Here is a 55,418-nt window from a genome sequence, read left to right on the forward strand (position 1 = left end):
GCCTCGGCCCGCGCGCGCTTCTTCTTCGACGAGGCCATGCTCAGAAGATCATCGGGCGGTCGTCGTCGAGGGTCGTCTCGAGGTCGAGGTCGACCACCACCGGGACGTGGTCGCTCGGGGCGTCGCCCTTGCGCTCGTCGCGGTGGATCGAGGCGCCGGTGACGAGGTCGCCGAACGCGGGGGAGCCGAGCACGAAGTCGATCCTCAGCCCCTCGTTGCGCGGGAAGCGGAGCTGCTTGTAGTCCCAGTAGGTGTAGCCCTCGGGCACGAGCGGGCGGACGACGTCGCGCAGGCCCGCGTCCTCGAAGGCGGCGAAGGCGGCGCGCTCGGGGATCGAGACGTGCGTGGATCCGGGGCCGAGGCTCGGATCGCCCACGTCGCTGTCGAGCGGCGCGACGTTCCAGTCGCCGACCAGGGCGAGCGGCAGGTCGGGCTCGGCGGCCAGCCACTCGCGGGTGCTCGCCTCGAGGGCCGCGAGCCACTCGAGCTTGTAGAGGTAGTGCGGGTCGTCGACCGCGCGGCCGTTCGGGACGTAGAGGCTCCAGACGCGCACGCCGTCGACCGTCGCGCCGATCGCGCGGGCCTCGAGCGGGTAGGAGCCGTCGGCCGCCGCCTCCTTCGCGAAGCCGGGCATGCCCGGGAAGCCGACCTGCACGTCCTCCATCGGCAGGCGCGAGGCGATGCCGACGCCGTTCCACTGGCTGAGCCCGACCATCTCGGCGTGGTACCCGGCGTCGGCGAAGGCCTCGTGCGGGAACTGCTCGGGCTTGCACTTGAGCTCCTGCATGGCGAGGACGTCCACGTCCTCGCGCACGAGCCAGTCGACGACGCGGCCGGTGCGGGCCCGGATGGAGTTCACGTTCCAGGTGGCGATGCGCATCCTGGAAGTGTAGGAGCCGCCGCCGACACGTCTCCTGCGCGTCCTCCGCGCGTCCCGGCGGCCGCGGGCCGGGGGAGTCATCCCCTCGGCGGATTGCGGAACCGGTGTCGGTGGTCGATGGTTGTCTAGCGCCGTCCCGACCGGCCGTTCGTGTCGTCCGGACGCCGCCGCCGCCCGCGCCGTGCGGGCCCGACGGGCTCCCCGGCGCTCCGCGCTCCCCAGCCCGGTCCCCTCCCCTCCCGCTCCTGCTCCGCCCCTCCGGAGGACCCATGATCCTGCTCCGCCTCGCCGCCGCCTACGCGAAGCCCTACGCGCGGTGGGTGGCCGCCGTCGTCGTGCTGCAGCTCGTCGCGACGCTCGCCGCGCTCTACCTGCCGAGCCTCAACGCCGAGATCATCGACCAGGGCATCGGCCGCGGCGACACCGACTTCATCTGGGGCACCGGCATGACCATGCTCGGCGTCTGCGTCGTGCAGGTCGCCGCGGCGATCGGAGCCGTCTACTTCGGCGCCCGCACCGCGATGTCCGTCGGCCGCGACCTGCGCCGCGACGTCTACCGCCGCGTCGACTCGCTCAGCGGGCTCGAGGTCGGCGGCTTCGGCACGGCCACCCTGATCACCCGCGGCACGAACGACGTGCAGCAGGTGCAGATGCTCGTGCTGATGACCCTCAACTTCATGGTCTCCGCGCCGATCATGTGCGTCGGCGGCATCGTCTTCGCCCTGCGCGAGGACGCCGGCCTCTCCTGGCTGGTCTGGGTGTCGGTGCCGCTGCTGTTCGTCGTGGTCGGCTTCCTGGTGTTCCTGCTGCTGCCGCTGTTCCGCCTCATGCAGGACCGGATCGACGGGATCAACAGCGTGCTCCGCGAGCAGATCACGGGCATCCGCGTGGTGCGCGCCTTCGTGCGCGAGCCGTTCGAGTCCGAGCGGTACCGCAAGGCCAACGCGGCGATCACCGAGGTGTCGATCAAGGTCGGCAACATCTTCGTGCTGATGTTCCCCGCGATCATGATGATCCTGCACCTGGCCACCGCGGCCGTGCTGTGGTTCGGCGGGCAGCGGGTCGACGCCGGTCAGATGCAGGTGGGCTCGCTCACCGCGTTCCTGCAGTACCTCCTCCAGATCCTCACCGCCGTGATGATGGGCGTCTTCATGGTGATGATGATCCCGCGCGCGGTCGTCTGCGCCGAGCGGATCCAGCAGGTGCTCGACGCCCGCACCAGCCTCACCACGCCCCAGGGCGGAGTCCCGACGCCCGCGCGCGGCCGCGTCGAGTTCTCCGGGGTCGTCTTCGGCTACCCGGGGGCCGAGCGCCCCGTGCTCTCGGGCATCGACATCGTCGCGGAGCCGGGCCGCACCACGGCCGTCGTCGGCTCCACCGGCGCTGGCAAGACCACCCTGCTCGGCCTCGTGCCGCGCCTGTTCGACCCGCAGGAGGGCACCGTCACGATCGACGGCGTGCCCGTCTCCTCCCTCGACCGGGCGCAGCTCGCCGAGGTGATCGGGCTCGTGCCCCAGCGCCCCTACCTCTTCTCGGGGACGATCGCCTCGAACCTGCGCTTCGGCCGCCCCGACGCGACGGACGCCGAGCTGTGGGAAGCGCTGCGCATCGCCCAGGGCGAGGACTTCGTGCGGAGCAAGGAGCACGGGCTCGACGAGCCGGTCTCGCAGGGCGGCACCAACGTCTCCGGCGGGCAGCGCCAGCGGCTCTGCATCGCGCGGGCCCTCGTCGCGAAGCCGCGGGTCTACCTGTTCGACGACTCGTTCTCGGCGCTCGACGTCGCGACCGATGCGCGGCTGCGGGAGTCGCTGGCCGACGCCACCACCGACGCGACCGTGATCATCGTGGCCCAGCGGGTGTCGACCATCCGCCACGCCGACCAGATCGTCGTGCTCGACGCGGGCCGCGTCGTCGGCCGCGGCACGCACGACGAGCTCCTCGAGACGAACGCGACCTACCGCGAGATCGTCGAATCCCAGCTGAGCGTCGAAGGAGTGTCCTGAGATGGCGCGCACACGCGACACCACCGTCCCCGAGGAGACGACGTCCCCCGAGCCCGAGTTCGAGCCCGGCGAGGGTGACGGCGGCATGATCGGGGACGGGCCGCCCGCCCGCAAGGCGCAGAACTTCTGGCCCTCGGCCAAGCGCCTCTTCTCGCTGCTCGGCCCCGAGCGCGCTCGGATGGTCCTCGTGGTCGCCCTGGTCTCGCTGTCGGTCGTCCTCACCGTCATCGCGCCCAAGATCCTCGGGCAGGCGATGGACACGATCTTCAACGGCGTGATCGGCTCGCAGCTGCCCGCCGGCGTCCCGCTCGAGCAGATCATCGAGCAGCAGCGCGCCTCGGGCAACGGCACCTTCGCCGACATGCTGGCCAAGACCGACATCGTGCCCGGCGCGGGCATCGACTTCGTGGTCCTCGGCCGCCTGATCATCATCGTGCTGCTGATGTACGTCGTCGCGTCGGTGCTCATGTGGGCACAGGGCTACATCCTCAACGGCCTCGTGATGCGGGTGGTCTTCGGCCTCCGCCAGGACATCGAGGCGAAGCTCAACCGCCTCCCGCTGCGCTTCTTCGACACCCGGCAGCGCGGCGACGTGATGTCGCGCGTCACGAACGATGTCGACAACATCCAGACGGCGCTGCAGCAGGCCTTCTCGCAGCTGGTGCAGTCGGTGCTCACCATCATCGGCATCGCCGCGATGATGTTCATCGTCTCGTGGCAGCTCGCGCTGATCGCGCTGATCTCGATCCCGCTCTCGGGCGTGATCGCAGGCGTGATCGGCGCCCGCTCCCAGAAGCTCTTCGCCGCCCAGTGGAAGAACACGGGCGCGCTCAACGGCCACATCGAGGAGACCTTCTCCGGGCTCGAGATCGTCCGCGCCTTCGGCCGCGACCGCGAGATGCTCGAGGAGTTCGACCGCCGCAACGACAGCCTCTACACCGCCTCGTTCGGCGCCCAGTTCGTCTCGGGCATGATCATGCCCGCGATGACCTTCGTCTCCTACCTCTCCTACGTGCTCATCGCCGTGGTCGGCGGCCTGCGGGTCGCCTCCGGTCAGCTGACGCTCGGCGACGCGACCGCGTTCATCCAGTACTCCCGCGAGTTCACCCAGCCGGTGACCCAGCTGGCGAGCATGGCGAACATGCTGCAGTCCGGCGTCGCCTCGGCCGAGCGCACGTTCGAGCTGCTCGACGCCGAGGAGCAGGAGCCGGAGACGGCGACCGCGTCGCTCCCGCAGCGCACCGACGGCCACGTGGAGTTCGAGGGCGTCTCGTTCTCGTACGACCCGGAGCAGCCGCTGATCGAGGACCTGACCTTCTCGGCGCAGCCCGGGCAGACGGTCGCCATCGTCGGTCCGACCGGGGCGGGGAAGACCACGCTGGTCAACCTGGTCATGCGCTTCTACGAGCTCACCGGAGGGCGCATCCTGCTCGACGGCGTCGACATCACGAGCCTCGCGCGCGGCGATCTGCGCTCGCGCGTGGGCATGGTGCTGCAGGACGCGTGGCTCTTCCAGGGCACCATCCGCGAGAACATCCGCTACGGGCGCCTGGACGCGACCGACGAGGAGATCGTCGACGCGGCGAAGGCCACCATGGTCGACCGCTTCGTGCGCCAGCTGCCCGACGGCTACGACACGGTGCTGGACGCCGACGGCGGCAGCGTCTCGGCGGGCGAGCGGCAGCTGATCACGATCGCGCGCGCGTTCCTCGCGAACCCGTCGCTGCTGATCCTCGACGAGGCCACCTCCTCGGTCGACACCCGCACGGAGCTGCTCGTGCAGCACGCGATGAACGCGCTGCGCACCGACCGGACCTCGTTCGTCATCGCGCACCGGCTCTCCACGATCCGCGACGCCGACACCATCCTGGTGATGGAGTCGGGCCGGATCGTCGAGCAGGGCGCGCACGAGGCGCTCCTGAAGCAGCGCGGTGCCTACTACGAGCTCTACATGACGCAGTTCCGCGGAGGAGGCGACGAGGCGGGCGAGCACGCCGCAGCGGGCGCGCTCCCGAGCGGGGGAGGGGCCGCCCCGTAGAGTAGGCGCGTGACCGACGCACGCCAGCAGCTCATCGAGTACATCGGCTCCGATGCCGTCTTCCATGGGGACTTCACCCTCACGAGCGGCAAGAAGGCGTCGTACTACGTCGACCTGCGCCGCGTGAGCCTCGACCACCGCGTCGCGCCGCTGATCGGGCAGGTCATGCTCGACCTCATCGCGCCGATCGAGCGCGTCGACGCCGTCGGCGGCCTCACCATGGGAGCCGACCCGATCGCCGCCGCGATCCTCCACCAGGGCACCGCCCGCGGTCTCGCCTACGACGCGTTCGTCGTGCGCAAGGAGCCCAAGGACCACGGCCGCGGCAGGCAGGTCGAGGGCCCCGACCTCGAGGGCAAGCGCGTCGTCGTCGTCGAGGACACGTCCACCACCGGCGGCTCGCCGCTGAAGGCGATCGAGGCCCTGCTGAAGGTCGGCGCCGAGATCGCAGGAGTCGCCGTCGTCGTCGACCGCGCGACCGGGGCCCGCGAGATCATCGAGGACGCAGGCTACCCGTACTTCGCCGCGATCGGTCTGGCCGACCTCGGCCTGAGCTGATGGTCGACGAGGGGGGACGCGGCGGGGGCCCGGGAGGCGGCGAGCACCCGGAGCCGGAGCGCCGCGGGTCCGAGGGCCGCGAGCCCGAGCTTGCCGGATCGGAGACCTCCGAGCCGGAGCGTGCCGAGCCGGAGCGACCCGAGCCGGAGCGACCCGTCGGCAGCAGCGAGTGGCTGCTCCAGCAGCTCAGCGGCGGCCGCCTGAAGAGCATCTTCGACTCGCCCCGCCCCGTCCCTCCCGTGGAGGAGTCGCGCGCGGAGCGGACGTCCGGTCCTGCTGAGCCCGCAGCCGACGAGGCCCACGCGTCAGCGGAGGAGCGGAGGGTTGCGAGCGAGTCGGCCTCCTCCGCCGATGCGGCCGGACCGTCGTCGAGCGACAGCGACTCCGACACTGCGCCGCGCCGTGCCCCTGCCGCTCCGGTCGGCCTGTGGCCGGGGGAGCCCGTGCTGAGCGCGACGCCCGCCGCCGAGGAGGCCGACGGCGACCTCCCGAAACCCGCGGACGACTCCGCTCGGGTGGAGGAGCAGGACGCCGACGCCGACCGCGGAACGGTCGTGGAGCCGGAGCGCTCCTCCGACCGCGACGGCGTCTCCGCCGAGGGACGGAGCTCTCCGGGCGACGACACGGGAGTCTCCGACACGGGAGCCCGCGCCATGGGAGTGCACGAGGCGGGTGCCCGCGAGGCGAGTGCCCGCGAGACGGGTGTCCGCGAGGCGGGTGCCGGTGGGACGACTGCCCGCGACACGAGTGCCTCCGACGCGGACGTGTCCGACGAGGACGCCTTCGACGCGTTCTTCGCTCCCCTCCTCGACGACGATGCCGACGGCTCCGGCTCCGGCTCCGACGCCTCCGCCGATGCCGGCCGCACCGAGGTGCATCGCCGCGGGGCGGACTCCGTGCGCCCGGTCCTGCCGCACACCGACCCTCCCGCCGACCTGCCGACCGCCCCCGCCGGACTGCGCAGCGCCCACCGGCCGGACGACGAGCCCGATGCCGGATCCTCGACCGACGTCGACCCGGCGGACCGCTCCGGCGCCCTCTACCCCGCTGACGGACGCCCGGTCGGCGCGACCCCGCCGACTCCGCGCGAGCCGACTCCGCCCGCCGTCTACGAGTGGCCCGACCCGCGCGGGGACTGGGACCAGCCGCCCGTGTGGGAGCAGGTCGTCGCTCCGCAGGACGAGCCCGACGAGGACGGCGGCGACGAGGAGCTGTGGCGCGAGACCGCCGGCGCCTACTCGTGGAACCTCGAGCCGGCCGCCGAGCCCGCCGACCGCGCCGAGCCCGCGCCCTTCCGCACCGCTCCCGCGGCCGCCCACGTCAACGCCGCTCCGCCGCGGAAGCGCCGCTCCGCCCGGTCCCGACCCGAGAGCCGCGAACGCGACTCGGCGACCGCCGCAGCGCCCGCGTGGCGCACGCTCAGCCGACGCCGGCTCCTGATCGGCCTGATCGCGGCGGGTGCGGTGATCCTCCTCGCCGGGCTCTTCGCGATCGGCATCGCCGTCGGGAGCGCCGGCGGCCGAGCAGAGCCGCAGGCCGTCCCGGTCGTCAGCGAGACGCCCACGGCGGAGCCGACCCCCTCGCCCACGCCGACCGCGACCCTCCCGACCGTCGGACCGCTGCCCGTCGGCACCTGGGCCTGGAGCGCGCTCCTCGGCGGCGAGTGCGTCGAGCCCTTCGACTCCGTCTGGGCGGAGGAGTTCACCGTCGTGGACTGCGCGGGGGCCCACTCCGCCCAGCTCGTCTCCACCGCGGAGCTGACCGACGCGGTGTTCCCCGGCCAGGACGCCCTGGCCGTCACCGTCTCCTCGCTCTGCCAGGCGCAGGGCGTCGTGGACGTCGCCGCGGCCGAGACCTACGGCGACGTGCAGGTCGCCGGTGCGTTCCCCGTCACCCAGGAGCAGTGGGACGCGGGCGAGCGCAGCTACTACTGCTTCGTCGACCGGGCGGGCGGCGGCGAGCTGACCGGCTCCCTCGCCGGCACCCCCGCGGCCTGACGCGCGCCGTCGCTCGGGCCTCGGAGGACGCCGTTGGGCTCCGGCCCGGTGCACCCGGCCGAGCCGCGGAGCGCCCAGTAGGATCGCTCGTCGTGCAGGAGAACGAGGCGACCCCCGCGACCGGACCCACCGCCTCCGTGGAGCTCACCACGAACGGCGTCGGCCCCTGGCAGGGGGAGCGGCCCGAGGACGACCGCCTCGACCCGGAGCTGCTGGAGCGCGGCGACGCGCGCAACGTGGTCGACCGCTTCCGCTACTGGCGGATGGACGCGATCGTCGCGGAGCTCGACCGCACGCGGCACCCGTTCCACGTCGCGATCGAGAACTGGCAGCACGACATGAACATCGGCTCGATCGTCCGCAGCGCCAACGCGTTCGGCGCGGAAGGCGTCCACATCGTCGGCCGGCGGCGCTGGAACAAGCGCGGCGCGATGGTCACCGACCGCTACCAGCACGTCCAGCACCACGAGACGGTGGCCGACCTCGTGCAGTGGGCCGCGGAGGCGGACGTGCCCCTCCTCGCCGTCGACAACGTCCCCGGCTGCGTTCCGCTCGAGACCTACCGGCTCCCCGAGCGCTGCCTCCTGCTGTTCGGGCAGGAGGGACCCGGCCTCTCGGAGGAGGCGATCGCCGCCTCGGAGGCCGTGCTCGAGATCACGCAGTTCGGCTCGACCCGGTCGATCAACGCCTCGGCGGCGGCAGCCGTCGCGATGCACGCCTGGGTGCTGCAGCACGTCCGCTTCTGACCCCCGCGAGCCGCGGTGCCGTGTCAGGAACCGGCGCCCGACCCGCTGCCGGGCCGCCGGGACTCAGGCCGCCGAATCCGGCGGGAACTCCGACTCCAGCGGCTCCGACGACAGGAGCTCGTGCACCCCGCTCAGCACCTCGTCCGGGCGGAACGGATAGCGCTCGATCTCGGCCTCGTCGCTGATCCCCGTCAGCACCAGCACGGTGTGCAGGCCCGCCTCGATGCCCGCGACGATGTCGGTGTCCATCCGGTCGCCGATCATCCCGGTGTTCTCGCTGTGCGCGCCGATCTTGTTCATCGCCGAGCGGAACATCATGGGGTTCGGCTTGCCGACGACGTACGGATCCTTGCCCGTCGCCTTCGTGATGAGCGCCGCGATCGCCCCCGTCGCCGGGAGCACGCCCTCGGCGCTCGGCCCCGTCGCATCGGGATTGGTGACGATGAAGCGCGCACCCGCGACGATCAGGCGGATCGCCTTCGTGATCGCCTCGAAGCTGTAATTGCGGGTCTCGCCCACGACCACGTAGTCCGGCGCCGTCTCCGTCATGATGAAGCCCGCCTCGTGCAGCGCGGTGGTGATCCCCGCCTCGCCGATCACGAACGCGCTCCCGCCCGGCTTCTGCGACGCGCAGAAGTCCGCCGTCGCCAGAGCGCTCGTCCAGATCCGCTCCTCCGGCACGTGCAGCCCCGACCCGCGCAGCCGCGCCGCCAGATCCCGCGGCGTGAAGATCGAGTTGTTCGTCAGCACCAGGAACGGGGTGCCCGAATCGGTCCACTCCTGGATCAGCTCGGGCGCGCCGGGGAGCGCCTTGTTCTCGTGCACCAGCACGCCGTCCATGTCCGTGAGCCAGGCCTCGACTTCACTGCGGTTCGTCGCCATGGGTCGATGCTATCGGCGGCACCCCCGCGCACGACGGCGACGACCGGCGAACCGCCCGGCTCCCTCCGCTGACGCCCCTGTGGAGGGACGACCGTCGTGCGCCGGACGGCCGGACCCCGGACCCGCACAGCCCCGAGCGGGATAGCCTGGGAGGCATGAGTGGCGAGAACCTGCTGGGCCCCGAACCGACCCTCCTCCCCGACGAGCCCGCGGTCACCGCGGCCCTCGCGAAGCACGCGAACCCGGGAGCCGTCGAATTCGCCGCCCTCGCCGCCGCCCACCCGCGCTCCCCGCTGGCCTGGGCACTGCTCGCCGACAGCGTCTGGGGCATCGACGCGGCCCTCCCCTCCTACGCCTACGCCCGCGTCGGCTACCACCGCGGCCTCGACCTCCTCCGCGGAGCCGGCTGGCGCGGCCAGGGCCCCATCCCCTGGCGCCACGGACCCAACCGCGGATTCCTGCTCTCCCTCTACGCCCTCCGCCGCGCCGCCGACTCCATCGGCGAGACCGAGGAGGTCACCCGCCTCACCCAGTTCCTCCAGCAGGCCGACCCGATCGCCATCGACGAGATCGAGCGCTATCACGAGGACGCGCTTCCCCCCACTGCCGCCATCGTCATCCTCGGCAACGACTAGGCGGCGCCGGGGACGCGGTCCCGGGGGCGTCGGGCTCGGAGGCCGACCCGGAGGGCTTGAGGCGGAGTCGCGATCCCGTCCACCCGCAGTCCTGCGCATCGTCTCCTGTCGGCGTGCCACCCGCCGGCGAGGATCCGGCGGAAGCCCGACCGCTCAGGTCCTCCTCGTCCCTTCCCCTGGGTAGTGTTCGCTCCTGTGACGCTCTTCTCGGACCTCCCCGTCCTTCCCGTCCTCAGGCGCGCACGCGAGCGCGATCGCCTCGCGTCCGCGGAGGCGGGCTGCTGGGCGTGACACGGTCGGCCGGGGAGGCTCCGGTGAGCCGGTGGCGCCTGCGGGTCGCCGGGACCACGGCGGTCCTCGCCTTTCTGCTCCTGCTCGTCTGCGCCGATCCCTTCGGATCGGACTCCTCGCGGCAGTTCGTCCGGATCGCCCGCTCCCATGATCCGACTGGTCTCGTCCACGCCCTGGGTGGAGAAGGGATCGCAGTCTGCGCTCTCGCCTCACCGGCTGCAGCGGCGGCAGCCGCGCTGGTGGCGGCGAGCAGCCGTCGACCCTTCGTCCCCGCACTCGGAGTGCTCGCGCTGCTCGAGGGGGCGTCGACCGTCGAGATGATCGTCACTCCGCCGTCGGTCGGTGGCGTGCTGTACGGCCTCCTCTCGGTTCTCGCGGGCACGGCGGTCGGGGCGCTGGTCGGCACGATCCTCCGACGAGTCGTCCCGAATCGATCCGCCGCACGCTCACTGCGGATCCTCTGGCGCACGTGGCTCGCCGTCCTCCTCGCCGTCGCACTGCTCGCCGCGGTGGCGGTGCCCCTCTTCGTCCGCCCCGTTCTCGATCCCGTGGGGGGAGCCGATGCGCTCGTGGTGCTGGGTCCTGCTACTGATCGCAGGGTCGGCCGTGCGCTCGCTCTGCTCGAGGAGCACCGGGATGTCACCCTCGTGCTCTCGACTCCGCGCCTGGAGAACGGTTCGTTCGCCCGAGCCGAATGCGATGCCGGCGAGGAGGTCAGAGTCGTCTGCTTCACTCCCTCCCCGTTCACTACGGGCGGTGAGATCTCCGAGCTGAACACGCTCTCCTCGGAGTACGACTGGACCTCGGTGGCACTGATGACCTCCACTCCGCATGTGACCCGGGTCCGCACGATCGCGTCTCGCTGCCTGCGCACACCGTTCTCGGTCGGCTCGGTCGACGAGCCGCGGCGGGTGAGCGAGTGGACTCTGGCGGTGGTCTATCAGGTGCTGGCGTTCGGCAAGCTGCTGATCCTGCAATCCTGTGAGAGCGGCCGCTCGTGAAGAAGGATCCGCCCCTTGGGCCCCCCTTCTAGGGGCGGAACCATGGATCCGCGTCGTCGTTCCAGGAAAACGACAGAGTCTCCTCTGCTTCCCTCCGCGGTCGGGGGGTGCGGCCGTCGACAGCCGATGGCGGGATGATCCGAGCATGAGGAGATGACGACGACTCTCGAAACAGGACCCGGATCCCGCCGCACGTTCCTCCGCTACGGAGGGGCCGCGGCCGCGGCCGCCGTCGTCGCCGCACCCGCCGCGGAAGCCGCGGACGAGACTATACCTGCGACCCGCGTCAACGGAATCCACAACTACCTCGAATTCGCCGGGACCACTGACGAGGACAAGCTCCGCGCCGCGATCGACTATTTCGTCGCCGCTCGCCAAGAGGTCACGTTGACGATCTCGAAGAGCTTCAAGATCACGCGCACCCTCGTGATCGACTCCTCGTACATCTCGCTCGAGTTCACCTGCGGTCCGCTGAATGCGACCGCCATCACCAGCGGTCCTGCTCTCACGGTGATCGGCAGTGCCACGTCCGGCTACCCCAACAACAGGGCGGCGATCACCGGACTCCGTCTGCTGGGGCCGGGAGCGTCCGCGACGGCCAGCACCGGAATCCTGTTCAACACCGACAGCACGACTGCCGCCACCACGCGCGGGCTCGGACTCTGGGGCCTGGAGATCTCGGGCTTCGGGACCGGCGTGTCCTTCGAGAACGATGCGTTCCTGATCAGCTTCTACAACTTCCACATCTTCCGCTGCAGGACGGCCGTTTCCATGCCCGCAGGCAGAGTCAACTACGGCGAGAACATCAAGTTCATCGGCGGTGGTATCGGCACCAGCACCCTCGGCGTCTACAACGCCAACCCGAACGGCGAGCTGCACTTCGTCTCGACGTCGATCGACTTCTGCGTGCAGGCCGTGAAGGTCGACGCGGGTCGGGTGATCCTGCACCAGCCGCATATCGAGATCAACGAGAGCGGCGCGAACTCCACGCTCTCGCAGTTCGTCACCGGGTCGAGTACAGCTGCGCAGATCTCGATCTCAGGCGGACACCTCTTCTTCCATCAGGTCCCGGTGGCCAACTACCTCTTCGAGACCACTGCAGGAGGGTGGGGCGGCGGAATCCAGGTCCATCAACTGTCGATGTTCAATACGCAGATGAAATCGGGATATCTCGCCGGTGGCACTGCGAAGGTCCGTATCAGCCAGCACGTCACCTCGGACGGGAACGGCAGCGGTTCGGGGCAGGGGTCGATTCTGCATTCGAAGGCGGCGAACAAGCTCGTCGACGGGAACTTCTCTCTCGCAGCGCCCGTCGACGCGTTCCTCAACGGCGCCGACGCGACGAGCCGCACCACCAGCCCGTCCATGACGCTGACCACCAGCGGCAACCAGCTGCTGATGACCCGAGTGGCCGGCGGTCCCGGTCCGGCGGTCTCCATCGACGTCCCCGTCACAGCGGGGCTGCTGTACGGCGTCGACTTCACCATCGCGGGATCCACGTCGACGGGCACGATGTACGTGTCCGAATCCTTCGTCGCCGTGACCGGCGTGTCCTCGTCGGGGATCCCGATCGTCGCTCGGAGCAGCGCTCGCCCGGTGTCGAATCTCGACCTCGCCGGCGCGAACGCGCAGGCTCCCTTCCGCAAGACCTATCAGCAGACGACCTGGAACCGGGTCGCTCCTGCGTGGGCGACGCACTTCCGGCTGCGGTTCACCTTCGGATCGGTGACAGCAGGAGTGACTCGCTTCTCGGAGATCGTCATCACCGAACTCTGACGGGGGCGGCGGGTGACGGACCTCGAGAAACCCGACTGGTAGCGTCAGACCATCCCTCGCCGGCCGAGGTCGTCCGCTCCGTCGCCGAAGCGGGCGTGTCGCGGTCCGATCACAGGCCGTGGTGCCCTCTCCCATGTCGTCTCGTGGTGCCCGGGGCGGTCCGCCGAAGAGACGAACGAAGGAGAAGCACGCGAATGATCCGGGCGCTCTTCTCCGTGAAGGACTTCTCCGGCTCGAGCAACCCCTACATCGAGCTGCTCGTCGGTTCGTTCCCGGCGTCGGTGGAACCGGTCGCGTTCACCTGGCGACGTGCCCTTCTCGGGCGCTACGACGTCTTCCACGTGCACTGGCCGGAGTACCTCTTCCGTGCCCCGCGCGGTCCGCGCCGCTGGCTGAAGTCCGCCCTCGCCTTCGGGCTCATCGCCCGGCTGCTCGCGTCGGGGACGCCGGTCGTCGTGACGATGCACAACCTCCGACCGCACGAATCGGGCAGTGCCGTCGAGACTCTCCTCGCGCGCTGGCTGGACCGGCTCACGGACGTCCGCATCTATCTGAACGAGTCCGACGAGAACGACCTGGACCGGGGAGTCGTCGTCCTGCACGGCGCCTATCCGGAGTCGGCCTCTGTCCCGGGCCCCCGTGAAGCGGGTCGGCGCATCCTGTTCTTCGGGCAGATCCGGCCCTACAAGGGACTCGAGGAGCTGATCGCGGCCTTCAGCGCACTCACCGACGGCGAACTCGTCATCGCCGGCGCGGCCGCTGTCCCCGAGTACGCCGACGAGGTGCGCAGAGCGGTCGGAGCCGACGGTCGCGTCCACCTGCGGCTCGGCCACATCGACGACGCCGAGCTGGACGAGCTCCTGGCAGGCGCGGACCTCGTCACCCTGCCGTACAAGTACCTCTACAACTCCGGAGCCGCGCTGCTCGCCCTCGGCGCGCGGAAGACGATCCTGGTCCCGGCGACCGGATCGACGCGGGCCCTCGCCGCGGAGGTCGGGAGCGGCTGGGTGGAGCTGTTCGACGGCCTCGTGTCGCCGGCGGCGTTGGAGGCGGGCCTCGAGCGAGCGCGCCGGCACGGAGAGAGGGAGCGACCCGACCTGTCCAAGCGCGAGCGTTCCCTCGTGGGAGCGCTGCACGGCGCCGTGTACGAGGCGCTCGTCGCTGCAGGCCGAGGTCGAGGACGAGGCGGGAAGGGGAGGAGAGCGGCGACGCTCGCTCGCCTCCGCGCAGACCCCCGCTTCCTCCGGCATTCCGAGCTGAATCGATGAACGAGCCGCAGGGAGTCGAATGAGGCGTTCAGCGCCGAGCCGCCGTTCACGGACCAGGACTACTTCGAGGGGACAGGACGGACCGGGTCGGAGTACACCCTCTTCGATGATCTCGACTCCGCCGTGGCTCACGCGACGCGGATCCGGCTGCACTCCTAGACGCCCGCTGGCTGCGTGGGATCCGGCGCCCCTGCTGGACGCCTTCCCGATCGACCGCTGGCGGCGCTGAGGACGGGCCGTCAGCGCCGCACTCGGCGCGGTGCCGCCAGCACCGCGTCGAGCAGCTGTGCGAGGTCGGCGGCGCGACGGTGCCAGCCGTACTGCTCCGCGTAGACCGAGCCCTCCCGGTTGGGTCCCGACGCCGCAGCCTCCAGCGCGGACCGCAGCCCGTTCTCTGCGCCCGCAGGGTCGTCGTAGAGCCAGACGCCGGGGGCGGAGCGGGCTCGCAGTGCAGGGGAGGCGGACGAGACGATCCTGAGGCCGGCGGCGAGGTACTCGAAGTACTTCATCGGGCTGCGACCCGCGTTGCCCGGGTCGTCCGAGAGCGGGAGCAGCCCGACGCGGGCGCTCTTCAGCAGCGCGGGCGCCCGGGAGTAGGGCACGGCGCCGAGCAGCTCCACGTTCGCGGGCAGCGTCTCCACGTTCTTCGGGAGCGGACCGGCGAGTCGGAAGGGGACGTCAGGGAACGCCGAGGCGAGCATCCGGACTCCTCCCCAGTCGAAGCGGCGGTCGAGCGCCCCGAGGTAGACGACTCCCGCACGCTCGGCACCGAGACCGTGGAACCGCTCGTACTCGACTCCGTTCTCGAGGACCAGCGTGCGCTCCGGCGCGGCCACTCCCTCGGAGACCGCGCGCAGCACCGGCTCCGACGTGGCGACGAGAGCGTCCGCCCGCTCGAGGAGCTCGATCTCCGCCGCCCGCATCCCCGGTTCGAAATGAGCGTCCGTGGGCCGGTAGACGACACGCTTCGGCTGCAGGAGCTCGAGGAGCGGCACGCCCATCAGGGGCTGGTCGACGATGAGGACATCAGGACGCATCGCCCCACTGGGCGCCCGCCAGGGCCGCAGCGGCACCAGCAGAGACGGCGTCCGCATCCGCGCCGGGAGCGATCCCAGTGGGGCGACGGTGAGCGGTTCGGCGTGCACGACGCCCGCCGCGTCCGTGCGTGGACCTCGCAGCGCAAGACCGAAGCGGGCCCGCACGGTGGCGTCCCGCAGGCGCCCCGCGTGCAGGAGCGAGGACGGCGTCGAGACGTGCGTCACCGTGTTCCCGAGGCGCGAGAGCTCGCGAGCCAGGTGGTGGCTCCCCACTCGGAAGACCCCGACCTCGGCGGTGTGGCTCGCGAAGACGATCTTCACGGGCGCCCGACCGGTCCGGAGGCGTCGACGAGGAGGTCGACGAGTCGTCCTCGCTGCATCCGCAGCGCCGACACGGAGTCTCCGACGCGCCTCCAGTAGTCGGACGGGTCCTCCCGCAGCTCAGCGATCTGGTCGCGGATGAGCGAGAGATCGGCGTCGAAGGCGTTGTGCACGAACCGGTCGATCCCGAGGTCGTCGTAGGCACCCCAGCCCTTCCGCTCGTAGCTCAGATGGACACTCGGAACGCCGCTGCGGATGGTCTGGATGCTGCCGTGCAGCCGGACCGAGACCACGACCGCCGGCCGATCCGCGACTCCGCTGCCGACCGCGTCGCGGAGCAGGCGGAATGGCCCTTCGTGGCCGAGCCGCTCGTAGAACTGCGGATCGTTGTTGCCGCGAGCGGTGGCTTGAGCGAGCAGCTCCGACTCCGGATCGCGCGCGAGGGCGTCGATCCGCGACTCGTAGGCGGCACGTCGCGACCGGCTCGAGGACAGCGCGCGGGCGACGATCCCGACGGGCCCGGGAGCTCCGGCCCGCACGACGGTCCTCGGATCGAACTCGTCGGGGAGGCCCAGAAGGGCCATGTCGGGAGCGCGGTGCACGTTCGCGAGGCCGGACAGCTCCTCGACGGAGCGGTCGTCCCGAGCGAAGACCCCGACGGCGCGGGCCAGTCGCGCCGCGATCACACGGCGGGTCCCGAGATTGAGCGGCCCGATGCTCTGCGGAAGGTAGACGAACGGAACGCGGTCGCTGCGCCGGGGCATCTGGACGAAGTTGGTGCACATCATCTTGACGACTTCGACGGGATTCTTGGTGCGGAGGTAGCCGCCCCCCACGCCGACGACGAGGTCGGACCCGGCGATCGCCCGGGCGTAGCCGGCGCTCCGGCGGCCGGAGAGCAGCGCGACCCCACCGCGTCGCAGCGTCTCGAGGCTGCCGATGCTGCCGGCACGGCCGGTGAGGGGGTGCAGGACACTCTCGTAGAGCTCCTCGTCGAAGCTCGCGGGATCGAGGGCGACGAGCGTGATCTCCGCCGTCGGCAGGGCCGAGAGGACCAGCTCCCGCGCCTCCTCGACGAGCAGGCCGTCGCCGGAGTTGGTGGTGCTGTAGGCGTGGACGATCGTGACCCTCACCGCGCGGCCTCCTCGAAGACGCGAGCATGCGCTGCGATGGAGTCCGACCAGTGGAATCGTCGAGCGTTGATCAGACCCCGGCTCCGCAGGTCGTTGCGGAGGGACGGATCGGCGACGATCTCGCGCATGTGATCGGCGATCGCCGTCGCGCCGATGTCGGTGAGCGTCAGCGCCGCGCCGCCCGCCACCTCGGCGAGCGACCCGCGATCGCTGCAGATGACGGGAACGCCGCACGCCATGGCCTCGACGACCGGGAAGCCGAAGCCCTCGTAGGTGGAGGGGAAGCAGAAGGCGAGCGCTCCCCGGAGCAGCGGGACGAGCGCCTCATCCGGTACGCGGCCGAGGTAGCGCACGCCGCGGGTTCCGCGGACCGCCTCGAGGATCGCGTCGCTCTCCCACGCCGGAGCGCCGGACACCAGGAGCGGCACCCCCGTCTCGTCGAAGACCTTCGAGGCGGCTCGGCACAGCTCGATGATGTTCTTGCGGGGGTCGAGGTTGCCCGCGTAGAGGAAGTACGGGCCGTCGATCCCCAGCTCGTCGAGCGCGACGGAGTCCTGGTCGGTGGAGCGGGTGTTGAACGTGTCGTGGTCGATCCCGTGCGGGATGGTGACGATCTTCCCGGCGGCGTCGGGTGCGACAGTCGCGATGTCCCGGGCGGAGGAATCGGAGACCGTGATGATCGTGGTCGAGAGTGCTGCGAGACGCGCGACGCGCAGGCGCCACAACCGGTCGGAGCTCCGGCTGCGCACATCGTCCACGTGGAGTGTCGCCAGCCCGTGGATCGTGCCGACGATCGGGAGGCGGCTCGGAACCAGCGGCCCCGTGTCCGCGGGGAAGTGGAGGACGTCGATCCCGGAGGGGCGGAGCCTCGGCAGTACGAGTCCCTCATAGGCGCCGTAGACGGCGCTGCGGGCTCGGCCCCCCTCGATCGGAGGTCGGGACAGCACGTGCTGCACGCCGTGTCCGGCGAGCCCGCTGTAGACGGTGCGGGCGTAGCGGGTGTTGCCGCCGACCTGTCTGTCGAGGACACGGGCGGAGACGAGCACTGTCGTCATGGCTTCCTCCTCCGAGGGGCGGTCGGCAGCAGGCCGAGGTAGAGCCGCTCGAGCATCTGCGACTGGTGCTGCACGGTGTTCAGGGCGAGGGCGTGCTCGGCGGCGGCGACGAGACGGGAACGGGCCGCCGGGTCCTCCAGATCGCCCCAGTACGACGCCACATCGTGGGGGGAGTGCGCGACCAGGGGCAGGCCGAGGCGATCGAAGGCGGGGATGTCCCGCACGACGAGGGCCAGCCCCATGCCGTGCGCCTCCAGAACGGCCATCGGCATCCCCTCCCACTGCGCGCTGTGCAGGTACACGTCGGCATCGCCCAGTCGGCGGAGCGCCTCGTCGCGGCTGAGCCAGCCGGTGACGTGGACGCCGGCCTGGTCGAGGGCGGTGCGGTGACGCCCCTCGCCTCCGCCGATCCACGTCGCGTCGACGGAATGGCCGGCGGCGCGCACGGCCTCCACGGCCTCGGCGAAGAATCGGGGATCCTTGTGCGTCGAGAGCCGACCGGCGCCGACGAGGCGGAGAGGCCTCGGCCCGCCGGGGCGAGTGGCGGGCGGGAGCGAGGCGGGCACCGAGTTGGGGACGTGCACGACCTCCGCCCGGCTGAACGGCCACCGGCTCAGACGGGCCTCGCGAGCTGAGCAGGCGGCGAACACGGTGGTGTTGAAGGCGAGGACGCCCTCGAAGACCCGGAACGCCGCCCGGGCGGGCAGCGGGAGGTCTCGGCGCTCGAAGCCGTAGCAGTGCGGCGTGTAGACGATCGGACGTCGCCGGCCCGCCCGGACCGCGAGGCGCGCGTACGCTCCGCCGAAGCTGGAGTGCGCGTGCACGACAGCGCCCGGCATTCCGGCCAGAACCGTTCGCAGAGCGCGGACTCGGGCGACGTGCCCTGTCGGCAGCGCCGTCACGCCTGCGAACGACGCGAAGGCGCTCTCCGGTACCGGAGAGTCCTCCCGCGGTGAATACACGAGCCTGTGCTGGAAGGCGGGCGTGGCCGCTACGTAGTCGCTGATCGCCGACGCGGTACCTGCGCCGAAGCTCTCCGTCACGTGCACGATCGTGCGCTCGCCTTCGCGCCAGTCCTCAGCGAGTGTGGATCCGCTTGTCAACCGTTCGCGCCCTTCCGGCTTGGCCGAGCCGTGGAAGGCTCCGGTCCCTGTCGATGACCATCGGACAGGATCCCTCACCGACCACGCGGTCCGTCGGCATGACTCCGTGAGCGATCCTATGTGCTCCCGGCCGACGGTATGAGGTCGAAAGGGGACCACCTCCGGGGGACCGGGACCGTGGTTAGTCTGTAGTCCTACAGAGCTGAACGGAGCTGCTGCAGGAGACGATCGATGATCGATCACGTCGGAGATGAGGCGCGCGATGGCTCGAGGGGGCGCTGCGACCGCGACGACGCGAGAGGGCGCGGCGCGTCTGGATGTCGTCCAGCGGCTTCTGTTCCTCGCCATCGTCTTCATGCCGTTCCAGCAGGCGCTCACCATTCAGGTCGGCTCTCCGCTGAAGATCACCGAGATCGCCGTCATCCTGGCCATCGGCTTCTCCGTGATCACCGTCCAGAAGGACCGGTACACGCCGGTGGGACGGGAGATCGTGCTGGGGCTCGGTGCGCTGGTCGTTCTGGCGACGATCTGGGCATTCCTGTTCAAGCAACCCGAGGTTCCAGCCGCCTACGGCTATGACCTGGGCTTCACCAACGACATGATCCTCTACTGCGGATACGCTCTGCTGGCCCTCGCGGTCTGGTGGTACGTCGGCCACCGACTGGGATTCCAGGACATGGAGCGGGCTCTCTCGATCGCCGTCCGCCTCGCTTTCGTCTTCTGCGCGATCCAGCTGGCCCTCCACCTCGCCGGGGTCCCGCTGCCCGCTCTCCTCAACTCGACGATTCAGATGGGGGCGACCTTCGGCGTCAGCCTGCCGAGGAACGGCCCGTTCCTCGAGGGGAACTACCTCGGTTTCTTCGCCGGGATCGCGCTGTTCGCCTGCCTGCGCCGTCGCGACCGCATCGGAATCGCCGCCGCCGTCGCCTGCCTCGTCTACTCGCAGTCGACGTCGGCACTGATCGCGACCGTCTCTGCGGCGGTCCTCACGGCGACGCTCCGCCCCCAGCGGGGAGTGGGAGTGCAGATCTTCAGCGTCGGCGCGCTGGGCGCGGTGATCGTCCTGCTCGTTCCCGCCCTGCAGCGCTTCGTCCTCGCGCAGCTCTCGAAGCTCGGACTGGGCACAGGCGCCGTCGACGTCGGCACCCGCTCGCTGAACGTCCGATCCCAGTCGTCGAGCACGGGCTTCACCATGGCCGCGGACAATCCGCTGTTCGGAGTCGGACCCGGCCGGTTCGGCGTGTGGAGGACCGACTACTCCCAGGCGGTGGCGGGGCTCACCTCGAACGGCGCCTCTCGCGGTCTCGCGAACAACGTCTACGCCCAGCTCGCTGCCGAGACCGGAGTGATCGCCCTGGCCCTCTTCGCCGTCCTCCTCGTGATGCTGATCGTGCGGGGATATCGGCGCAACGGGACGGCACTGGGTCTGGGGGTCTTCCTCGCCGTCGCTCTGGCCTCCGCCCCCGCGTGGACCGCCTTGACCGTGTGGATCGCGCTGGCGTACGCCGCATCGCTCGCCTCCGAGTCGCTGCCGGCGACGACCTCGATCGCCCGGTCCGGCCTCGACTCGGAGCGACGGGCAGCGGCGGTGTCGCGATCCATGGCGGTGCGTCCGGCGCCGTCCACCGGTCGGCACCGGCAGTTGTCGGATCGACGGTGAGCTCCGCACCCGCGACGACCGAGCTCTCCCTCGATGATGCGGTACACCTCGCACACGCCCTCACCGCGCACCTCTCCTCCACGCACGGGCTCCGCGCCCTGTTCATCAAGGGGCCCACCGCCCATGCACAGGGCATCCGCACGAGACGCGTGTCCAGCGATGTCGACGTGCTCGTCCACCCGGCGGACGTCCAGCGCCTCGTCGACCTGCTGGCCGAGCGCGGATGGATCCCCCGGCCCGACCGCCCGGCCCCGCGCGCGTACCCGGTGCACTCCGTGACCCTGTTCCATCCGCAGTGGACCTGCGACATCGACGTGCACGACCGCTACCCCGGATTCTTCGCAGAGCCGGAGGAAGTCCTCGACGTGCTGTGGACGTCGCACCGGACCGTGACGATCGCGCACAGGAGGGTCGCTGTGCCCTCCCCGGTCGCGGGCGCGGTCGTCGTCGCGCTCCACGCGCTGAAGGATCCCCTCCTTGCCCGGAGCACGTCCGAGCTCGAGTCGGTCATCGGGTTCCTCAGGGGCGCGAGCGAATCGGACCGGGAGGCGCTGCTCCTGCTCGTCGAGAGCACCCGCAGCGCCTACCCCCTCCGCCCGGTGCTCCACGCCCTCGGGCTGGACGTGCCGGACGACCTGGCCGTGCACGAGCGCCGGTTGTGGGATCTGCGGGTGGCCGGAACGGGGCGGTCCAGCTATCACTGGGCGCTCGCCTTCGTCGAGGCCACAGGGAAGCGGCGCATCGTGCTGATCGTGTCCGCGCTGACGACCGTGATCGGTCTCACACGCCGGGCGCGCCGGAGGGCTGCGGAGACGGGGATGGTCCGCTTCGATCGGCCGTCGTTGTCAGATCTGCGGGCGTTCCTCGGGCTCGTGCGCTCGCTCGCCGCCGATCGTCGACGCCGTCGCCGAGAGAATGCGACCCACTCGTGACCACCGTCGATCCGGGAGCTCTGGATCACGCCGTGTGGGCGCGATCCGATCAGCTGGCCTTCGTCGAGGACGACGCGCAGGCGGTGCTGCTGAACCTGTTGTCGCCGTTTCCCGTGCCCCTCGTGCTGAAGGGCACGGCGCACGCGATCTGGAGAAGGCTCGAGCATCCGTCCACGACCGTCGAGATCCTCGCGGGGCTCGCCGACGAGTTCGGCGTCCCCCGAGAGGTCCTCGAGGAGGACGTGCTCAGTTTCCTCCTGGAGCTGAGCACAGCAGACGTGGTCCACAGGCTGCCCTCGCGCTGAAGGTGAGACATCGTGCAGCAGTGTGCGCCGTGCGGGGGGTGTGAACGGCGGTCGTGACGGCGGCCTTTCCTCCGTACTGTTCGGGAATGGGAGCATCATCGCGGGATCGAGGACGACGGGCGCTTCTGAGCCTGACGGCGGCAGCGGGCGCGGGCGCCGTGACGGCGGTGGCGACGGCCCCCCCGGCGACAGCGGCCAACGCCTTCCCGGACGCACGGCTGGACGGCTTCCGGGACTCGACCGAGTTCCCGGGAGCGACTGCTGAGCAGCGGCTCCGGGCCGCTCTCGACGCGGCTCACGCCCTCGCGACCGAGTCCTTCCTGGTCGTCTCCGAGCCCGTCGTGCTGACAGCACCCTTGACGATCGACCTCTCGCGTGTGTCGATGGAGTTCGCCGAAGGCGATGTCGATGCGACGGCGGTGTCGGGATCGGCGCTCGTCCTCACCGCCTCCGAGGCCTCCGATGATGCGCCGCACACGCGCGTGAGCCTGCGCGGACTGCGCCTCACGGGTCCCGGCCGAGCGGCTCCTGGATCCGTCGGCCTCGAGCTGTCCTCGGCGACAGGCGTCCGAGGCGCAGGACTGTACGGAGTGGAGATCATCGGATTCGAGACGGGTGTCCGGTTCGGTCCCGGCGCCGAGCATCTGCGCCTCTTCCACGTGGCCGTGGAGGAGTGCGGCACGGGCGTCCTGGTCGCCGGCACTGCCCCTGGGTCGAATCTCGCGATGGTCGGCGGTTCTGTGCGCTCGTGCACGACGGGACTGTCCTCCGCGTCGACCAGTGGCGAGCTGCACACGACGTCGCTGGCCATCAGCGGATGCGATCGCGCGGTCGAGGCTTCAGGGGGTGCCGTCACGCTGCACGCTGCGACCGTCCGCCTGACCCCGGCGAGCACGGTCAGCGCGTTCTCCACCGCTGCGACGACGACGGCCAGGATCAGCATCAACGGCGGCACGGTCTCCGCCGCCGCCCCGCTGGCGGCGGCCACAGTCTTCGAGACGGCTCACAGGAGCTGGGGAGGCGGGATCGTCGTGACGAGCACCTCCTTCCGCAACGTCGCTCCGGCATCGGGCTACCTCGTCGGAGGGACCGGACTCGTCCGGTTGGCGGACGTCTCGATCCTGGACGAGCCCTCCGTCGTGCCGACCTCGGTTCTCGTCCACCGCGCCGCGAACCGGCTCGTCGATGGAGCCTTCGATGTGGGCACGGTCGCGGACGCGTACCTGGACACTCCGGACGCCACCTCTCGGAGTGCGAGCCCGTCGGCCACGCTCGCCGTCGCGTCAGGGCGGCTCCTGGTCCGGAAGACAGGCACCGGACAGACGAGTCTCTCGTTCGATGTGCTCAGCAGACCCGGGCGGGTCTACGCCGCCGACCTCGTCATCGGACAGGCCGCTGCGAACGGGTCGATGATCGTCTCGGAGTCCTTCGTCACCGTCTCCGGTCGTGACGCCCGCGGCATCCCTGTCACCGTCCGCTCGGAGCCCGTCTCCTCGACGACGCAGTCGATGGCGGCGATGGCCGCGGCACTCCCGTTCCGGGTAAGACCCGCGACCGGCGTGGATCGCCAGGCGCCGTCCTGGGCGTCGCATTTCCGCGTGACCGTCGGCCTGAACGACCCCGCCGCGGGAACGGTCGGCATCGACGACGCGGTCGTCACCGAGATGTGAGGACCGGCCGCTCGCGCGGTGGCCCGATGCGTCAGTGGGCGCCGCCTCCGGGGGCGACGACGGCCTGCACGGTTCTCGCGAGCAGCGCGAGGTCCCCGGTGAACGACCAGTTCTCCACGTAGTAGAGATCCAGTCGGATGGCGTCCTCCCAGGAGAGCGTCGACCGCCCGCTGACCTGCCAGAGCCCGGTCATGCCCGGCTTGACGTTGAGGCGCCGGCGCGCGGCTTCGTCGTAGAGCTCGACTTCTCCCGCCACCTGCGGCCGCGGCCCGACGAGCGACATGTCGCCTCTCAGCACGTTGAAGAGCTGAGGGACCTCGTCGATCGAGTACTTGCGCATGAAGCGTCCGATCGGTGTGATGCGAGGGTCGTCAGTGATCTTGAACAGTGGTGTTCCGGACGTTCCCTGAGCGGCGAGCAGCTCGGCGAGCTGATCATGAGCGTTCACCACCATCGAGCGGAACTTGATCATGCCGAAGGGCTTGCCGTTGATGCCGATCCGCGTCTGGCGATAGAACAGGGGCCCCGAGCTCGTCAGCTTGACGGCCAGTGCGACCGAGGCGATGAGAGGCATCAGCACGGCGATGAGGCTCAGCGATCCGACGATGTCGAGGGCACGCTTGCGGGCCTGCTTGCTGCCCTCGAATCGAGGTGTCTCGATGTGCACGAGAGGAAGGCCCGCCACCGGGCGCATGTGGATCCTCGGTCCGCTGATGTCGGTGAGGCTCGGCGCCATGACCAGGTGCTGGCGCCTCGGCTCGAGACTCCAGCTCAACTGTCGGATCTGCTCGGGTGGCAGGTGGTCGCTGCTCGTGATGATGACGGTATCGGCGCCGGTCCGGTTCAGGATGCCCGGCACCGCATCCACCGTGATGTTCTCGAAGACAGGCACCCCCCACCCGCTCACCCGATCGCTGGCCAGATCCTCGGGGATGCACACGCCGACAACGAGATACCCGGCCCCGGTGGCGCGGACGAGCTCGCGGTAGATGTGCTCGACGCTCCGTGGCGAGCCGACGAGGACGACGGAGGAGGAGTACCGGCCCGCGCTCCGCTGCTGCCGCAGCCACACCCTCCAGGCTCCGCGTCCGAGCCAGAGCAGGACGAGGCCGAGCGGGAGCGCGGTGATGATGTACCCGCGGGCGAAGCCGATCTGGCCGAGGTAGGCGACGCACGTGATCACGGCGAACAGCAGGAGCGTCGCATCGAGGATGCGCTTGTACTCCGTCACCTCTCCGCCGAGGACACGGTCTTCGCGTGTGGCGTAGAACTTCAACAGGGCGGCCCACAGCACCACGATCATCGAGGAGACGATCCAGTAGTTCGCGAGCAGGCCCGCGATCTCCGGCTGATGGCCGGCCACGAACAATTCTCGGCTCTCCACTCCGAACCAGAAGAACTGACTGCTGAAGACCGAGAACACGATGACGAGGACATCGGTGATGACGAGTTTTCTGGCCACTGCTCGGGACCAGGAGCTCCGGCCCTTCTCGGAGGAAGAGCTCTTCGTGGAAGTGGGTGTTTGCAGTTTCACCGTGTGAGCCCTGTCTGCGACTGACCGCTGTTCTCTCGCATAAGCGACCTGCCCTCAGCGTAGTGGTCGGGCGTCGTGCTCCTCCGTCCTGAGCGAAGCTCCGCGCAAAGGCCCCTCCTAGGGGATGCTCTCGGCTATTCCGACTATTCCCCGACGATGAGGACGCGCTCGGACCTCCGTTGTGCGCCGTCGACGACCGCTCGGACGTCGGCGGCGGAGACGTCCCGAGCACGGGGAGTCGAGGTGGTTCGGCGGGTCGGATCCGTCGGGCGGCTCAGGTCTCTCGGCTCGCGCGGTCGGCGCTCGTGCGTCCGGTGCTGATGCGGTGTCGCGGCGTCCCGCCGCTGTCGATGGGGCGTGACGCGCAACGGCAGGAGAAGACTCGGGAGAGGCGCCGCGAGAGCTCGCGAGGGGAGACCGGCGGACGATCGTCGGGCACCGACGGCGGGCACGTCGTCGCCGGCAGGGACGAGCAGGACGCTTCCGCTGCCGGAAACGACGACGGCACACTCGTGCTCATCGAGACGGACAGGTGCTGCGCCGGAGTGCTCCTGGGCGTGGAGCCGAGATCGGCGCATGCGTCTGCGGTCATCGGCTCCGGCCACGGCCGCGGCCAGGCGCCCGTGGTCGGGCGCTCCGGGGGCGAGTGCCTCGCCGGCGGACGATCCTGCCTCGACGGGGAGCTGCTCGGAGCCGATGACGAGCCGTGTCACGGCTTCCCGGGGCGCTTCCGCTCTCCGTTCAGGACGTCGCGGATCGCTCGGGTCGTGTCGGGTTCGGGCCGGTGAGCGCGACCGGGGATCGAGGCCCTGTCCCCGTCCGCCCGAGCCGGTCGTCCTGTGAGCGAGGCATCCGCTCGCACGAGCGGGTCCGGTGACGTCCTCCCTCGGTGATCGAGGGGAGGACGTCACCGGACCCGCGAGTCCTGCTCGGGGGGCGCGCCGTCGTCAGGGCGCCCCCTGGTGATCAGCTCAGCCGCAGAGTGCCGCGCCCGCCACGTAGAACGCGCGGATGCCGATGTTCGGCGTCGAGGCCGACGCCACGCTGGTGACGTTCGTGATCGTGACGACGGGGCTGCCGGTGCTGTTGCTGTCCCACGTCCCGGGGTTGCTCAACGGGGTGCGGTAGTACTGGTTGTTGTCACCGATCACGTTGATCCAGTTGCCGCCGATCTCGACTCCGAGGTCCTTCGCCGTGCGTCCGGCCGGAAGTGCGGTGAGCTGGGTGCCGTCCTGGTCGAACACAGCGGCCGTCGTCGCGAAGATGCGACGCGTCGCGCCGAAGACCTGGGTGTCGGCGGCGACCTGACGCAGCCCGGTGACTGTGGCGAGGACCTGCGTCCACGGCGACCAAGACGCTCCGGCCTCGATGGTCTTCGTCGCCTCCCATGCCGTCCCGTCGGTCGCGACGAGCGACACCCGCCACAGGCTGTCGTCGCTGAACGACACGGCGATGTCGAGGACAGTGCGGCCTCCGGGCGCGGCCGCGAGCGCGACGCCGTCCCAGTCGTACACCGTGCTGCCGCTGGCCGAGAACAGGCGGGCTCCGCGGTCGCCGCCGGCGATGATCAGACCGTCATCCGCCGCGATGCTGGTCATGCCGATGCGGATGGGGGTCGTCGTGTCCCACTCGTAGAAGCCGCCGGAGGGGGCGGTGTGCGAGTAGACGTCGCCGTCCTGGGAGACGACGTAGCTCAGGTAGGTCGCAGACGCAGCCGTGTCACCGACGCCGGTCCACGCGACTGCGAAATCGACCACAGTGGTGACAGCTTCCGGCATCTCGGACTCGACATTGTTGCGACGTCCGCGGAAGGTCGAGGTGCGGGTGCCGCTGGTGCCGTTCACGATCGCTGCGGTGGTCGCATCGGCCACGGGAACGGTCGGCTGGGCCGGATTCACCACGCCTGCTGTCGTGGCCGTGATGGTGCCCGTCTGGCTGACTCCGGCGGTGGCGAAACGCAGACCGTTGAAGCCCTCCAGGAGGAGGCTTCCGCCGGCACCCGTGAACAGCGTGCGAGGTGTGGCCGTGCCGTCGTACCAGCGCAGCGCGGTCGGCAGAGTCACCGTCACCGCGATGCCTGCGGCGGCCGGAACTCCGGAATCGCTCACCTGGAGGTAGGCGTTGAACGGGTTGCAGCTGCTCGTCGTGTAGGAAGTAGTGGCATCGCCACCCTCCTGGTCGACGAAAGCGACCGTGCGCACGGTCACCGGGGCCGATGCGGCGGCGAGCGGCGCACCGATCGCCGCGACGACGACGGGAGTGGTCCATGCGGCCGCCTGCAGGACGGTCCGGCGGCCGGGAACCGCATTGCGAGCCGGAACGGGCGAATCAGAAGGGGACGTGTTCGACATAATATGCCTCTCTGGTTGGACGAATGGCCTGCGGATCTTCAACGAACGACCTGAGCCGTAGACGGCAGACGTTCCCTCGGAAGATCCACTGCTCATGTCGCAGCGTCCCGAGAGTTTTTCCGCGACGATTGATTTCGCGAGAGGGCTGTCCTTCCCGCGGCAGGCCTGAGACTACTGCACACCAAGTAATTCCACGCAACGGGGTTCGACGATCTCGAGACAGATGAGAGAGGCTCCGAAACGGCGGCGGAACGACTATCCGCCTCACTCCGAGGTCGCCCTGTTCTGCCGCAAGAGAGATGATTGATCGACAGGTGAGGCGCAGAGCCGTCTCCCGCTTGTGTTCCTTCTCTCTCCTGGCGGATCGATCGGGCCGTGAGTCCGGCCGGATGAGGCGCTCCGGTGTCGGCTGCCCGGATGCGTCTCCCCGCTCGCTTTCCCGCCCGAGGAACCCCTACAAGGCCGATCGGAGGATGGCCTCTACGGCCTTCGTGATTCCGTCACCAGGCGCGCACGGGCAGGACCGCCTTCCGAGGGCGTCCTCCTCGTTCAGGTGCAGCGTCTCCGTCGGCTGCACGGCCTCGTCGTGATCCGACTGATCGACCTCACCTCGGCCGGGCGCGGGCTCGTTCGCGGATCCCCGGCGGCGAGAGGAGGATCGCCGGCGCATCCGCAGTCGCTCATCGACCCATCAGGACGTCCGCTCCGTTCCGGCTCCTCCGACGCTGCCGTCGCGTCGTCCGACCTCGGCGCCGGAGCGGCGGCGACGGGCGCCGCTCCGATGGGACTCGGGTCGGGTCCGGTGAGCGGGCGCGTTCCGCCTCCGGCGCAGTCGGGTGCGGGAGGATGATCGGATGGACGACACGGCGGTACGGCGGCTCCTCGAGGGGCTCGCGGGGGCGGAGGCGAGCTTCCCGTTCGGCCCGGGCACGCGGGTGTGGAAGGTCGCCGGGAAGGTCTTCGCGCTCGAGTCGGAGCGCTTCGAGCGCCCCGTCGTGAGCGTCAAGGCGCTGCCCGAGAACGTGGTGCACCTCGTCGCGGGGGTCGAGGGCATCGAGCCCGGGTACCACCTGAACAAGAAGCACTGGGTGACCGTCGATGCGGGCGGGGCGGTGGAGTCCGGGCTGGTGCTGGAGCTGATCGAGGAGTCCCACGCGATCGTCGTCGCCGGACTGCCCAAGCGGCTCCGGCTCGCCCTCGGCGGCACCGCCGCCGGCTCGCTGAACGAGGACCGCTGAACGACGCCCGCCCGGCGCCGCCCTGCCGCAGCGCCCCCGCCGCGGCAGAGGCTCGCGGGGCGCGGCCTACAGGCCGTAGGAGCGGAGGTACGCGGCGGTGTCGTGCCAGCCCTCGACGGCGAAGCACTCGACGCCCATCGCCTTGACGGGGTAGTCGTTGCCGTCCGGGTCGAGGCGGTCGCCGACGAAGATCATGTCGTCGAGAGGGATGCCCGTCAGCTCGGTGAGCTTGTTCATCCCGTACGCCTTGTCGATGCCCTTGCGGGTGATGTCGACCGACGTCGAGCCGCCGGAGCGGACCTCGAGGTCGGGGAGCACGGCCTGCACGGCCTCACGGAGGGTGTTCTTCTTCTCGCCGTCCGGGTCCCAGGCCTGCTTGACCTCGACGGGCGCGGACTGGCCGAGGGCCGAGAAGGTGATCTGCGAGTCGCGGTCCTCGAGGATCGGGCCCCAGGTCTCGGACTCCCAGTAGCCGAGCTCCTTCGCCTTCTCCTCGACGGCGGCGAGCGCGCGCGACTTCTCGTCCTCGGTGAGGTTCTCGGCGTAGATCTGCGCCCAGTCGCCGTTCTCGTACCGGTAGTACTGCGTGCCGCAGGTGGGCATGAGGTGCAGCTTCGCGAGCACCTCGGGGTCGGCGCCCTCGAGGCGGTCGAGCACCTGCATCCGGAACTGGCCGATCTGGCCGCCCGAGATGATGCACACCTCGGTGGCCTGGAGCAGCTTCACGAAGAGGTCGGCCATCGCCGGGTCGACGGGGGACTTCGAGGCGGCGAGGGTGTCGTCGAGGTCGAAGGCCATCAGGCGGGGCAGGGTGCTCATGGAACTCGTTTCACGGTCTGCGGACGGGGCGGTAACGAGGATACGGGGCGCCGCCGGAACGCGCGCGCGGTCGGCGCGAGCGGGCTCCGAGCGCAGACTGGGGGCATGACCGCCGCCACAGCGCCCGACGGAGGACGCCGCTCCCTCCCGCGCACTCTCGCCCGCATCCTCCTGGGCCTGGTGCTCGTCACGGCCGGCACGGCGCACCTGACGGTCGCGCGTCAGGCCTTCCAGGCGCAGGTCCCGCCGTGGCTGCCGGCCGACCCGGACCTGGTGGTCGTCGCGTCGGGCGTCGTCGAGATCGCGCTCGGGCTCGCGCTCGTCGTGCTCGTGCGGTGGCGCGTGATCGTGGGAGTCGTGGTGGCCGCGTTCTTCGTCGCGGTCTTCCCGGGGAACATCTCGCAGCTGGTGACGCGGACGCCGGCGTTCGGCCTCGAGACGGACGCGGCGCGCGCGGTGCGGCTCGTCTTCCAGCCCCTGCTGGTGGTCTGGGCGCTCTGGTCGACCGGGGCGTTCTCGGCCTGGCGGGCCCGCCGGTCGCGACGCCGCGGGGACTGAGCCGCCGGTCCGCGGCCCGATCGTCCCGCGATCCTCCGGAACGACGAACGGCGGCCGGCGGGAGACCCCGCCGACCGCCGCCCGTGCCCTGCTCGGCTAGGCCGCGAGGCGGCGTCGCGCGACGACCAGCGCGAGACCCGACAGCAGCAGCACGAGGGCTCCGCCGATCAGGCCGGCCGCGTCGGCGCCGGTGTTCGCGAGCGAGCCCGGGCCGGAGCCTCCCGCGACGGGGGCCGCCGTGGTGGTGGGGTGCGGCGACGGAGCCGTGGTGGGCTGCTCCGTCGGGGCGCCGGGCTCGGTCGGCGCCGGGGTGACCGGGACCTCGGCGGCGGGCTCCGTCGTCAGCGACCAGTTGGGGTCGTAGAAGTCGGCCTGGTCGATCACGCCGCGGGCGGTCGACCAGTCGATGAGGAGCTGGCGGATCTCGAGACGCTCGTCGTAGACGAGCGGTGCCTGCGCGACGGCCGGGTAGGCGCCTCCGCCGCTCTGGCGGTAGTTGTTGACCGCCATCACGAAGCGCTCGTCGTCGGCGACCGGGGTCCCGTCGGCGTGGGCGAGACCGCGGATCCGCGAGCCGGCGGGCTGGGAGACGTCGATCACGTAGTCCAGGCCCGAGATCGCGTCGTAGTTGTAGTCCGGGATGCCGTCGGGGCGGTCCTCGGTCGTCGCGTTGGTGCCGGTCTCGGGGTCGAACACGGCGCCCTCGGCGGTCTGCACGAAGTAGCGGGCCGAGAACTCGAGGTAGTCGCGCACCTCGGCTCCGGTCAGCTCCACTCCGCGGAGGGTGTTCTCGTAGATGTACAGGCCCGCGATGTCGCGGATGCTGACCTGCCCCTTCGGGAAGACGGCGGTGCGCGAGAACGGCGACGCCTGCGAGATCACCGGCAGGTCGGCCCACTCGGTGCCCTCGAGCGCCGACTCGACGGTCTCGGCCTGGACGGTGTTGATGAAGTCGATGATCGGGGTGTCCTCGTAGCGCGAGGTCGCGGCCGAGAGCTCCTCGACCGAGTCGGCGACGGGGGTGTTCACGTACTCGATCGTGGCGGCGTGCTGCTCGGCGAGGGCGTCGACCAGTGCGGGCGACTCCTCGGCGATGTCCTTCGCGTAGACGGGCTGCGTGACGGGCGCGTTCCCGGCCGACCAGTCGACCTCGAGGCCGCCCGCGGCGTCCGGCACCAGGTTCAGGGTGACCTCGGTGAGGCCCTGCGCCCAGAACTCGGGCTGGGTGACCAGCACCTGCTCGCCGGCGACGTTGGTGAACAGCGTCTGCGGCAGGTCCTTGTGGCTGTGGCCGGCGACGACCACGTCGATGCCGGGGACCTGCGTCGCGATGTTGTTGACGACGTCCTCGTTGAGGTCGGCCGGGTCGTACTCGGCGTCCGGCACCGTGCCCTGGCCGGTGTGCGCGAGGACGACGACCACGTCCGCCTGCTCCTGCACGATCGGGACCCACTGCTTCGCGGCGGCGACCATGTCCTGGAACTCGAGGACGCCGTCGACGTACTGCTTGTCCCAGACGCGGACGCCGGGGGTGACGAGGCCGAGGACGCCGACGGTGACCGTCTTCCCGTCGATCTCGCGCTCGATCAGCGTGTAGGGGTCGTGGTACGGCTTGCCGGTGGCGACGTCGACGACGTTCGCGCCCAGCAGCGGGGCGTTCAGGTCGCCCTCGTACGCGCTGAGCATGTCGAGCCCGTAGTTGTACTCGTGGTTGCCGACGACCTGCGCGTCGTAGCCGATGGTGTTGAACGCGGTGGCCATCGGGTGCGTCGTCTCGCCGGAGAGGACGCCCGCGGCGCCGTCGCCGAGGCCGTAGTAGTAGGTGAGCGGCGTGCCCTGGATCGCGTCGCCGTTGTCCATGACGAGCACGGACTCCTCGCCCTTCTCGGCGCGGAGGCGGTCGACCTCGGTCGCGACGCGGGTGAGGCCGAGCGCACCGTCGGCCGGGTACGGCGCGTTCGCGAAGTAGTCCCAGTCGTAGACGTGCCCGTGCGTGTCGGTCGTCGACACCAGGGTGAGCTCGACGCCGTCGTCGAGAGGGGCGGCCGAGGCGATCGGAGCGGCGGTGGCGGCTCCGAGTGCGACGACGGCGAGGAGGCTTGCGGCGCGGAGTCTGCGCATCGTGGTCCTGTTCGCGTGATGAGTGGAGTGTGAACGTCCTCGAATCTATGCGCCGCGTGTGAACTGCGCATGACGGGATCGAGAGCATTGCTCGGCGATGCGTCCGCGGTGCCGGCCCGGAGCCGGGGGAGTCCGCGGTGCCGCCCCCGAGCGCAGGAGCCGTCCTCCGGCCCCTCCGCTAGAATCGAGCGGCTGGTCGCGCGGAGGCGGCACGACTGCCGCGCCGCACCCGCCCACCCCCGCCCCTCCCGTCGAGAAGGACACGCCATGCCAGCAATCGTCATCACCGGCGCCCAGTGGGGCGACGAGGGCAAGGGACGCGCCACCGACCTCCTCGGCAGCCGCGTCGACTACGTCGTGAAGTTCAACGGCGGCAACAACGCCGGGCACACCGTCGTCGTGGGCGACGAGAAGTACGCCCTGCACCTGCTCCCCTCCGGCATCCTCACCCCGGGCGTCGTCCCGGTCATCGCGAACGGCGTCGTCGTCGACATCGAGGTGCTGTTCCACGAGCTCGAGGCGCTGAGCGCGCGCGGCGTCGACGTGTCGAAGCTGCTCGTCAGCGCCAACGCGCACGTCATCACCAGCTACCACCGCACCCTCGACAAGGTGACGGAGCGCTTCCTCGGCAAGCGCCAGATCGGCACCACCGGCCGCGGCATCGGCCCGGCGTACGCCGACAAGATCAACCGCGTCGGCATCCGCATCCAGGACCTCTTCGACGAGAACATCCTCCGCCAGAAGGTCGAGGGCGCCCTCGACCAGAAGAACCACCTGCTGGTGAAGGTCTACAACCGCCGCGCGATCCTGGTCGAGCAGGTGCTGGAGGACCTGCTGCAGTACACCGAGCGCCTCCGCCCGATGGTCGCCGACACGTCGCTCGTCCTCTCGCAGGCGCTCGACGCGGGCAAAACGGTGCTGTTCGAGGCCGGCCAGGCCACGATGCTCGACGTCGACCACGGCACCTACCCGTTCGTCACCTCCTCCAACGCGACCTCGGGAGGAGCGGCCACCGGCTCCGGAGTCGCACCGAACCGCATCGACCGCGTCATCGCGGTCATCAAGGCGTACACGACCCGCGTCGGCGCCGGCCCGTTCCCGACCGAGCTCTTCGACGAGTGGGGCGAGTACCTCCGCCGGCAGGGCTTCGAATTCGGCACCACGACAGGCCGCCCGCGCCGCTGCGGCTGGTACGACGCCCCCATCGCCCGCTACTCGGCGCGGATCAACGGGGTCACCGACTTCGTCCTCACCAAGCTCGACGTGCTCTCGGGCCTCGAGACCATCCCCGTCTGCGTCGCCTACGACGTCGACGGCGTGCGCCACGACGAGGTCCCGGTCTCGCAGAGCGACTTCCACCACGCGAAGCCGATCTACGAGGAGTTCCCCGGCTGGCAGGAGGACATCTCCGGCTGCCGCGAGTTCTCGGACCTGCCGCAGACCGCGCAGGACTACGTGCGCGCGCTCGAGGCGATGAGCGGCGCCCGGTTCTCGGCGATCGGCGTCGGGCCGGAGCGCGAGCAGGTCGTCGTGCTGCACGACCTGCTCGACTAGAAGCGGCGAGGAGCCGGGTCGGGCAGACCTCTCGGAGGCGGCCGACGTGGTCACAACGGAGGAAGAACGTCGGGGACCTCGCGGAGTGACGCGGATCCCGGGCCCTCTCGACGAATCCTTCCTCCGGTGTGGACACGACCGCCGCCGAGCGCGCCGGATAATCGGCGCATGCAGATCTACGCCGACCTCCCGGCCGTCCGCGCGCGGCAGATCCTGGCCGACGCCCTCGCTCTCGGCGTGGCCGTCGTGGCGATCGCCGCGGGGATCGCGGTCGGCTCGCTGATCGCCGGCCTGGCCGAGATCGGCCGGCGGCTCGAGAGCGCCGGCAGCGGCTTCGGCTCGACCATGAGCGACGCCGGGACCACCCTCGGCGGCATCCCCCTGCTCGGCGACGCCGTGCGCGCGCCGTTCGACGAGGCGAGCGGGGCCGGCTCCGTGCTGGCCGCCGCCGGACGCGACCAGCAGCAGCTCGCGAGCGCCCTGGCCGTGGTCGCCGGGCTCGCCGTCGGGGGCCTCCCGCTCCTGCTCCTGGCCGTGCTCTGGCTCCGGCCCCGGCTCCGCTTCGCCCGCCGGACCGCCGAGCTGCGCGCCCTCGGCTCGACCGGCGGCGGCACCGAGCTGCTGGCCCTGCGCGCGCTCACCCAGGCGTCCCCCCGCGACATCCTCGCCGCGCACCCGGACGCCGCCGCGGGCTGGCGGACCGGCGACCCCGCCGTCACCGCCGCGCTGGCGGCCCTCGCCCTCCGCCGGGCGGGACTCCGGCCCCGCTGACCCCGCAGGACCATCGCGGGTCCGCCGGAGGGATGATGCCGCGAGCCACTGCGGACGACGCCGGCGACACGGGTGCCTCCGTAGCGTCGAGGACATGCAGAACCAGACCTCCTCCGTCGTGGCGCGCGTCGAGGGCGTGCGCAAGCTCTACGGCAGCACGCCGCCCGTCGTCGCCCTCGACGACGTCACGCTCTCGATCGAGCGGGGCGAGTTCACCGCGGTGATGGGCCCCAGCGGATCCGGCAAGTCGACGCTCATGCACGTCCTCGCCGGCCTCGACACCGCCTCCTCCGGCCGCGTGTTCCTCGGGGACGCCGAGATCACCTCGATGAGCGACGCCGAGCTGACCGTGCTCCGCCGCCGCAGCGTCGGCTTCGTCTTCCAGGCCTTCAACCTCGTCCCCACGCTCGACGTGCGCGGCAACATCCGCCTCCCGTTCGAGCTCGACGGCCGCTCCGTGACCGGCGACGAGGAGCAGTGGATCGCCCGGCTGATCGAGTCCCTCGGGCTCCGCGAGCGCCTCACGCACCGGCCCCATGAGCTCTCGGGCGGGCAGCAGCAGCGCGTGGCGATCGCCCGCGCCCTCGCCACCCGGCCGCAGCTGATCTTCGCCGACGAGCCCACCGGCAACCTGGACTCGCGCACCGGCCGCGAGGTCCTCAGCCTGCTCCGGGCCTCCACCCGCGAGTACGGCCAGTCGATCGCCATGGTCACCCACGACCCGATCGCGGCGGCCTACGCCGACCGCATCGTCTTCCTCCGCGACGGGGCCGTCGTCGACGACCGCCGCGGGATGAGCGCCGAGGAGATCTCGCGCGCGATGCTCACGATGGAGGGCGCGGCGTGAGCGGCGTGCGCACGGGCTCGAGCCAGGGCGGGGGCGCCATCGTCACCGTCGCCGCACTCGCCGCGGCGTTCGGCGCCGTGCTGGTGCAGGTCATCGCCGACATGGTCGCGGCCTTCGCGGCAGCGGGGATCGACGGCATCGGCCAGGTCGCCCTCATGCTCGGGATGGTCGGCGCCGTCTTCTTCGGCATCGCGGTGTTCGTGGGCGGGATCGTCACGGCCAATGCGGTCTCGACCGTCATCGCCGGGCGCACCCGCGAGATCGCCCTGCTCCGCCTGCTCGGCGCCTCCGGCCGGTCGCTGCGCAGCGGGATCGTCCGCACGGGCCTCCTGCAGGGGCTCCTCGGAGCGGCGATCGGCCTGGTCGCCGGCGTCGCTCTCGTGGCGCTCGCCGCGGAGCTCGCCATCCGGAGCGGCACCCTGCCCCGCTTCGACTACCCGCTCGTCTCGCCCGGCCTCGTGCTGCCGCTGATCGCCGTGGTCGCCTCGACGGTCATCGCCTCGTGGTCCGGATCGCGCCGCGTGCTCGCGGTCGCGCCGTCGCAGGCCGCCGGATCCTCCGCCGAGCCCCGCTACGAGGAGCTGCGCGGCCGCACCGCCCGCAACGTCACGGCGATCGTCTTCGTCGTGGTCGGCGCGCTGCTGCTCGCCGCCGGTGTCGTCCTCGGGCTCGCCAACCCCGGCGGCGTCCTCCTCGGGCTGGTCGGAGGCATGGCGTCCTTCACCGGCGTGATCCTCGGGGCGCCCGTCCTGCTCCCTCCGCTCACGGCCCTCGTGGGCCGCGCCTTCGGCCGGGGCCCCGTCGCCCGCCTGGCGTCCGCCAACGCCGTCCGCAATCCGGCGCGCAGCGCCCGCGCCGTCATCGGACTGGTCATCGGAGTGTCGCTGGTCACGATGTTCGCGGTCGCCGCCGCCACCTTCGGCACGATCATGGAGCGCTCGGGTGAGACGAATCCCGAGGTGATCGCGGCGTTCGAGCAGTTCATCCAGGTGAGCACCGCGGTGATGAGCGTCCTGCTCGGCTTCTCGGTCGTCCTGGCCGCCGTCGGGATGGTCAACACGCTGTCGCTCAGCGTGCTGCAGCGCCGGCGCGAGCTGGGCCTGCTCCGCGCGCTCGGCTTCACCGGCTCGCAGGTGCGGTCGATGGTGGTGCTCGAGGCGGCGCAGATGATCATCGCTGCCGCGGTGCTCGGCATCGTGCTCGGGATCGTCTACGGCTGGTGCGGCGCGATCTCGGTGTTCGGCTCGCTGCCGGGCATCGGACTGATCCCGCCGACCGTCCCGGTGCCGATCCTGGTGGCGGTGCTCGTGGTCGGTGTCGTGATCACGGTCGTCTCGGCCGTGCTGCCCGCCCGCCGCGCCACGAAGGTGTCGCCGGTCGCCGCTCTCGCCGTGGCCTGAGGACCGGCACCACGTAGAACCCGCGGCCCGAGGATCGGCGCCCTCACCACGGAGGACCCGGTGCCCCGAGGGCCGGCGCCGCGCAGAACCCGCAGCCGGGGGCCGGCGCCCTCACACCACCGAGAACCCCGCGGCGAGGGGCTCCCGCCCGCTCAGCGCGAGCAGGAGCTCCTCGCCGCGTCCGGCTCGAGCGGCCAGCCCGCCGGTCAGCGCGCAGCACGCCTCGACGGCCTCGCCGGGCAGCACGTGCGGGATCCCGGTGGCCCGCGAGAGGTCGAGCGTGTGCACGACCAGCTCGAGCAGCCGGGTCCGGAGGTACTCGTCCAGCTCGATCGCGTGGCCGCCCACGGCGACGAGGCGGCCGGGACGCTGGGCGGCGACCAGCTCGATCGCGCGGCCCGCCGCCTCCGCCAGCGCCTGAGCCGGCCTGTCGCCGAGCAGCAGCCCCGCCTCGACCCCGCGCCGCGCCACCGCCGCGGGGTCGGCGACGTTCCCGGCCAGCGCGGCGTAGTAGTCGAGCGCGTCCTCGATGGTCGGCTCGGGCGGCTCCGGAGCGAGGAGGTACGCCTCGACCGTCAGCACCGCCCGCGACGCGTGGCCCGCGAGGCCGCGGACGTCCCAGACGCCGAGCCCCGGCTGCTCCCACTGGTCGTCCCGCACCTGCGCGAGCAGACCGACGAGGGCGGCGGCGGCGGACTCGAACAGCGCGGCGGTGCTCATGGAGCCATGCTGGCACGGTGCCCCACACTGATCGCATGAGCAGCCCCCGCCGCCCCGGTCCCGTCACGCTCGTCGGCCGCTCGATCGTCCTCGAGCCGCTCGCCGTCGAGCACGTCGAGCCGCTCGGGCGGGCGATCGGACGTCCGGAGGTGTTCGCCGGCGGCTACGGAGGAGGACCGTCCGGCCTCCCCGGCACCCCGGAGGAGTTCCGCGCCTTCGTCGACCGCTACTACCCCTGGGGCACGGGCCTGCCATTCGCCGTGCTGCAGGAGGGGCGCGTCGTCGGCACGACCTCGCTGGCTGACTTCGACGAGACGCGCGAGGCGGCCCACCTCGGCTGGACGGCCTACGCGCCCGAGACGTGGGGCACCGTCGTGAACCCGGAGGCGAAGCGGCTGGTGCTCGGACTCGCCTTCGACAGCGGCTACGAGCGGGTGAAGCTCCAGGCGGATGCGGTGAACGCGCGCTCGCGGGCCGCGATCCTCCGCCTCGGCGCCGTGTTCGAGGGGGTGCTCCGCCACGACCAGCGGCGGGCCGACGGCTCGTGGCGCGACACGGCCGTCCACTCGATCCTCGCGGCCGAGTGGCCGGCCGTCCGCGACGCGCTCGACCGCCGGATCGACGCGGCGCTAGCGCTCCCTCCCTCGACCGCGCAACCGCTGACCGGGCGGCCGCCCGAGGAGTAGGAAGGAGGCATGGAACGCATCCACTACGCCGGCAGCTCCGTGCTGACGGGTACCGCCATCGCGCGGTCGCTGCTGGCCTACGCGGAGGCGCTGGCGCTCACCAAGGGGTCGATCACGGTCGACATCCCGATCCGCCAGGAGTCCGGCCGGCCCGGACGGGCGGCGCTGCTGATCGGACCGGCGAGCCAGCTGTTCTCGGAGTCCGAGGACGACGGAGCCGAGGAGCTGCTCGACGAGGAGCTCGTCGAGCGCTTCGCCCGCGAGACGGCCCGTCTGGGCGTCTCGCACCCCGTGGCCGAGGAGGACGGCGGCGCCGGGCCGCTCTCCGCTGTCGACACCGAGATCCCGCAGTTCCACGGCGAGGACGACTCCTGGTGAGCATCCGGGGCGCCGGTAGGATCGACACTCACGACTCCGCCCGACCCTTCGCGGACGGGCGACTTCCCGAACGGAGAACCGCCTGATGGGGCGACTGATCTACGACTCGACCCTCGAGGCCGACTTCGACGACCGTCTGCTGGCGCACCTGCAGATCGTGATCGGCTCGAAGCTCGCGCGCAACGAGTCCTTCTACTTCTCGTGGAAGGACTCGCAGGCGGTCGGCGACGGACGCACCTCGATCTGGCTGCACCCCGCCATCCCGCTGCGCTTCAAGTACCACGGCGGCCGTGCCCCGAACATCAACCCGGACTGGATCCGCCAGCTGCTCGCCGACTCGCACACGGCGCACGGGCTGCGGATCAGCGAGGAGCCCCACGGGACCGCCCGTCAGAGCGAGGAGAGCATGCTGTGAAGCGCGTCGAGATCATCTACGGCGGAGCGCCGTTCAGCCTGAGCGAGACGTCGGCCGCGGAGGTGCGCGAGAGCATCGACCGCGCCCTGGACGGCTCCGCGTCGCGCTGGATCACGGTGAACCAGGGCGAGGGCGAGCCCCGCGAGACCTCGATCCTGATCACGCCGGGCGTGGCGTTCTCGGTCGCCGACGTCGCGCACTGAGGTCGATGCCGCGGTCACGGTGACCGCCGCCTCTCACGCCGCCGGCTCGGTCCGGGGCGCTCGCACCGCCGGCCCGCCTCGGAACGACTGCCGTCCTCAGCGCACCCGTCCCGCTCAGCCCGCCAGCACGCGCGGGAACTCCCCCGGGATCTCGCTCGCGAGGTACCCGGCCGGCCCGATCCGTGCGGAGAGGCGCGTGTCAGCCTCCGTGTGCAGGAACGCGCCCCACGCGGCCGCGCCCATCGGATCGACGCCGCGCCCGCGCAGGCCCGCCGTCGCTCCGGCGAGCACGTCGCCGCTGCCCGCGGTGGCCAGCCCGGGGTGCTCGCCCTCGATCCGCACCGCGTCGCCGTCGGGCGAGGCGATCGTGTTGAACAGGCTCACCACCGCGCCGTAGCGCTCGGCGACAGCGAGGGCGGCCCGCTCGACGTCGTCGACCTCCTCGCCGAGGAGCCGGGACGCCTCCTCCGAGTTCGGGGTCAGCAGGAGCCGGCCCGCGAGCCTCCGCGCGAGACGGCGCTGCCCGGGCAGGACTCCGAGCGGGAAGGCGTCGAGGTGCACGGCCGGCACGTCGTCGAGGAGCGGAGCGAGGGCACGGAGGGTCGCGGCGGTCGCGCGCGGGTCGTCCAGGCCGGGTCCGATCAGGGCGACGTCGGCGGAGGAGAGCTCGCCGGCCAGGACGTCGAGCCCGCGGCCCGAGACGGAGCCGGTGCGCGTCTCCGCGAGCGGGACAACTCCGCACTCCGGCAGCGCGACCGCGGTGGCCGACGCGACCGACTCGGCGACGCAGAGCGTGATGTGACCCGCGCCGGTCCGCAGCGCGGCGATCCCCGCGAGGATCGCGGCGCCGGGCGTCTTGCGGGCGCCGCCGACGACGACCACGTCGCCGCGGGAGTGCTTCGAGCCTCCGGGCTCCGGGAGGGGCCAGCGCTGCTCGAGCAGGGCGCGGGAGACGAGGTCACTCATGAGGGTCTCCTTCTCCGTCCGCGCGGTCGTCGTGCCGGGTGACGGGGGCGCCGGAGCGCTCGAGGTGGGACGTGCGGTTGAAGAGGTCGAGGCGCCACGCGTCGCCGTCGCGGACGAGACGGGTGACGGAGCCGTTGGCGACGGGCGTCGAGGCGCCGATGTCGAGCAGCTCGTGCTCGGAGAGGCCCTCGAGGACGTAGCGGAGGACGAGGACGACCGCGTCGTGGCAGAAGAGGATCGCCGGCCCGGGAGGCGCGGCGACGGCGAGGTGGTCGACGAAGGCGCGGATGCGGAGCGCGAGGTCCGTCCAGGCCTCGCCTCCCGGCGGCCGGTAGTAGAACTTGCCGAGCCACTCGCGCCGCGCCGCCTCCTCGGGCATCCGGGCCCGCACGCCGGCGGAGGTGAGGCGGTCGGTGACGCCGAGGTCGCGGTCGCGCAGGCGCTCGTCGGGGCGCAGCCGCAGGTCGATGCCGGCCTCGCCGAGGGCGAGGCGCGCGGTCGCGGAGGCGCGGCGGTAGGGCGACGTCCAGGCGGAGGCGGGCCGCGCCTCCTCGGCCAGCCAGCGGCCGAGCGCGCGCGCCTGCTCCTCGCCGGCGGGGGAAAGCTCGACGTCGGGGTCGCGGCGGTCGACGGCGATCTCGTGCGCCCCCGAGGCCTCGGCGGCGCTCGCCGCGATGTTGGCGAGGCTCTCGCCGTGGCGGACGAGGAGGAGCTCGGTCGGGCCGGTGGAGGAGGCGGGCATGGCTCCACGCTCCGCCTCGCGGGCCGGAGGCGCCAGGGGGTTCCGCCGCGGCGACGCGGGTTGCTACGGAGTCGTCAGGGGTTCCGCCGCCGTCAGGGCGCCTCTCCGTCGGCGCGCTCCTCCGCAGAGACCGCCGTGACGACCGCGGTGAGCGTCTCGGGGTTGCTCAGGATGCGGAAGTGCCCGCCGGTCTCGATCCGGACGTTGACCGCGCCCTCGAGCATGCTGCCCTCGGGGATGTGCGGATCGAAGAGGCCGAACACGGAGGTGATCCGCGCGTTCGCTCCGGAGCGGCTCGACAGCAGCAGGGTCGTGGCGTCGCGCGGCGAGAAGGCGCGCAGGCTCCGGAGGACCAGGTAGGGCGCGTAGCGGGAGCCGCCGAACGGAGTCGCCACGGCGACCATCCGGTCGACCCGGCCGTCCGGGTCGAGCTCGGTCATCACGTACTTGCCGATCAGTCCGCCCTTGCTGTGGGCGACGATCACCACGTCGCGGAGCCCGTGCTCGGCGAGGTAGGCGGCCACGTCCTCCGCGGTCCGGGCGACCGGGCGGCCGTTGCGGCCGAGGCTCGTCAGCACGTGGAGAGGGTGCCCGCGCTCGTGCAGCGGATCGATGATCGGGCGGAGGAAGGACCAGGTCTCCCAGATCCCCGGCAGGACCACGACGGGCCGCCGGTCGCCGTCGAGGTAGTCGTCCGGGGCACGGCGCGAGAGGACGCCGCGCACCTGCCAGGCGACGGCGTAGGCGTAGTCGCGGATCCACCAGACGGCGTCGCGGACCAGGCTTCGGAGCCGGCTCATGCGGCCGGCTCCGACCGGAGGGGGAGCGGGGCGGCGGGCCTTTCGCCGAGCGCAGCGGCGAAGCGGAGGATCTCGCGGGCGAGCGCTCCGGGCTCGGTGCGGGGGACGACGTGGCGCGAGCCGGCGAACTCGACGAGCCGCCCCTCGCGCGCGTGGGCCGTGAGCCGCTCGCACCAGTCACGGGTGGCGATCGGATCGTCGCGGCCGCGGGCGACGAGGACCGGCACCTCCAGCCGGGCGACGCGCTCCTGCACCGGATGCCTCAGCATCTCGGGCAGCTGGCGCAGGTACCAGCGCAGGCCGCCGCGCAGGTAGTCGGCCAGCAGGATCGCGTCGACGCCCACCGGCTCGCCGAGGCAGTCCCGCAGCAGCGCGAGCCCCTGGCGGACCGCTCCGGGCCGCTGCGGATCCACCACCGGCCCGATCAGCACCGCGCCGTCGACCAGGCCGGGCGCGCGCAGCCCCAGCTCGACCGCCACCTGCGACCCCATCGAGTGCCCGACGACGACCGCGCGCGAGACGCCCAGTCCGCGGAGGACCTGCTCGACCTGCCGCGCGTGGTCCTCGAGGCCGACCCTCCGCCGCGGGCGCGCGTTCGCGCCGAAGCCGGCGAGGTCGACGCCGATCACCCGGCCGTGCCGCTTCAGGCGGGCGGCGAGCGGCGAGAAGGTGTGGTGCGACATCCCGATCCCGTGGATCAGGACGAACACCGCGCCCGCTCCGGCCGGACCGGTGTCGACCGTCCGCAGCGTGACGCCCTCGACCTCGTGTCGCACGGGGAGGACGCGGCGGGGCGGTGTCGGCAGCATCGTCCCAGGCTAGGGATCGGCGGCCGGCCGCGCGGGGGGATGTGCCCGCTCCCGCCGTGGTCTAGGCCGCATCCGCCCTGGGGAGGAGCGTTCACCCCGCCGGCCGCCGGCGGTCCCCGCCGAGCGTCCCGTCGTGCCCGCTGTCAAGCGGCTCCTCCGCGGCGGCGCCCCTGCCTAGCCTCGGAGGAGGGGGTCGGCGTACGCCGCTCCCGGAGGGATGACGCCATGCGGATCGCGATCGTCGGGGCGACCGGCAACCTGGGGACGGCGCTGCTGCGGCGCCTGCACGGCGAGGCCGGGGTGGAGGAGATCGTGGGCATCGCCCGCCGGGCCCCTCGGCTCCGCTCGGAGGAGTACCGCGACGTGCGCTGGGTCGAGATCGACCTCGCGTCGAGCGTCGCCCCGCGGCGGCTCCGCGAGGCCTTCGCCGGCGTCGACGCCGTCGTCCACCTCGCCTGGGCGCTGCAGCCCAGCCACGACGAGCCGTTCCAGCGGCTGGTCGACGTCGGAGGCACCGCGGCCGTGCTCGAGGCGGTCGCCGCCGCGGGAGTCGGCCAGGTCGCCGTCGCCTCGTCCGTGGGCGCCTACAGCGCGGCGCCGAAGTCGATCCGGGTCACCGAGGACTGGCCCACGGGCGGCCTGCACACCTCGACCTACAGCCGCCACAAGGCCGCGAACGAGCGGCAGCTCGACGCCTTCGAGGAGCGGCACCCCGAGATCGTCGTCACACGCCTGCGCCCGGGGCTCGTCTTCCAGCGCGGAGCGGCGACGGAGATCGCCGGGCTCTTCGGCGGTCCCCACTACCCGACGCGGTGGCTGAAGGCGGTCCGGATCCCGGTCCTGCCGCTGCCGCGGAGCATCGTCTTCCAGGGCGTGCACGCCGACGACGTGGCCGACGCCTTCTGGCGCGCGCTCGACCGGCGCGCCGGCGGGGCCTTCAACATCGCGGCCGAGCCGGTCCTCACTCCGGAGCGGCTGGCGCACGCCTTCGGCGCCCGCCTGGTCACGGTGCCGTTCGGGCTGCTCCGCTCCGTCGTCACCGCGACCTGGCACCTGCGCCTGCAGCGCACCGACGCGGGCTGGCTCGACATCGCGGGCAACGTCCCGGTGATGTCGACCGAGCGCGCCCGCGCCGAGCTCGGCTGGGCGCCGACCCGCACGGCCGAGGAGGCGCTCGCCGAGCTCGTGGCCGGCCTGGCCGACCGCTCGACCGTCCCGGGCTCGCCCCCGCTCCGGGGCTGATCCGGCCGGGAGTCGATCGGAGGCGAGCCCTCCCGGTCAGTCGGCGACGCGGATGAGCACCTTGCCCGTCGCGCCCTGCTCGACCGCGTCGTGGGCGGCCGCGGTCTCCTCGAGCGGGAACCAGGTCAGCGGGAGGCCCGCCTCCTCGCCCACCGGGAGCGCGCCGTCGACGAGCGCCGCGGTGATGTCCTCGGCCGCGGCCTGCAGCGCCTCCTCGCCCACGGTGTAGAGCAGCAGGCCCTGCCAGCGGGCGTTCTTCGCGAAGCTCGCGACGATCGGCACGGTGAACTCGTCGCCGTTGTTGTTCGCGTAGTACCCGATGCTGCCGTGGTTGGCGAGCACCTCGACGTCGAGCGCGGCGTTCTGAGCCGGTGCGACCTCGACCACGTGCTGGACGCCCTGGGGGGCGAGGTCGCGGATCCGGTCGGCGAGCGCGTCGTCCGGGTACTGCAGCACGTGCTGCGCACCGGCCGCGCGGGAGAGCCGCTCCTTGGAGTCGCTGCTCACCGTCGCGATGACGGTCGCCCCGGCCCAGACCGCGAGCTGGATCGCGGCGTGCCCGACGGCTCCGGCACCGCCCTGGACCAGGACGGTGCGGCCGGCGAGGGCGCCGGGGGCGAGGCGGGAGGGGCCGTGCTCGTGCACGGTGAGGGCGCGGTGGGCGGTCATCGCGGGGACGCCGAGGCTCGCGGCGACGTCGATGCCGACGCCCTCGGGCAGGCGCACGACGTGCTCAGCGGCGAGCACCGCCGACTCCTGCGCGGTGCCGGTGGGGCGGCGGTGCGCGGAGAGGTACATCCAGACCCGGTCGCCGACGGCCAGGCCCTCGACGCCCTCGCCGAGCGCCTCGACGACACCGGCGCCGTCCTGGTTCGGCACGACCTCGTCGAACGCGAGGTCGCCGTCGGCGCGCGCCTTCCAGTCGGTCGGATTCACGCCCGACGCCAGGACGCGGACGCGGACCTCGCCGGCGCCCGGCGCCCGCTCCTCCCGGTCGACGAGGGAGAGGACGGAGGAGTCACCGGTGCGGGAGTAGACGATCGATCGCATACGGAGGGCAAGGAGCGCGGGCGGCGGTGTATTCCCGGCGGCACGACGAAGGGCGGCGGGCCCGGAGGCCCACCGCCCTGTCAGCGCCGACGGATCAGTGCTGCACGTCCTCCTGGACGGCGTGCTTGGCCTCGCGGGCCGAGTCCTTCACGTCGTCGGTGGCGGAGGTGCCCGCCTCCTTGACGTTCTGCGCGGCGTCGGTCGCGGTCTCCTTGACGGAGGCGAACGCCTGCTGCGCGGGCTCGCGGAGCTCGCTCGCCGCCTCCTTGGCCGCGTCGGTCACCTTGTCGACGACCGGCTGGGCCTGCTCCTTGACGCGGCTCGCCGCCTCCTTCTCCTTGCTGGAGGCGGGGATGAGCGAGGCGACGAGGAGTCCGGCGCCGAGGGCGATGAGCCCCACGGCGAACGGGTTGCCCTCGGCCTTGGCCTTCGCCGAGCCCGCACCGCTCGAGAGCGAGTCGGAGGCGTCGTGCGCCGAGCCCATCACGCGGTCGCGGACGGAGCCCACGGCCGACTTGACCTTGTCGGTCTGACGCTGCGCGATGGCGGACGGGCTGACCTTCTCGGCCAGCGCGTCGACGTCCCCGCCCAGCTCGAGGCGCGTGCGCTCGATGTCCGCCCGGATCTCCTCGGGTGTCTTGTTCTGTCCTGCGTCGTACGTCATCGTCCTGCCCCGTTCGGCTTGAGGGTGTCGGGAATCTTCTTGAGGGAGTCGACCGTCTCGGGAGCGCCGTCGACCTGCTTCAGGCTCTTGCGGCCCACCGCGTAGAGGATCGCGGCCACGATCGCCCAGATGACGGCCACGACCACTCCGGACCAGCCGTTGCCGATCAGAGTGCCCAGGCCCCACCAGAGGGCGATCGAGAGGAAGAGCACGGCCATCAGCGCGGCGTAGCCCGCCCCGCCGAGGAGGCCCGCTCCCTTGCCCGCCTTGCCGGCGGACTCCTTGAGCTCGGCCTTGGCGAGGGCCATCTCCTGGCGGATCAGCGTGGAGAGGTCGCGCGAGACCTCGCCGAGCAGATCGCCCAGCGACGTCGACCCGGCCCGCTGGTCGGGCGTCTCCGTCGAGCGGTGGACGCCCGTCGGGTCGGTCACAGCCGGCCGCCGTTCGGGAAGCCGCCGTCGAGCGGGTCGGCGACGGGCTCGGTCGGCGCGTAGTCGCGCTCGAGGGAGCTCGAGCCGACGGTGCCGTAGGCGGACGCGACGGGCGCGTCGTACGCGGAGGCGTCGGAGTGCGCGGTGGTCGAGGCGGGGGCGTCGAACTCGGGTCCGTCGGTGCGGGTGCTCGTCGCCTCCTTCTCGTCCTTCGCCTCGGCGGTCAGGGCGCGGATGAGGCGCCCGCCGACGAGTCCCGTCGCCGCGGCGATGAGGATGAAGGCACCCGGGCGGCGGCGGGCGAACGCGCGGACGTCGTCGAGGAGCTCGGACGGGTCGCGGTTCTCGAGCCACGAGGCCACACCCTGCACGCGGGTGGCCGCCTGGGAGACGAGCTTCGCGGCGGCGTTGTCGCTGCCGCCCTCGCCGTTGGCCAGCGCGGTCAGGTCGTCACTGAAGGCGCGGGCGCCCTTGGCGGCGTTCTCCTTCTGGGCGTGGGCCTGCTCGGTGAGCTGGGTGCGGCTCTGGTCGTAGAGGTCCTTGACCTGGACCTTGGCCTCCTGGACCACGTTGGCGGCCTCGTCCTTGCCGGTCGAGAGCACTTCGCTCGCGGCCTGCTTGGCGTCGCCGGCGACGGCGCCGGCCTGGTCCTTGGCGGTGCCCGCGGCGGCGCTCGCCTTCTCCTTCGCGGAGTCGGCCGTGCTGCCCGAGGAGGAGCCGGAGGAGGTGTCCGTGGAGGCGACGTGCGCCCCGCTGTCGATGGGGGTCTCGGTCGCGCCGAAGTTCGCGGCGCCGTCTCCGAACGGAGGTGAAGCGGGATCGATGTTCGACATCGTCTGTCCCTTCCAGGATCGAGTGGGGAATGAATGCGTGCCGGCGTCGCCAGTCTGTTCGGGCCCTCGAGTACCGGGAAGGGCATAGCGGCTGACCCCCCGATGGGGCTACCATCCCGCGCCCACGAGGGCGGGTCCCGAGGGCCCGTGGATCGACTGCTCCGCCGCCGCGTCAAGCCCCTTCTGACCCGCGAACAGGGCTCCCTACCGTCGAGAGGACAGACATCGGACGTCCGCACCCGGATCCGCCCGGCTACCCCGGAAAGGCAACCAGTCATGTTCTTCCACCGTCAGGAACTCCAGTTCACGTCCACGCCCTCGAAGCCCGACGCGGTCTTCGCCCGCCGCTTCCAGGAGGTGCTCGGCGGCCAGTACGGCGAGATCACCGTGGCGATGCAGTACGGCTTCCAGGCCTGGAACGCCCACGACCCGGGCAAGTACCGGGACCTGCTCTTCGGCATCGGCGCCGAGGAGTTCGGCCACGTCGAGATGATCGCCGTGATGATCGCCCAGCTGCTCGAGAAGGCCCCGGTCGAGCAGTCCGAGGACGCGATGAAGAAGGACCCCGTGCTCGCGGCGGTCATCGGCGGCTCCGACGTGCAGCACGCCATCGTGGCCGGCGCCGGCGCGCGCCCCGTCGACAGCATGGGCAACCCGTGGCAGGGCTCCTACATCACCGCCAGCGGCAACCTGCTGGCCGACTTCACCGCCAACGCGAACGCGGAGATGCAGGGTCGGCTCCAGGTCGCCCGGCTTTACCACATGACCGACGACCACGGCGTGCGCGACCTCCTGTCGTTCCTCCTGGCCCGCGACACCATGCACCAGAACCAGTGGATCGCGGCGGCCGCCGAGCTGCGCGCGGAGGGCCGGGAGGACCTGCCCGTGCCCTCGAACTTCCCGATCTCGAAGGAGGAGCGCTCCGTGTCGTACGAGTACATCAACTTCTCGGACGGAGCAGCGGCCTCCGAGGGCAGCTGGGCCTCGGGCCCGACCCCGGACGGCAAGGGAGAGTTCAGCTACCGTGTCGCGGAGCCCGGCGGCAACGTCCCGATGCCCCCGCCCACGCAGCCGGACGAGCGCCTCTACGGCACCGACCCGAAGCCGAACATCGTCGAGAAGGCAGTGGGGGCCGTCAAGGACGCGGTGACGGGCAAGTGAGCGCCGCACGGGTCCTCGGGGCGCTCGGCGCCTCCGCTCTGACGATCGGCCTGCTGGCCGGCTGCACCGGCGACGCCCAGACGCCGTACCAGTCGGGGAGCGCGGTGCCCACCAGCGCCGACGACGGATCGTCGCAGACGCCCACGAACGCGCCCTCGCAGTCCGCTCCGTCCGAGTCCGCCACCCCGGCGACCTGATCCCGCGCCCTCGACCGGCCGGCCCCGGTCGAGGGCGCGAATCATCGCAGTCCAGCGGGCACCCGGGCAAGCCCCTTCCCGCTCCCAGGAAGCGGGCAGTTCCCGGTCCTACGGTCGTGCCAACGATCAGCGAAGGAGGCACCACCATGGGGCTCGATGACAAGATCAAGAACGCCGCTCAGGACATCGCCGGCAAGGCGAAGGAAGCCCTGGGCGACCACAAGAACGACGACAGCCTGAAGGCCGAAGGCCAGAAGGACCAGGCCGCGGCCTCGGCCAAGAAGGCCGGCGAGGACGTCAAGGACGTCTTCAAGTAGGTCTCGGCAGTACCGCGAAGGCGGCGCTCCCCTCGGGGGGCGCCGCCTTCGCTGTTCCCCGGCTAGGGGTGCAAGACGACCTTGATGCAGCCGTCCTCCTTCTTCTGGAAGGTCTCGTAGAGGGCCGGAGCGTCCTCGAGCGGCGCCCGGTGGGTCACGAGGTCCATCACGCCGAGCGGATCGGAGGAGTCCTCCACCAGCGGCAGCAGGTCGTCGATCCAGCGCTTCACGTTGCACTGGCCCATCCGCACCGTCACCTGCTTGTCGAACATCGACTTCAGCGGCATCGGGTCGGCCTCTCCGCCGTAGACCCCGCTCAGCGACACGGTGCCGCCGCGGCGCACCAGGTCGAGGGAGGCGTGCACCGCGGCGAGGCGGTCGACGCCGACCGTGTCCATCGCCTTGCGGGCGATCGGGTCGGGCAGGAGCCCCGCCATCGACTGCGCGAACGAGCCGACAGGCGAGCCGTGCGCCTCCATGCCGACCGCGTCGACGACGGAGTCGGGGCCGCGCCCGTCCGTGAGGTCGCGCAGCTGCGCGGCGATGTCGTCGGACAGGTCGAAGGTCTCCACGCCGTACCGCTCGGCCATCGCGCGCCGCTCGGCGACGGGCTCCACGGCGAGGACGCGGTAGCCGCGGTGGGCGCCGATCCGCGCCGCGAACTGGCCGACAGGGCCGAGTCCGAAGACGACCAGGGTCCCGCCGTCGGGCACCTGCGCGTACTCCACGCCCTGCCAGGCGGTGGGCACGATGTCGCTGAGGAAGAGGTAGCGCTCGTCCGGCAGGTCCGTGCCGACGACGATCGTGTTGTAGTCGGCCAGCGGCACGCGGAGCAGCTCGGCCTGCCCGCCGGGGACCTGGCCGTACATCTTCGTGTAGCCGAAGAGCGCCGCTCCCGAGCCGTACTCGGTGACCTGCGTCGTCTCGCACTGCGACTGCAGCCCTCGGCGGCACATGAAGCACTCGCCGCAGGCGATGTTGAAGGGCACGACGACCCGGTCGCCGGGCTTCAGGGTGGTGACTCCGGAGCCCACCTCCTCGACGACGCCCATCGGCTCGTGGCCGAGCACGTCCCCGCGGTCGATGTAGGGCCCGAGGAGGCGGTAGAGGTGCAGGTCGGAGCCGCAGATCGCGGTCGAGGTGATCCGGACGATCGCGTCGGTCGGCTGCTGGATGCGGGGGTCGGGGACGGTCTCGACCGAGACCTTCTCGATGCCCTGCCAGGTGAGTGCTCGCATGCTCGTGTCCGTTCTCCGGCTCGCGCCGGTCGGGGTCGGTGTCCCTCCACCGCACACCCGGAGGGCGCCGAGGGGGAGGGGCTTGACGCTCCCCGGAGCGTTCCCGAGGGGGATTCCCGGGAGAACGCACGGACGTGCATCCCGCGTTCACCCGACTCACGGCGGCCGAGTGGTGGGATGGGGGGATGGATGCTCTCTACACCGCCATCGCCCACGCCTCCGGTGGAGGACGCGACGGCCACGTCCGCACCGAGGACGACCGTCTCGACCTCGACACCCGCGCCCCGCAGGAGCTCGGCGGCTCCGGCGAGGGGACCAACCCCGAGCAGCTGTTCGCGGCCGGCTACTCCGCCTGCTTCCTCAGCGCCCTGCACGGAGCCGGTCGCCAGCTGAAGATCGACACGACCGACGCGGCCGTCTCGGCCAGCGTCTCGATCGGGAAGAACGACTCCGACGGCTTCGGCCTCTCGGTCGAGCTCGACGTCTACGTGCCGAAGGCGAGCTCCGAGGACGCGCAGAAGGTGGCCGATGCGGCGCACCAGCTCTGCCCGTACTCCAACGCCACCCGCGGCAACATCCCCGTGCAGATCAACCTGGTCGACTGACCGGGACCTCTCGACGGCCCCTCCCGGACTCCGGGCAGGGGCCGTCGTCGTGTCCGGGGGCGGTCCGTTAGGGTCGGGGCATGACCGAGGAGCTGTCGCACGAGGAGCCGTCGCACGAGGAGTCCCTGGCGCGGGCCGAGCTCGTGCAGATCCGTCAGAGCATCGACAACATCGACGCGGCGCTGATCCACCTGCTCGCCGAGCGCTTCAAGTTCACGCAGAAGGTCGGCCGGCTGAAGGCCGCGCACGGGCTGCCCGCCGCGGACCTCGAGCGCGAGGCCCGCCAGATCGCGCGGCTGCGGGCGCTCGCCGAGGAGTCGCACCTCGACCCGGCGTTCGCCGAGAAGTTCCTCGGGTTCATCGTCGCCGAGGTCATCCACCACCACCAGCGCATCGCCGACGGCGCCGAGGACTGAGGCTCAGCCCTCGATCCGCAGCAGCCCCGCCGTGCGCTCGCGCAGCACGCCGAGCAGCAGCGGGTAGTCGGGGAAGAGCTGGTCGCGCCGCAGCGTCGGCACCCGCAGCCCGAGGGGGACCTCCGTGACGCGGCCGTTCGTCTCGGTGAGGGTCAGGCGGAGGCTATGGCTCCCCGTCGGGCTCGAGGCGACGACCGAGCGCAGAGCCTCGAGCGGGAAGACCAGCCCGTCGATCTGGATGGCCGACTCCGACACCACGATCGAGCCCGGCAGCCCGGGCCGCAGCGCCAGCCGCGCGGCGACCAGCCCGAGCGGGAGGGAGAGCGCCACGACGACCGCCCCCAGCGCGATCTGCGCGCGGTCGCCCGACGGGGATCCCGCGAGGGCGACGGCCAGGACGCCGGCGGCGAACGCCTCCGTGGCGACGACGACCAGGGCGACCGCCCGGCGCTGGAGCGGAGCGCGGTGCGGCCGGAAGCGGACGGCCGAGGCGGGCCCGGCCAGAGCGGGCGGCAGGGCGTGGCGGACGCGGGCGGCGGCGCCGAGGTCGGCGAGCAGGGCGGCGAGGTCCTCCGGGCGGAAGTGGCCGCAGCGCACCTCGACTCCGTCGCCGCGGCACCAGGCGACGAAGCCGTCGCCGTCGGCGGACTCGAGGAAGCGGACCGACCGGCGGGGCCACTGCTCGCGGCGGCGGCGGCCGCGCATCAGCACGACCTGCGTCTCGGTCGTCATCACGCGGGTGGGGGAGACGACGAAGAGCGAGACCGCCGAGGCCAGTCCGATGACGACGGTGAGGGCGAGGAGCCCGAGCGCGAGCACCGACTCGTCGAGGACGCCGCGGCGGTCCGCGAGGACGGCGAACGGGATGAGCACGGCCGCGAGGCCGGCGCCGAGGAGCCGCAGGAGGAGGGCGCGGAGGCGCCGCAGGACCGATGGGCCGTACACCCGTCGCGTCCGGATCGCCATCGGTTCCGACTCCATCGCGTCAGGCTAGCCCCGGCCGGGGCCGGTCGCCCGGAGAGGCGGGGCGGTGGCGCGATCCTCGCGCCACCCGTCCCCGGTTCGGGGGAGGAGTGGCGCGAGGATCGGCCTACGCCTCCGCGGTGCGGTGCAGGGCGCGGACCGAGACGACCCGGCGGCGGGCGATCGCGGCGACGGTGAGCAGCAGGCCGAACAGCAGCCAGATCACCAGGCCGACGACGGCGCCGGCCGTGCCGTCGGTGCCCTCGACCACTCCGGACAGCGCGTTCTGCGCCGCCGAGAGCGGCAGGAACCCGAGCACGTCGTCGAACAGCCCGGGGACCGTCGAGATGATGCCCGCGCCGAGCGCGATCACCGCCGCGACCATCGCGAGGAAGCGGCCGATCCCTCCGAGCAGGGCGACCAGCCCCTGGTTCACCGCGGCGAACGAGGCGCCGGTGAGCATCGCCAGGAGGGCGAAGCCGACCCAGCGGCCCGGCTCCAGGCCCGCGACCCCGCTCATCACGATCGCGACCGCGAGTCCCTGCACCACGCCGATCACGAGCGCCGGCACGTAGGAGGAGAGGGCGAGCGCCGCGGAGGATCGGGTCGAGGAGAGCGCGCGGTGCGAGAACGCGGCGAGCACCAGGAACGTCGCGAGGGCGCCGAGCCAGAGGGCGATCGTCGCGAAGAACGGGACGCTGGAGGCTCCGAACAGGTCGGTCGCGCTGCTCGCGTTCTCGACCGGGTCCGAGACGACGTCGGCGAGGTTCGTCGACTCCGACTCGGTGTAGGTCGGGAGCTGCGCGACCGCGGCGTCGAGGCCGGTCGCGAGCGTGCGGGTGCCGTCGGCGAGCTGCACGGCGCCGTCCGAGACCCCGCTCGCGCCGTCGGCGAGCTGGTCGGCTCCGTCGGCGGCGGAGGAGGCTCCCGTGGCGAGGTCGGCGGCGCCGCCCGCGGCGGTGGTCGCGCCGGTCGCGAGGTCGCGGGCGCCGGCCGCGGCGGCGGTGGCGCCGGTCGCGAGCTGCGCCGACCCGGCCGCCGTGGTGTCGAGGCCGTCGGCGAGCTGGGACGCTCCGCCCGCGGCGTCGTCCGCGCCGTCGGCGAGCTGCGTCAGGCCGCCGGACAGCTGTCCGATGCCCCCCGAGAGAGTGCGCGCGCCGGTGGCGGACTGCCCGACCGCGTCGATCAGCGAGGGCTGCCCGTCGCCGCCGAGGCGGATGCCCGCGTCGATCCCGGCGACGGCTCCCGCGGTCGTCGTGGCGAGGGTGGTCGCGCCGGTGGGTCCGTCGGCCGAGGCGATGACGGCGCGCGCGGCGAGGCACTGCGTCGTCTCGCAGCCCTCGAGGGCGGCGCTGAGCGCCTCGAAGGTCCCCGCGGTGGCGGCGGCGGCGCCGGCGCTGAGTGCGGCGACCTGCTGGGTCCCGTCGCCGGTCCTCACCACTCCCTCCCTCAGCTGGTCGAGCCCGTCGGCCAGGTCGGAGGCGCCGCCCTGCAGCGCGGTCGCCCCGGTCGCCGAGTCGCGGGCGCCCGTCGCGAGCTGTCCCACTCCGCCGGAGAGGCCGCGCGCACCGGTGGCCAGCTGCGCGACTCCGCCGGAGAGGTCGGAGGCCCCGGTGCCCAGCTGCCCCACGCCGTCGGCGAGGGACGAGGCTCCGGTGCCGATCTGCCCGACGCCGTCCGAGAGAGAGGAGGCGCCGGTGGCGAGCTCGTCGATCCCGTCGGCGAGGCTGCTCGTGCCGTCGGCGAGGGTCGAGGCGCCGGTGCCGAGCTGGTCGGCGCCGTCGGCGAGCGTGCCCGCGCCCTCGGCCGCCTGGCCGATCTGCTCGTTGAGGGTGTTGAAGCCGACGTAGACGTTCTCGAGGTAGGCCGTGGTCAGCTGCGTGTTGAGCAGCGAGGTGGCGGTGCTGGTCACGGTGGCCGAGATGGCGTCGTCGACGAGCTTGGCCTTCTCGCTGGTGGCGATGTCGATGGTCGCCTTCGTCGCCTCCGCGGCGTCGCCGGAGTACGAGGTGGCGGCGGCGGAGAAGGAGGAGGGGATCGTCACGACGGTCGCGTAGCTGCCGTCGGCGAGGCCCTTGGCGGCGTCGTCCTTGTCCGTGAGGACCCAGGTGAAGTTGCCCGTCGAGTCCGAGCCGGAGACGTTGGGCACCGGGGTCGTGCTCGCGGACGGCGTCGCGCTCGCCGAGGGGGTGGAGGAGGGGGCGTCCGAGCTCGCGGAGTCGGTGCCGCCCGTCACCAGGCCGGCCGCGAGCTGGCGCCCGAGCGGCACGGTCTGCCCGTTGATCTCGACCGGGGTGTCCTCGTTGACCACGGCGGCCGTGATCGTGTCGAGGCGCTCGGTCGGGTTCCAGAGCGCCCACACCAGGAGGCCGCCGATGACGAGGGGGACCAGGACGATCCCGAGAAGGGTCAGCCAGGACACCTTCTTGACGCCGCGGGGGCGTTCGAGGGAGAGGAGAGCCATCTGTCAGAGGACCTTTGCGATCGCGCGGCGCTCGGCCGCGGGCGAGACCGCGAGCACGCCGCGGTCGGAGGGGAGGAGGTCGTCGAGCGCCTCGGCGTCGACGGAGGAGGCGACCACGGTGAACGCGTCGTCGGCGGCGCGGGCGGCGTCGAGCTCGGCCCGGATCGCGCCGCGCAGCTGCGGGTCGGTGACCGTGTCGAGGTCGTCGAGCACCAGGATCGGCGGAGCCGACTCCAGGGCCGACCGGACGTCGGCGACGGGGTCGGCGGCTCCGGCGAGGCGCACCAGCCCGACCCGGCCGCGCACGGCGGCGGAGCGGATCGGCACGACCAGGCCCGCGACCTTCAGGCGCCCGGAGTCGGGGGCGAGCCGGCCGGCGATGCTCAGCAGCAGCGCGGTGCGGCCGGAGCGGTGCGGCCCGTGGACCACGAGGGAGGAGCCGGGAGCGACCCGCAGCGAGACGCCGCTGTAGACGGGACCGTCGGGTCCGTCGAGGCGGAGGTCCTCGGCCGCGATCACGTCCGTGGATCCGGGCTCCGGCCAGTCGGCCAGCGCGAGCTCCTTCGTGAGGCCCTCGCCCTCGACGTCGAAGGACGGCAGGACGCGGTCGAGCCAGCGCGGCATGTGCCAGGCGCGGTCGCCGAGCAGGTGCAGCACGGCGGGCACCAGCGTCATCCGCACGATGAACGCGTCGACGAAGACGCCCACGGCGAGCCCGAGCGCGATCGGCTTGATGTTGGTGTCCCCCTCCGGCACGAAGGCGGCGAAGACCGAGAACATGATGACCGCGGCGGCCGTGACCACCTTGGCCGAGCCGACGAAGCCCGACTCGACAGCGGCGCGCGCCGGCCTCCCGTGCACGTAGTCCTCGCGCATCCGCGAGACCAGGAACACCTCGTAGTCCATCGCGAGGCCGAAGAGCACGCCCATCAGGATGATCGGCATGAAGCTGATGATCGGGCCCGTCTTGTCGACGTGCAGAGCGTCCGAGAACCATCCCCATTCGAACACCGCCGCCACGGCGCCGAAGGACGCACCGACCGACAGCAGGTAGCCCAGCGTCGCCTTGATCGGCACCCAGAGCGAGCGGAACACCATCGTCAGCAGCACCAGCGACAGGCCCACGACGAGCAGGCCGAACGGCAGCAGGGCCTTGGCGAGAGTGTCCGAGATGTCGATCCCGACCGCGGTCTGGCCGGTCACCGCGAGGTCGACGCCGTACTCCTGCTGGAAGTAGTCGTGCTTGTCGCGGATCTCGGCGACCAGCGCCTTGGTGGCCTCGGAGTCGGGGCCGCCCTCGGGAATGACCTGGATGATGCCGGTGTCGGCGGTCTCGTTGGGCGTCGCGAGCGGCACCGAGGCGACTCCGTCGAGCTTCTCGATCTCGCCCTTGAGGTCGTCCATCAGGCCGAGCGGATCGGTCGAGCCGATGATCGTGCCGGTGACGATGAGCGGGCCGTTGTAGCCGGCGCCGAAGTTCTCGGCGAGCAGGTCGTAGGTGGTGCGCGCGGGAGTGCCCTCGGCCTGGTAGCCGGCGTCCGGCAGGGCGAGGCGGAGGCTGAGCGCCGGGATGCTCGCGACGCCGAGCACGCCGATCACCGCGATGATCGTCACGATCGGGAAGCGCGTGACGA

Annotated in this window: 52 protein-coding genes (1 of these 52 running past the window's edge); 29 read left to right on the plus strand and 23 right to left on the minus strand. The window is 72.0% G+C overall.

What is annotated here, in order from left to right; genetic code table 11:
• Window positions 1–40: 40 nt before the first annotated feature.
• On the minus strand, window positions 41–880 hold the full coding sequence (locus tag C5C54_RS10980; protein ID WP_104288345.1) for an exodeoxyribonuclease III: 840 nt from the start codon (window positions 878–880) through the stop codon (window positions 41–43).
• A gap of 269 nt (window positions 881–1,149) precedes the next feature.
• Here C5C54_RS10980 and C5C54_RS10985 point away from each other — a divergent pair, with 269 nt between their 5' ends.
• The 5 genes from C5C54_RS10985 to C5C54_RS11005 all read left to right on the plus strand — a co-directional run bounded on the left by C5C54_RS10985 (window position 1,150) and on the right by C5C54_RS11005 (window position 8,222).
• Window positions 1,150–2,883, plus strand: coding sequence for an ABC transporter ATP-binding protein (locus C5C54_RS10985; protein WP_104288346.1), 1,734 nt, complete (start codon window positions 1,150–1,152; stop codon window positions 2,881–2,883).
• Window position 2,884: 1 nt separating this feature from the next.
• On the plus strand, window positions 2,885–4,921 hold the full coding sequence (locus C5C54_RS10990) for an ABC transporter ATP-binding protein (RefSeq protein WP_104288347.1): 2,037 nt from the start codon (window positions 2,885–2,887) through the stop codon (window positions 4,919–4,921).
• Between the two features lie 9 nt (window positions 4,922–4,930).
• On the plus strand, window positions 4,931–5,479 hold the full coding sequence (gene pyrE, locus C5C54_RS10995) for an orotate phosphoribosyltransferase (protein WP_104288348.1): 549 nt from the start codon (window positions 4,931–4,933) through the stop codon (window positions 5,477–5,479).
• Window positions 5,479–7,476, plus strand: a complete 1,998-nt coding sequence (locus tag C5C54_RS11000; protein ID WP_104288349.1) for a hypothetical protein — start codon at window positions 5,479–5,481, stop codon at window positions 7,474–7,476. Before pyrE ends, C5C54_RS11000 begins: the two co-directional genes overlap by 1 nt.
• Before the next feature lie 92 nt (window positions 7,477–7,568).
• Complete coding sequence (locus C5C54_RS11005; RefSeq protein ID WP_104225722.1) at window positions 7,569–8,222, plus strand: TrmH family RNA methyltransferase; 654 nt, start codon at window positions 7,569–7,571, stop codon at window positions 8,220–8,222.
• 63 nt (window positions 8,223–8,285) lie between these two features.
• On the opposite strand, the gene C5C54_RS11010 is transcribed toward C5C54_RS11005, so the two are convergent.
• Complete coding sequence (locus tag C5C54_RS11010) at window positions 8,286–9,104, minus strand: HAD-IIA family hydrolase (protein ID WP_104288350.1); 819 nt, start codon at window positions 9,102–9,104, stop codon at window positions 8,286–8,288.
• Between the two features lie 155 nt (window positions 9,105–9,259).
• Between C5C54_RS11010 and C5C54_RS11015 the strand changes: the two genes are divergently transcribed.
• The 4 genes from C5C54_RS11015 (at window position 9,260) to C5C54_RS11030 (ending at window position 14,075) form a co-directional block, all read left to right on the plus strand.
• Window positions 9,260–9,739, plus strand: a complete 480-nt coding sequence (locus C5C54_RS11015) for a DUF3151 domain-containing protein (RefSeq protein WP_104266611.1) — start codon at window positions 9,260–9,262, stop codon at window positions 9,737–9,739.
• A gap of 314 nt (window positions 9,740–10,053) precedes the next feature.
• The gene (locus C5C54_RS11020) at window positions 10,054–11,031 is read left to right on the plus strand and encodes an ElyC/SanA/YdcF family protein (protein WP_104222799.1); all 978 of its coding nucleotides are present in this window, start codon (window positions 10,054–10,056) and stop codon (window positions 11,029–11,031) included.
• A 153-nt stretch (window positions 11,032–11,184) separates the two neighbouring features.
• Complete coding sequence (locus C5C54_RS11025; protein WP_104222798.1) at window positions 11,185–12,807, plus strand: twin-arginine translocation signal domain-containing protein; 1,623 nt, start codon at window positions 11,185–11,187, stop codon at window positions 12,805–12,807.
• Window positions 12,808–13,001: 194 nt separating this feature from the next.
• A complete protein-coding gene (locus C5C54_RS11030) occupies window positions 13,002–14,075 on the plus strand; it encodes a glycosyltransferase (protein WP_104262617.1) in 1,074 nt (357 codons plus the stop codon).
• 239 nt (window positions 14,076–14,314) lie between these two features.
• Here C5C54_RS11030 and C5C54_RS11035 read toward each other — a convergent pair whose 3' ends face one another.
• The 4 genes from C5C54_RS11035 to C5C54_RS11050 are packed head-to-tail and all read right to left on the minus strand — an operon-like array spanning window position 14,315 to window position 19,105.
• On the minus strand, window positions 14,315–15,433 hold the full coding sequence (locus tag C5C54_RS11035; RefSeq protein ID WP_104288351.1) for a glycosyltransferase: 1,119 nt from the start codon (window positions 15,431–15,433) through the stop codon (window positions 14,315–14,317).
• Window positions 15,430–16,566, minus strand: coding sequence for a polysaccharide pyruvyl transferase family protein (locus C5C54_RS11040; protein WP_181027183.1), 1,137 nt, complete (start codon window positions 16,564–16,566; stop codon window positions 15,430–15,432). The genes C5C54_RS11035 and C5C54_RS11040 overlap by 4 nt, the downstream gene beginning before the upstream one ends.
• Window positions 16,563–17,621, minus strand: coding sequence for a glycosyltransferase family 1 protein (locus tag C5C54_RS11045; protein WP_104225715.1), 1,059 nt, complete (start codon window positions 17,619–17,621; stop codon window positions 16,563–16,565). Before C5C54_RS11045 ends, C5C54_RS11040 begins: the two co-directional genes overlap by 4 nt.
• Window positions 17,618–19,105: a glycosyltransferase family 4 protein gene (locus C5C54_RS11050; RefSeq protein ID WP_104260968.1), complete on the minus strand. Its 1,488-nt coding sequence runs from the start codon at window positions 19,103–19,105 to the stop codon at window positions 17,618–17,620. The genes C5C54_RS11045 and C5C54_RS11050 overlap by 4 nt, the downstream gene beginning before the upstream one ends.
• Here C5C54_RS11050 and C5C54_RS11055 point away from each other — a divergent pair.
• The 4 genes from C5C54_RS11055 (at window position 18,987) to C5C54_RS11070 (ending at window position 23,291) form a co-directional block, all read left to right on the plus strand.
• The gene (locus tag C5C54_RS11055) at window positions 18,987–20,384 is read left to right on the plus strand and encodes an O-antigen ligase (RefSeq protein ID WP_181127877.1); all 1,398 of its coding nucleotides are present in this window, start codon (window positions 18,987–18,989) and stop codon (window positions 20,382–20,384) included. The two genes, C5C54_RS11050 and C5C54_RS11055, sit on opposite strands and share 119 nt — an antisense overlap.
• Window positions 20,381–21,316: a nucleotidyltransferase family protein gene (locus tag C5C54_RS17955; RefSeq protein WP_181027180.1), complete on the plus strand. Its 936-nt coding sequence runs from the start codon at window positions 20,381–20,383 to the stop codon at window positions 21,314–21,316. The genes C5C54_RS11055 and C5C54_RS17955 overlap by 4 nt, the downstream gene beginning before the upstream one ends.
• On the plus strand, window positions 21,313–21,621 hold the full coding sequence (locus C5C54_RS17960) for a PqqD family protein (RefSeq protein ID WP_181027179.1): 309 nt from the start codon (window positions 21,313–21,315) through the stop codon (window positions 21,619–21,621). The genes C5C54_RS17955 and C5C54_RS17960 overlap by 4 nt, the downstream gene beginning before the upstream one ends.
• Window positions 21,622–21,788: 167 nt before the next feature.
• Entirely contained in the window at window positions 21,789–23,291 is a 1,503-nt protein-coding gene (locus tag C5C54_RS11070; RefSeq protein WP_146078821.1) for a hypothetical protein, read from the plus strand.
• Window positions 23,292–23,322: 31 nt separating this feature from the next.
• On the opposite strand, the gene C5C54_RS11075 is transcribed toward C5C54_RS11070, so the two are convergent.
• Window positions 23,323–24,753, minus strand: a complete 1,431-nt coding sequence (locus C5C54_RS11075) for a sugar transferase (protein ID WP_258063295.1) — start codon at window positions 24,751–24,753, stop codon at window positions 23,323–23,325.
• A 1,043-nt stretch (window positions 24,754–25,796) separates the two neighbouring features.
• Window positions 25,797–27,176 (minus strand): hypothetical protein, encoded by a 1,380-nt coding sequence (locus C5C54_RS11085; RefSeq protein ID WP_146078822.1) that lies wholly within the window; start codon window positions 27,174–27,176, stop codon window positions 25,797–25,799.
• Window positions 27,177–28,030: 854 nt separating this feature from the next.
• On the opposite strand from C5C54_RS11085, the gene C5C54_RS11090 reads away from it, so the two are divergent.
• Window positions 28,031–28,414 carry an MmcQ/YjbR family DNA-binding protein gene (locus C5C54_RS11090; protein ID WP_104222787.1) on the plus strand — a complete coding sequence of 128 codons (384 nt, stop codon included), beginning with the start codon at window positions 28,031–28,033 and terminating at the stop codon, window positions 28,412–28,414.
• 66 nt (window positions 28,415–28,480) lie between these two features.
• Here the strand turns inward: C5C54_RS11090 and C5C54_RS11095 are convergent, their stop codons facing one another.
• A complete protein-coding gene (locus tag C5C54_RS11095) occupies window positions 28,481–29,233 on the minus strand; it encodes an HAD-IIB family hydrolase (protein WP_104222786.1) in 753 nt (250 codons plus the stop codon).
• A 105-nt stretch (window positions 29,234–29,338) separates the two neighbouring features.
• Here C5C54_RS11095 and C5C54_RS11100 point away from each other — a divergent pair, with 105 nt between their 5' ends.
• The gene (locus C5C54_RS11100; protein ID WP_104260943.1) at window positions 29,339–29,791 is read left to right on the plus strand and encodes a DoxX family membrane protein; all 453 of its coding nucleotides are present in this window, start codon (window positions 29,339–29,341) and stop codon (window positions 29,789–29,791) included.
• 96 nt (window positions 29,792–29,887) lie between these two features.
• On the opposite strand, the gene C5C54_RS11105 is transcribed toward C5C54_RS11100, so the two are convergent.
• Complete coding sequence (locus tag C5C54_RS11105; protein ID WP_104288354.1) at window positions 29,888–31,912, minus strand: bifunctional UDP-sugar hydrolase/5'-nucleotidase; 2,025 nt, start codon at window positions 31,910–31,912, stop codon at window positions 29,888–29,890.
• A gap of 267 nt (window positions 31,913–32,179) precedes the next feature.
• On the opposite strand from C5C54_RS11105, the gene C5C54_RS11110 reads away from it, so the two are divergent.
• The 4 genes from C5C54_RS11110 to C5C54_RS11125 all read left to right on the plus strand — a co-directional run bounded on the left by C5C54_RS11110 (window position 32,180) and on the right by C5C54_RS11125 (window position 36,484).
• A complete protein-coding gene (locus tag C5C54_RS11110) occupies window positions 32,180–33,466 on the plus strand; it encodes an adenylosuccinate synthase (protein ID WP_104250676.1) in 1,287 nt (428 codons plus the stop codon).
• 168 nt (window positions 33,467–33,634) lie between these two features.
• Complete coding sequence (locus tag C5C54_RS11115; RefSeq protein ID WP_104234281.1) at window positions 33,635–34,237, plus strand: hypothetical protein; 603 nt, start codon at window positions 33,635–33,637, stop codon at window positions 34,235–34,237.
• Between the two features lie 94 nt (window positions 34,238–34,331).
• A complete protein-coding gene (locus C5C54_RS11120; RefSeq protein ID WP_104222781.1) occupies window positions 34,332–35,084 on the plus strand; it encodes an ABC transporter ATP-binding protein in 753 nt (250 codons plus the stop codon).
• On the plus strand, window positions 35,081–36,484 hold the full coding sequence (locus C5C54_RS11125) for an FtsX-like permease family protein (RefSeq protein ID WP_258063296.1): 1,404 nt from the start codon (window positions 35,081–35,083) through the stop codon (window positions 36,482–36,484). The genes C5C54_RS11120 and C5C54_RS11125 overlap by 4 nt, the downstream gene beginning before the upstream one ends.
• Before the next feature lie 111 nt (window positions 36,485–36,595).
• Here C5C54_RS11125 and C5C54_RS11130 read toward each other — a convergent pair whose 3' ends face one another.
• Window positions 36,596–37,204, minus strand: coding sequence for a maleylpyruvate isomerase N-terminal domain-containing protein (locus C5C54_RS11130; protein ID WP_104288355.1), 609 nt, complete (start codon window positions 37,202–37,204; stop codon window positions 36,596–36,598).
• Window positions 37,205–37,239: 35 nt separating this feature from the next.
• On the opposite strand from C5C54_RS11130, the gene C5C54_RS11135 reads away from it, so the two are divergent.
• The 4 genes from C5C54_RS11135 (at window position 37,240) to C5C54_RS11150 (ending at window position 38,886) form a co-directional block, all read left to right on the plus strand.
• Complete coding sequence (locus tag C5C54_RS11135) at window positions 37,240–37,890, plus strand: GNAT family N-acetyltransferase (RefSeq protein ID WP_104247482.1); 651 nt, start codon at window positions 37,240–37,242, stop codon at window positions 37,888–37,890.
• Between the two features lie 9 nt (window positions 37,891–37,899).
• A complete protein-coding gene (locus tag C5C54_RS11140) occupies window positions 37,900–38,268 on the plus strand; it encodes a hypothetical protein (protein WP_104288356.1) in 369 nt (122 codons plus the stop codon).
• 85 nt (window positions 38,269–38,353) lie between these two features.
• Window positions 38,354–38,683, plus strand: coding sequence for an ATP-dependent DNA ligase (locus C5C54_RS11145; RefSeq protein ID WP_104222776.1), 330 nt, complete (start codon window positions 38,354–38,356; stop codon window positions 38,681–38,683).
• Window positions 38,680–38,886, plus strand: coding sequence for a hypothetical protein (locus C5C54_RS11150; protein ID WP_104222775.1), 207 nt, complete (start codon window positions 38,680–38,682; stop codon window positions 38,884–38,886). The genes C5C54_RS11145 and C5C54_RS11150 overlap by 4 nt, the downstream gene beginning before the upstream one ends.
• A 114-nt stretch (window positions 38,887–39,000) precedes the next feature.
• Here C5C54_RS11150 and C5C54_RS11155 read toward each other — a convergent pair whose 3' ends face one another.
• The 4 genes from C5C54_RS11155 to C5C54_RS11170 form a co-directional block, all read right to left on the minus strand.
• Window positions 39,001–39,852, minus strand: a complete 852-nt coding sequence (locus tag C5C54_RS11155) for an NAD(P)H-hydrate dehydratase (RefSeq protein ID WP_104288357.1) — start codon at window positions 39,850–39,852, stop codon at window positions 39,001–39,003.
• Entirely contained in the window at window positions 39,845–40,594 is a 750-nt protein-coding gene (locus C5C54_RS11160; protein ID WP_104288358.1) for a histidine phosphatase family protein, read from the minus strand. Before C5C54_RS11160 ends, C5C54_RS11155 begins: the two co-directional genes overlap by 8 nt.
• A gap of 92 nt (window positions 40,595–40,686) precedes the next feature.
• Complete coding sequence (locus C5C54_RS11165; protein ID WP_104288359.1) at window positions 40,687–41,394, minus strand: triacylglycerol lipase; 708 nt, start codon at window positions 41,392–41,394, stop codon at window positions 40,687–40,689.
• Window positions 41,391–42,203 carry an alpha/beta fold hydrolase gene (locus C5C54_RS11170; protein ID WP_104288360.1) on the minus strand — a complete coding sequence of 271 codons (813 nt, stop codon included), beginning with the start codon at window positions 42,201–42,203 and terminating at the stop codon, window positions 41,391–41,393. The genes C5C54_RS11165 and C5C54_RS11170 overlap by 4 nt, the downstream gene beginning before the upstream one ends.
• Window positions 42,204–42,428: 225 nt before the next feature.
• On the opposite strand from C5C54_RS11170, the gene C5C54_RS11175 reads away from it, so the two are divergent.
• Window positions 42,429–43,445 (plus strand): NAD-dependent epimerase/dehydratase family protein, encoded by a 1,017-nt coding sequence (locus tag C5C54_RS11175; protein ID WP_104288361.1) that lies wholly within the window; start codon window positions 42,429–42,431, stop codon window positions 43,443–43,445.
• Window positions 43,446–43,481: 36 nt separating this feature from the next.
• On the opposite strand, the gene C5C54_RS11180 is transcribed toward C5C54_RS11175, so the two are convergent.
• The 4 genes from C5C54_RS11180 to C5C54_RS11195 form a co-directional block, all read right to left on the minus strand.
• Entirely contained in the window at window positions 43,482–44,495 is a 1,014-nt protein-coding gene (locus C5C54_RS11180) for an NADPH:quinone reductase (RefSeq protein ID WP_104288362.1), read from the minus strand.
• Between the two features lie 94 nt (window positions 44,496–44,589).
• Window positions 44,590–45,159: a DUF3618 domain-containing protein gene (locus C5C54_RS11185; protein WP_104222768.1), complete on the minus strand. Its 570-nt coding sequence runs from the start codon at window positions 45,157–45,159 to the stop codon at window positions 44,590–44,592.
• Window positions 45,156–45,590: a phage holin family protein gene (locus C5C54_RS11190; protein ID WP_104222767.1), complete on the minus strand. Its 435-nt coding sequence runs from the start codon at window positions 45,588–45,590 to the stop codon at window positions 45,156–45,158. Before C5C54_RS11190 ends, C5C54_RS11185 begins: the two co-directional genes overlap by 4 nt.
• Window positions 45,587–46,423, minus strand: coding sequence for a hypothetical protein (locus C5C54_RS11195; RefSeq protein ID WP_104250666.1), 837 nt, complete (start codon window positions 46,421–46,423; stop codon window positions 45,587–45,589). The genes C5C54_RS11190 and C5C54_RS11195 overlap by 4 nt, the downstream gene beginning before the upstream one ends.
• Window positions 46,424–46,699: 276 nt before the next feature.
• Here C5C54_RS11195 and C5C54_RS11200 point away from each other — a divergent pair, with 276 nt between their 5' ends.
• From C5C54_RS11200 to C5C54_RS11210, 3 genes are all read left to right on the plus strand, one after another.
• Window positions 46,700–47,584: a manganese catalase family protein gene (locus C5C54_RS11200; protein WP_104222765.1), complete on the plus strand. Its 885-nt coding sequence runs from the start codon at window positions 46,700–46,702 to the stop codon at window positions 47,582–47,584.
• Window positions 47,581–47,781, plus strand: a complete 201-nt coding sequence (locus C5C54_RS11205; protein ID WP_104222764.1) for a hypothetical protein — start codon at window positions 47,581–47,583, stop codon at window positions 47,779–47,781. Before C5C54_RS11200 ends, C5C54_RS11205 begins: the two co-directional genes overlap by 4 nt.
• A 146-nt stretch (window positions 47,782–47,927) precedes the next feature.
• Window positions 47,928–48,098 (plus strand): CsbD family protein, encoded by a 171-nt coding sequence (locus C5C54_RS11210; RefSeq protein WP_104222763.1) that lies wholly within the window; start codon window positions 47,928–47,930, stop codon window positions 48,096–48,098.
• Window positions 48,099–48,160: 62 nt separating this feature from the next.
• Here the strand turns inward: C5C54_RS11210 and C5C54_RS11215 are convergent, their stop codons facing one another.
• Window positions 48,161–49,336, minus strand: a complete 1,176-nt coding sequence (locus tag C5C54_RS11215; RefSeq protein ID WP_104247475.1) for a zinc-dependent alcohol dehydrogenase — start codon at window positions 49,334–49,336, stop codon at window positions 48,161–48,163.
• Window positions 49,337–49,521: 185 nt separating this feature from the next.
• Between C5C54_RS11215 and C5C54_RS11220 the strand changes: the two genes are divergently transcribed.
• Entirely contained in the window at window positions 49,522–49,941 is a 420-nt protein-coding gene (locus C5C54_RS11220; protein ID WP_104222761.1) for an organic hydroperoxide resistance protein, read from the plus strand.
• 80 nt (window positions 49,942–50,021) lie between these two features.
• Window positions 50,022–50,357: a chorismate mutase gene (locus C5C54_RS11225; protein WP_104222760.1), complete on the plus strand. Its 336-nt coding sequence runs from the start codon at window positions 50,022–50,024 to the stop codon at window positions 50,355–50,357.
• A gap of 3 nt (window positions 50,358–50,360) precedes the next feature.
• On the opposite strand, the gene C5C54_RS11230 is transcribed toward C5C54_RS11225, so the two are convergent.
• The 3 genes from C5C54_RS11230 to C5C54_RS11240 all read right to left on the minus strand — a co-directional run.
• Entirely contained in the window at window positions 50,361–51,338 is a 978-nt protein-coding gene (locus C5C54_RS11230; protein WP_146078823.1) for a hypothetical protein, read from the minus strand.
• Between the two features lie 109 nt (window positions 51,339–51,447).
• The gene (locus C5C54_RS11235) at window positions 51,448–53,784 is read right to left on the minus strand and encodes a YhgE/Pip domain-containing protein (protein ID WP_104288364.1); all 2,337 of its coding nucleotides are present in this window, start codon (window positions 53,782–53,784) and stop codon (window positions 51,448–51,450) included.
• Between the two features lie 3 nt (window positions 53,785–53,787).
• A protein-coding gene (locus tag C5C54_RS11240; RefSeq protein ID WP_104222757.1) for an MMPL family transporter crosses the window boundary here: on the minus strand, window positions 53,788–55,418 show its 3' portion. It continues 1,174 nt past the right edge of the window; 1,631 of the gene's 2,805 nt are visible here — the last part of the coding sequence; its start codon lies beyond the right edge, outside the window — the gene reads right to left on this strand; its stop codon occupies window positions 53,788–53,790.

The sequence above is a fragment of the Rathayibacter sp. AY1F2 genome (assembly GCF_002930885.1).
Lineage (GTDB): Bacteria > Actinomycetota > Actinomycetes > Actinomycetales > Microbacteriaceae > Rathayibacter.

Bases quoted from the DNA above. Each gene is read 5' to 3' on its own strand.
- C5C54_RS10990 (WP_104288347.1), top strand. From the start codon at position 2,885: ATGGCGCGCACACGCGACACCACCGTCCCCGAGGAGACGACGTCCCCC.
- C5C54_RS11220 (WP_104222761.1), top strand. From the start codon at position 49,522: ATGGATGCTCTCTACACCGCCATCGCCCACGCCTCCGGTGGAGGACGC.
- C5C54_RS11085 (WP_146078822.1), bottom strand. From the start codon at position 27,176: ATGTCGAACACGTCCCCTTCTGATTCGCCCGTTCCGGCTCGCAATGCG.
- C5C54_RS11210 (WP_104222763.1), top strand. From the start codon at position 47,928: ATGGGGCTCGATGACAAGATCAAGAACGCCGCTCAGGACATCGCCGGC.
- C5C54_RS11090 (WP_104222787.1), top strand. From the start codon at position 28,031: ATGGACGACACGGCGGTACGGCGGCTCCTCGAGGGGCTCGCGGGGGCG.
- C5C54_RS11050 (WP_104260968.1), bottom strand. From the start codon at position 19,105: ATGGTGAGCGCCTGCTGGAACGGCATGAAGACGATGGCGAGGAACAGA.
- C5C54_RS11110 (WP_104250676.1), top strand. From the start codon at position 32,180: ATGCCAGCAATCGTCATCACCGGCGCCCAGTGGGGCGACGAGGGCAAG.
- C5C54_RS11195 (WP_104250666.1), bottom strand. From the start codon at position 46,423: ATGTCGAACATCGATCCCGCTTCACCTCCGTTCGGAGACGGCGCCGCG.
- C5C54_RS11030 (WP_104262617.1), top strand. From the start codon at position 13,002: ATGATCCGGGCGCTCTTCTCCGTGAAGGACTTCTCCGGCTCGAGCAAC.
- C5C54_RS11165 (WP_104288359.1), bottom strand. From the start codon at position 41,394: ATGAGCCGGCTCCGAAGCCTGGTCCGCGACGCCGTCTGGTGGATCCGC.
- C5C54_RS11180 (WP_104288362.1), bottom strand. From the start codon at position 44,495: ATGCGATCGATCGTCTACTCCCGCACCGGTGACTCCTCCGTCCTCTCC.
- C5C54_RS11115 (WP_104234281.1), top strand. From the start codon at position 33,635: ATGCAGATCTACGCCGACCTCCCGGCCGTCCGCGCGCGGCAGATCCTG.
- C5C54_RS10980 (WP_104288345.1), bottom strand. From the start codon at position 880: ATGCGCATCGCCACCTGGAACGTGAACTCCATCCGGGCCCGCACCGGC.
- C5C54_RS11185 (WP_104222768.1), bottom strand. From the start codon at position 45,159: ATGACGTACGACGCAGGACAGAACAAGACACCCGAGGAGATCCGGGCG.
- C5C54_RS11095 (WP_104222786.1), bottom strand. From the start codon at position 29,233: ATGAGCACCCTGCCCCGCCTGATGGCCTTCGACCTCGACGACACCCTC.
- C5C54_RS11170 (WP_104288360.1), bottom strand. From the start codon at position 42,203: ATGCTGCCGACACCGCCCCGCCGCGTCCTCCCCGTGCGACACGAGGTC.
- C5C54_RS11025 (WP_104222798.1), top strand. From the start codon at position 11,185: ATGACGACGACTCTCGAAACAGGACCCGGATCCCGCCGCACGTTCCTC.
- C5C54_RS11215 (WP_104247475.1), bottom strand. From the start codon at position 49,336: ATGCGAGCACTCACCTGGCAGGGCATCGAGAAGGTCTCGGTCGAGACC.
- C5C54_RS11155 (WP_104288357.1), bottom strand. From the start codon at position 39,852: ATGAGTGACCTCGTCTCCCGCGCCCTGCTCGAGCAGCGCTGGCCCCTC.
- C5C54_RS11175 (WP_104288361.1), top strand. From the start codon at position 42,429: ATGCGGATCGCGATCGTCGGGGCGACCGGCAACCTGGGGACGGCGCTG.
- C5C54_RS11000 (WP_104288349.1), top strand. From the start codon at position 5,479: ATGGTCGACGAGGGGGGACGCGGCGGGGGCCCGGGAGGCGGCGAGCAC.
- C5C54_RS11120 (WP_104222781.1), top strand. From the start codon at position 34,332: ATGCAGAACCAGACCTCCTCCGTCGTGGCGCGCGTCGAGGGCGTGCGC.
- C5C54_RS11140 (WP_104288356.1), top strand. From the start codon at position 37,900: ATGGAACGCATCCACTACGCCGGCAGCTCCGTGCTGACGGGTACCGCC.
- C5C54_RS11235 (WP_104288364.1), bottom strand. From the start codon at position 53,784: ATGGCTCTCCTCTCCCTCGAACGCCCCCGCGGCGTCAAGAAGGTGTCC.
- C5C54_RS11105 (WP_104288354.1), bottom strand. From the start codon at position 31,912: ATGCGCAGACTCCGCGCCGCAAGCCTCCTCGCCGTCGTCGCACTCGGA.
- C5C54_RS11135 (WP_104247482.1), top strand. From the start codon at position 37,240: ATGAGCAGCCCCCGCCGCCCCGGTCCCGTCACGCTCGTCGGCCGCTCG.
- C5C54_RS11145 (WP_104222776.1), top strand. From the start codon at position 38,354: ATGGGGCGACTGATCTACGACTCGACCCTCGAGGCCGACTTCGACGAC.
- C5C54_RS11200 (WP_104222765.1), top strand. From the start codon at position 46,700: ATGTTCTTCCACCGTCAGGAACTCCAGTTCACGTCCACGCCCTCGAAG.
- C5C54_RS11010 (WP_104288350.1), bottom strand. From the start codon at position 9,104: ATGGCGACGAACCGCAGTGAAGTCGAGGCCTGGCTCACGGACATGGAC.
- C5C54_RS11225 (WP_104222760.1), top strand. From the start codon at position 50,022: ATGACCGAGGAGCTGTCGCACGAGGAGCCGTCGCACGAGGAGTCCCTG.
- C5C54_RS11130 (WP_104288355.1), bottom strand. From the start codon at position 37,204: ATGAGCACCGCCGCGCTGTTCGAGTCCGCCGCCGCCGCCCTCGTCGGT.
- C5C54_RS11160 (WP_104288358.1), bottom strand. From the start codon at position 40,594: ATGCCCGCCTCCTCCACCGGCCCGACCGAGCTCCTCCTCGTCCGCCAC.
- C5C54_RS11100 (WP_104260943.1), top strand. From the start codon at position 29,339: ATGACCGCCGCCACAGCGCCCGACGGAGGACGCCGCTCCCTCCCGCGC.
- C5C54_RS11055 (WP_181127877.1), top strand. From the start codon at position 18,987: ATGGCTCGAGGGGGCGCTGCGACCGCGACGACGCGAGAGGGCGCGGCG.
- C5C54_RS11230 (WP_146078823.1), bottom strand. From the start codon at position 51,338: ATGGAGTCGGAACCGATGGCGATCCGGACGCGACGGGTGTACGGCCCA.
- C5C54_RS11015 (WP_104266611.1), top strand. From the start codon at position 9,260: ATGAGTGGCGAGAACCTGCTGGGCCCCGAACCGACCCTCCTCCCCGAC.
- C5C54_RS11045 (WP_104225715.1), bottom strand. From the start codon at position 17,621: ATGACGACAGTGCTCGTCTCCGCCCGTGTCCTCGACAGACAGGTCGGC.
- C5C54_RS10985 (WP_104288346.1), top strand. From the start codon at position 1,150: ATGATCCTGCTCCGCCTCGCCGCCGCCTACGCGAAGCCCTACGCGCGG.